The following is a 56,568-nucleotide window of genomic DNA, read 5'->3' on the forward strand; positions in this document are numbered from 1 at the left end:
GGTGCGAGTGGTGAAGCGGTGAAGCCCAGGCGGTGGCGGCGCGGGGGGCTCGCCGCCACCGCCTTCCGTCACGGGGCGAACGTCGTGTCGACGATGTCCTCGCCCGTGGGTGCGTCCGTGATGAGGCCGATCTCGGCCATCGCGGACGCGAGCGCCTCGAGCTGGCCGACATACTCGTCGGACAGGTCGGAACGCAGCCAGAAGTTCTCCAGCGCGGAGGCGAAGACGTCCTCGTCGCCGCCGAACTCCTCGACCATGCCCGGCAGCCACTCCTCGATGTTGTCGGCCATGTACTCCGTCGTGGCGGCGTGGGTGTCGACGACCTTCTGCACGAGCTCGGGGTTCTCCTCGATCAGCGCGCCGGTCGTGATGAGGCCGATGTTGACCTTGCCGATGGGGGTCGAGTACGGGTCGACGACCTCGCTGCCGCCGTTCGCCTTCGCGATGGACACGCCGATCTCGACGCCCATGAACGCCGCGATGTCGCCGGCGGCGAAGGCCGATGCCATCTCAGGGACCGGGATGACGGTGAGCGCGAAGTCCTCGGGGGTGAGGCCCGCGTCCTCGATCAGCAGGCGCAGGGCGACCTCCTGCGCAGAGCCCTGGACGATGCCGATCTTCTCGCCGACGAGCTCGTCGAGCGACGACTCGCCGTTGCCGATGAAGCCTGAGCCGCCGTCCGCGGCGCTGGCGACGACCTTGAGGTCGCGGTCCTGCGAGATCGAGGCGATCGTCGGCGTGACGCCCGAGATGGCGAAGTCGATCGATCCCGACACGAGGGCGTCCGACAGCGCCGGCGTGGTGTCGAGCGTGACGACCTCGAACTCGACGCCGTCGACCGCGTGGTCGTTGTAGAGGAAAGGCTGGTAGAAGTGCGGCTGGCCGCGCAGCGTGCCGATCTTGACCGTGACGGTCTCCTCGGTCGACGAGTCGCCGGACGACCCTTCGTCGGCGGACGAGGAGCCGCTGCAGCCGGCGAGGGCGAGCACGGCAGCGGTCGCGAGGGCGGCGCCGGCGGCGAGGCGGCGGGCGAGGGTGCGATGGGAGAGGGGGCGCATGGGTGACACTCCTGGATCGGGCTCCGGCGACGGAGGGGCGGGATGCTGTGTGGGACTGGCCTCATTCAAGGACGCCCGTTCGCGCGGGGCGTGAAGGCCGTGTAACGAGTGTGTTAAGTGATCGCTTAACGATGTCGATCGCCGCGCGACCGCCGGCTCCGCCGTCCCGGCGAGGGCCGCCGGCGTCATACGATGTGGCGCACAGCCCGGCCGGCAGCCGGAGTCAGGAGACGTCGATGGGTGAGGTGCCCACGCAGATTGGACCGCGACTGCGCACGCTCCGCGTCGCCACCGGGCGGTCGCTGTCGTCCGTCGCGCACGAGCTGGGGATCTCGTCGAGTGCGCTCTCACAGATCGAGACCGGGGTCATGCAGCCGTCTGTCAACCGGCTGATCGAGCTCGTGGGCGTGCTCGGGGTGCCGGTGTCGGCGATCTTCGACGACCCCGGCCTGTTCGCCCCGCGACCGCACGATCACGCCGACGTGACGGAGCAGCTCCCGGGGGTGCTCGTCGCGCGCGCCGGCGGGATGTCCCCCGCGGAGCTGGCCGAGGGAGTCACCTATCGCCGGCTCTCGCCGGCGTCGCTGCCCGGAGTCGACTGGTTCGAGTCGACGTATCCGCCCGGTTCGTCGTCGAGCATCGACGGCACGATGCTCGTGCACGCGGGGTACGAGAGCGGATGGGTCGCGCGGGGCGAGCTGACCTTCGAGTTCGCAGATGGGAAGGTGCGGCTGGGTCCCGGAGAGTCGCTCTCGTTCCCGGCGTCGCGTCCGCACCGCGTGATCAACGACACGGCCGAGCCCGCCGTCGCGATCTGGCTCACGCTCACCGGAGCCGGCACCGGCGCAGCCGCCGCGAACGCCGGCGCCGAGGCGTAGTCACGAGGGCGTTACACAGGAGAAACCCGCGCGGCAATATTAAGCAATAGCTTTACGGGATGCGGCATCGCCGCGTCGCGGCATCCGTTCATCGACACCCTCTGGAGATCGCCATGACCTCTCCCGCAACCTCGCAACCGCCGGGGATCGAGACGAGATGACGCCCGGGCGTTCCGTCATCCGTGCCCAGCGCACCTGGATCGCAGGCTCCTTCCGGCCCGCCGCGATCGTCGTCGAGCGGGGTGTCGTCGCAGCCATCGTCGATGTGCGGGCGCACGTGGCCGGCGCACGGACGGTGCTGGTACCCGACGACGCGGTGCTCCTCCCCGGGCTCGTCGACTCGCACGTGCACGTGAACGAACCGGGCCGCACCGAGTGGGAGGGGTTCCGGTCGGCGACGCTCGCGGCCGCAGCGGGGGGCGTCACGACCATCGTCGACATGCCGCTGAACTCGCTGCCGCCCACCACGACACCGGAGGCGCTGGAGGTCAAGCGCGCGGCGGCGGCGCCGTCGGCCTTCATCGACGTCGGCTTCTGGGGCGGCGCCGTGCCCGAGAACCTCGGCGCCCTCGCGCCGCTGCACGAGGCGGGCGTGTTCGGGTTCAAGTGCTTCCTCTCGCCGTCGGGCGTCGACGAGTTCGGCCACCTCGACCGTGCGCAGCTGCTCGCCGCGATGACCGAGATCGCGGCCATCGGCTCGCGGCTGATCGTGCACGCCGAGGACCCGGCGCTGCTGCACGACCATGGCCCGCTCGGCCGCGAGTACGGCGCGTTCCTGGCGTCGCGGCCCGCCGAGAGCGAGGCATCCGCCATCGATGCGGTGATCGACGCGGCCCGCCGCACCGGCGCCCGGGCGCACATCCTGCATCTGAGCGACGCGCACTCGCTGCCCGCGATCCGGGCGGCGAAAGCCGAGGGGGTCGCGCTCACGGTCGAGACGTGCCCGCACTACCTGACGATCGCCGCCGAGGAGATCCCCGAGGGTGCGAGCGAGTTCAAGTGCTGCCCGCCGATCCGCGAGGCCGCGAACCGCGACCTGCTCTGGGAGGGTGTCGTCGACGGGACGATCGATGCCATCGTGAGCGACCACTCGCCCTCGACCGTCGACTTGAAGCGCTCCGGTGACGGCGACTTCGGCCTCGCGTGGGGCGGGATCTCCGGGCTCCAGCTCGGTCTTTCGGCGGTGTGGACCGAGGCTCGGGGCCGCGGCATCCCGCTGGAGACGATCCTGCCGCTCTACACGACCGGCCCCGCCCGCGTCGCGGGCCTGGACGGCGTCGGCGTCATCGAGGTCGGTGCGCCCGCGCACTTGACGGTCTTCGGCGTCGACGACCCGTTCGCGATCGAGGCCGCACGGCTGCTGCACAAGAACCCGATCACCGCATACGACCGGCGGGCGCTCACCGGTCGTATCCGCCGCACCTGGCTGCACGGCGAGTCGGTGTTCGACGTCACGTCGGGCGGCCCCGGCGAGGCGCCGCTGTTCCGCGGTGCGCCGCGCGGCCGGCTGCTGCGGGCGACTGCCGACAGCGACGGCGCCGCCGGCCCGCCGGCCGACGCGCCGGGAGCGAACGGGCAGACGCCGACGCCCCTGACGACGCTGACGGTGCTGCAGCGCGGCGCCGGGCCGATCCCGGGCGATCACTACCTTCCCGCCTCGCCCGACACCGTGCTGTGGGGCCGGCTGCCGTGCGCGACGGATGCCGCGGCGCTGACCATCGCGCCGGGTGACACCGTGACGTTCGACACCGTGAGCCACGAGGGGATCCTCGAAGACCAGGGCAAGGACCCGCGGGCGTTCTTCGCGGCGCACGGCGTGGCGGAGGCATCCGTCCTCGACGATGCGATCGAGATCGCCGCAACCCTGTCGCGCGACCCTGCCGCGGACGGACCGCACGTCGTCACGGGACCGGTCTTCGTCGAGGGCGCCCAGCCCGGCGACCTGCTGAAGATCACGGTGGAGCGGCTCGTCCCCCGCGTGCCGTACGGCGTGATCTCGAACCGTCACGGCAAGGGCGCACTCGTGGGTGAGCTGCCCCGAGGTGCGGCGAACGTGAGCGTCTTCACCCCGGTGGAGGAGCGCGCGTCGGGGCTGGTGGGCCTCCTGCCGGTCACTGAGGGCGGGCAGCGTGTCGTCGAGTTCCCGCTCGCGCCGTTCCTCGGCACGATGGGCGTCGCGGTGGCGGCTGCGGAGCGACCGCACTCGGTTCCGCCGGGCGCGCACGGCGGCAACATCGACATCAACCTGCTCACCGAGGGCGCGGTGCTGTACCTCCCGGTGCAGGTGCCGGGGGCGCTCGCCTACGTCGGCGATCCGCACTTCGCGCAGGGCGACGGCGAAGTGGCGCTCACGGCGCTGGAGGCATCGCTGCGCGCGACGCTGCGCTTCGAGGTGGTGCCGCGCGCCGCCGCACTCGCGGAGTTCGGCGAGGTGACCGGTCCGCTCGCCCGCGCGCGCGGCTATCTCGTGCCCACGGGGCTCGACCCCGACCTGAACATCGCGATGCGCAACTGCGTGCGCGCGGCGCTCTCGCTGCTGCAGGCGCGCTACGGCATGGAGGAGCACCTCGCCTACGCGTACCTCTCGGCGGCGACGGACTTCGACATCTCGCAGGTCGTCGACATCGTGTGCGGGGTGCATGCGCGCATCCGCGAGGCGGACTTCGCGGCGGTGGATCGGGCACGCGGTGGCGCACCGAGAACAGGTGATGTCGCCGGCGCAGGTGTAAAGGCCCCGAATCGTCCTACCCCGGTGAGATCACCTGATCCGGCGACCCGCGAGAACGGAGCGACCGATGACTGAACCCGTCTTCCCGGGCGCCGTCCCGGGTGCCGAGACGGTGCCAGAGGACCTGCTCGCCGCGTTCGAGCGGTACGAGGCCGCGATCATCGCCGACGACGTCGCGGTGCTCGACGAGACGTTCGCGCCCGGCCCCGGCACCCTCCGCGGCGACACCGCGGGCCTTCTCGTGGGGCACGACGCGATCTCGGCCTTCCGCGGCACGCGGGGCGGCGTCGCGCCGCGGTCGATCGAACGCATCGAGCATCGTGAGGTGGGGACGGATGCCGCGCTCTTGGTGTCGGTGTCGCGCTACGCCGGCGGCGGCCGGGGCCTGCAGACGCAGCTCTGGCAGCGCATCGACGGGGCATGGCGCATCACCGCGGCCCACGTCTCGCCGCGCCCGCAGCCGCTGGACCGCACGGTCTGGCGCACGGTCGGCGATCCGCTCTGGCAGGGCGCCTGGGAAGGCGCGCTGGCGGGGCTCACGGTCGCAGTCAAGGACCTCTTCGCGATCAAGGGCTATCGCATCGGCGCCGGCAACCCGGCGTTCCTGGACTCCGCGCGGCCCGAGACCACCACGGCCCCGGCGGTGAGCGATCTGCTGCGCGGCGGGGCATCCGTGCGCGGCATCGCGCGCACCGACGAGTTCGCATACTCGATCGCGGGCGACAACGTCCACTACGGCACGCCCCCGAACGGCGCGCTGCCCGGTGCGCTCCCCGGCGGCTCGTCGAGCGGGCCGGCGACCGCCGTGGCCACAGGCCAGGCCGACATCGGGCTGGCGACCGACACCGCCGGGTCGGTGCGGGTCCCCGCCTCGTACCAGGGGCTGTGGGGCCTTCGCACCACGCACCGGCTCGTGCCGCGCCAAGGCCTCCTTCCGCTCGCGCAGTCGTTCGACACCGTGGGCTGGCTCACGCGCGACGGCGACACGCTGCAGCGCGTCGTGGACTGGTGCCTCAGCTACGACGGACCGTCATCGGCCGCCAGCGAGGGCGCCCAGCCCGACCGGGAGCCGGGCGGGGAGTCCGGCCGCGGACGCTGGGGTGAGTCGGGCACCGACCTGCCCTGGCGATTCGTCGTGCCCGACGAGGCGCTCGCCGCGGCCGAGCCGGCCACGCGCGACGCCGTCGAGTCGCTGCTCGCGCTGCTCGCGGCTGCACCTGACGCTCCGGCCGTGTCACGCGCGCCGATCGGCGACCTCGACGCCTACCTCGTGCCCTTCCGCACCGTGCAGGCCGCCGAGGCCTGGCGCAACAACGGCCAGTGGGTGCGCGAGCACCCGGACGCCGTCGGCCCCGCCGTCGCCGAGCGCCTCGCCGCGGCTGCCGCCGTCACCGCCGAGGACGAGGCATCCGCTCGCGCCCTTCTCGCGCCGCTGCGGGAACGCGTGCGAGATCTGGTGCAGTCGCAGGTGCTGCTGCTGCCGACCGTGCCTGGTGCGGCGCCGGCACGCGGTCAGAGCGGTGAGGGCATCGCCGCGGTGCGCGTGACGACCCTCCGCATGACGACGCCGGCCGCCGTCGCGGGACTGCCCGCGCTGTCGGTGCCGCTCCTCACCGTGCCCTCCGTCCTCGGCCCGGCGCCGGTCGGGCTCTGCCTCATCTCGCGCGAGGGCACCGACATCGCCCTCGTGCGCCTCGCGCGACGCCTCGCCGCGACCGTCTCAGCTTCTGGAGTCACCCCATGACCGACCTTCCCGGCCCGATCGACCCGCCCGCGCGCCTGCTGATGGGCCCGGGGCCGATCTCGGCGTATCCGAGCGTGCTGCATGCGATGTCGGCGCCTCTCGTCGGGCAGTACGACCCGTTCATGACCGCCACGATGACCGAGACGCAGGAGCTCTACCGCGGTGTCTGGGCGACGGGCAACGAGGCGACGCTGCTGATCGACGGCACCTCGCGCGCCGGCATCGAGGCCGCGATCGTGTCGCTCGTGCGCCCGGGAGACCGCGTGCTCGTGCCGGTGTTCGGTCGCTTCGGTCATCTGCTGACTGAGATCGCCGAGCGCGCCATGGCCGAGGTGCACACCATCGAGACCGAGTGGGGGCAGGTCTTCCCCGTGTCGGTCATCGAAGAGGCGATCGTTCGGGTGAAGCCCACGCTCCTCGCGCTCGTGCAGGGCGACACGTCGACCACGATGAACCAGCCGCTCGACGAGGTCGGCGCGATCTGCGCGCGCCACGGCGTGCTGTTCTACACCGATGCGACGGCATCGTTGGGCGGCAACCCGTTCGAGGCCGACGCCTGGGGGCTGGATGCCGCCACCGCCGGTCTGCAGAAGTGCCTCGGCGGTCCGTCGGGGTCGTCGCCCCTCACCCTCTCGGCCCGTGCCGTCGAGGTGGTGCGGTCTCGCACGCGGATCGAGGCGGGCATCCGCGAGGCCGACGACCTCTCGGCGGCCGACTTCGTGCGCTCGAACTACTTCGATCTCGGCATGATCCTCGACTATTGGGGCCCGCGCCGCCTCAACCACCACACTGAGGCGACGTCGATGCTGTACGCCGCCCGCGAGTGCGCGCGCGTGCTGCTGATCGAGGGGCGGGATGCCGTCATCGAACGTCACCGCGTCGCCGGCGCGGCGATGCTGGCAGGCGTTCAGGCGCTGGGCCTCGCGGTGTTCGGCGACCTCGCCCACAAGATGAACAACGTGGTCGCCGTCGAGATCCCGGCCGGGGTGCCGGGGGACGAGGCCCGCAGGGCGATGCTCGAGGACTTCGGCATCGAGATCGGCACGTCGTTCGGGCCCCTCCACGGCCGGGTCTGGCGCATCGGCACGATGGGCTACAACGCCCGCGAGGACGCCGTGCTGACGACGCTCGTCGCCCTCGAGGCGGTGCTGCGGCGGTTCGGCGCGTCGGTGCCGGCCGGTGGCGGGACGGATGCCGCGGCCGACGTCTTCCGGAGCTCGTGACGATGGCCCTGCTCGCGGTCGACCGCGACCGCATCTCCGCGGCCGCGCGTCGGGTGATGGCGCGGTGCGACGAGCTCGCGCGCGTGTCGGCGACGAGCGGCGGAATCGAGCGCGTGTACCTGTCGCCCGAGCACGCGCGCGTGAACCGGCTCGCGGCGGAATGGATGCGCGAGGTCGGCATGGCGACGCGTCAGGACGCCGCGGGCAATCAGCTCGGGCGGATCGCGCCGGCGTCGGGCGAGGTCGACGCGCCCGCGCTGCTGCTGGGCTCGCACCTCGACACCGTGCCCGACGCGGGACGCTTCGACGGGATCGTCGGGGTGCTGATGGCCCTCGAGGTCGCGCGCCTGCTGCGGGCGCCCGGCGACGGGCCGGCGCGCGCCGGCCTGCCGTTCGCGCTCGAGGTGATCGCGTTCTCGGACGAGGAGGGCACCCGCTTCGGCAAGGCTCTCCTCGGCTCGTCGGCCGTCGCGGGGACGTGGAACGACGAGTGGTGGACGCTGACGGATGCCGACGGCACGAGCCTGCGTGAAGCGTTCCTCGAGTTCGGTCTCGACCCCGGCCGCGTGGGCGAGGCGGCACGTCGCCCCGCCGAGCTCGTGGGATACCTCGAGGCCCACATCGAGCAGGGCCCCCAGCTCGACCGGCGCGGCGAGTCACTCGCGGTGGTGTCGTCGATCGCGTCGGCGCGGCGCTTTCAGCTCATCGTCGAGGGCGAGGCGCGCCACGCGGGCGGAACGCCGTACGACATGCGCCGCGACGCGCTGCTCGGCGCGTCGGAGGCGGCGCTCGCCGTCGAGCGCATCTGCCGCGGGGAGCATCACATCATCGGCACGGTCGGTCAGCTCGAGGCGTTCCCGGGGGCGGTCAACGTGGTGCCCGGCGAGGCGCGGCTCTCGCTCGACCTCCGCGGCGAGTTCGACGGCGAGCGCGATCGCGTGTGGCTCTCGATCGAACGCGAGCTCGACGCGATCATGGGCCACCGCGGCCTGCGCTGGCGGGCTCAGGAGGTGCACAGCGCCCCAGCCGTGTTCTGCGCGCCGCTCCTGCAGGACGTCGTGCGCGAAGGCATCCTGTCGACCCTGCCCGGCGGAGCCGGCGACCCTGCCGTCCTCTTCAGCCCCGCCGGCCACGACGGCATGGCCATCGGCGCGATCACCGACGTCGGCATGCTGTTCCTCCGCAACCCCGACGGCATCAGCCACCACCCCGACGAGGCGGTGTCGTCCGGTGACGTCGCGCGCGGCATCCAGGCGCTCGCCGAGGCCGTGCTGCAGCTCGCCGCCGACCGCTGAACCAGGCGCGGCTCGCACGCCTCCGCGAAACCGGGGACTCTCGTCGAACCCCAGGACGTCGCCCTGTGGTTCGGCGGAAATCCCCTGGTTCGCGTTCGCGTTCGCGTTCGCGAAGGGATCGCGTTCGCGTGGTGCCGCGGGCGCCCGGGGCGCTCAGCGTCCGGACGTGGGCATGCCCATGCGGGCCAGCACGACGTTCTCGACGACCTGGACGATGTTGTAGAGCAGCAGCGTCACGATCGTGATGAGCGCCACCGAGGCCCACAGCTCGTCGAAGCGGGCGGACGCGCTGAACTTCTGGATCATGCCGCCGATGCCCTGACCGGTCGACAGCCACTCCGCGAGCAGGGCTCCGGTCACGGCTCCCGGCACCGAGACCCGTGCCGCGGCGAACAGCGACGGCAGGGCTCCCGGAACGTTCACCTTGCGCAGCTGCGTCGCGCGACCGCCGCCGTAGACGTGCACGAGGTCGAGGCTCTCCTTCGATGCCCGGCTGAGGCCGAACATGATCGACGCGAGCGCGGGGAACAGCACGACGATCGAGCCGATGACGGCGACGGATGCCGGAGTCCCGCGTCCGGTGATGAGGATGATGACCGGTGCGATGGCGACGAGCGGCACCGAGCGCAGCAGCAGCGCGAGCGGCATGACGCCCATCTCGACCGAGCGTGACAGCGAGAACGCCAGGGCGAGGACGACGGCGACGAGCATGCCCACCACGAAGCCGATCGCAGCGTCCGCGAGGGTTTGCGTCAGCAGCGGCATCATCTCGGCGCGGTTCACGGCGGCCTCGTCGGACGTGAAGAAGAACTCCCACACGTCGGCGGGGCCTTTGGCGACGTAGGGCGAGATGCCGGTGAGGTTCACCACCGCCCACCACAGGGCGAGCACGATGACGAAGGTGAGCAGGGCGTTCAGCAGCGACCGGCCGACGGCGCGCGAGACGGCGGTGGCGCGAGCGGAGCGCGGCGCGGAGGCGGTCGGAGCCGAAGTGCCGGGAATCGTCGCGGTCATGCGGCCACCGCCTTCCCCGAGACCCAGGGTGTCACCGCTCGGGCGACGAGGCCGACGAGCGCATACCCGACCAGCGCGACGACCGCCGAAAGCAGGAACACCGCCCAGACGCGCGCCGAGTCGAGATCGCCCTGGAGGCGGATGAGGGTGATGCCGACACCACGGTCGGTGCCTCCCATGTACTCGCCGAGGATCGCGCCGAGGAAGGCGGAGGGCACGGCGATCTGCAGCGCGTTGAGGATCGCGGGCGTCGCGGCGATGAGCCGCACCTTGCGCAGCTGCGTGAACCGCGACCCGCCGTACACCCGCACGACATCGAGGCTCGAGCGGTCCGCCGCGCGGAAGCCGAGCAGGGCGCCGACCACCGTGGTGAAGAACACGGCGAGGGCGGCGAGGAAGATCGCCGTCGCACTCGGATCGCCGGCGCGCTTCGCGCCGCCCAGCACCACGATCGCGATGCCGCCGACCGCGACGACCGGCAGGCAGTAGCTGACGACCGCGATCTGCACGACGACGGTCTCGATGCGCGGCAGCAGCAGCACCGTCGCCGCGACCAGCAGCGCGATGCCGTTGCCCCAGGCGTAGCCGATGAGCGCCTCGGTGATCGTCACCTGGAAGACGCTCCAGTACGCGGCCAGCCCGTCCTGCCAGATCGTCTGGAACACGACGAACGGCGACGGCACCGGGGTGAAGGTGGTGCCCGGCGGAGGCTGGAAGACGGTGACCGAGAACAGCCACCAGGCGGCGATCAGGGCGGCCGCGCCGATGATCCCCGCAAGCCAGCCGGGGAGGGAGCGCCCGCGCATCAGGACTCCGCGGCGGCGCGGCCGTCCGCGCCGAAGAGCAGCTCCGACGCGCGGTCGACGAGCAGGTGGAACTCGGGGGAGCGCTGCATGTCGGGCGTGCGGGGATGCGGCAGATCGACCTCGATGATCTCCTTGATGCGGCCGGGACGCGGCGACATCACCGCGACACGATCGGACAGGAAGATCGCCTCCGAGACGCCGTGCGTCACGAGCAGGGTCGTGGCCGGCTTCTCGGTCCAGATGCGCAGCAGCTCGAGATTGAGGTTCTGGCGCGTCATGTCGTCGAGGGCGCCGAACGGCTCGTCGAGCAGGAGCACCGAGGGCTTGAGGGCGAGCGCGCGCGCGATCGACACGCGCTGACGCATGCCTCCCGACAGCTGCGCCGGCTTGGCCTTCTCGAAGCCGGTGAGGCCGACCAGGGCGATGAGCTCGTCGATGTAGGCCTTGTCGGCCCGACGGCCGGCGATCTCGAAGACCAGCCGGATGTTCGCCGTGACGCTGCGCCACGGCAGCAGCGCGTGGTCCTGGAAGGCGATGCCCAGTTCGCTGTCGCGGCGCAGCTGCGCCGGTGTCTTGCCGTCGACGAACACCTCGCCGGTGGTGGGCGTCTCGAGGTCGGCGAGGATGCGGAGGATGGTCGACTTGCCGCAGCCGGAGGGCCCGAGCAGCGCCAGGAACGACCCCTGGTCGGTGTGCAGGTGGGTGTCCTGCAGGGCGGTCACGCTCTGCCCTCGACCCGTCTGGAACGTCTTGCTGAGTCCGTCGATGCGGATGCCGGTGCCCGGGGCGGGCGCCGCCGGCGAGGTCTCCCCCGCCGACGGCGCCACGGCCGCGGCATCCGTCGCCCTGGCGCTGTTCAGGTGCGTGTCGGTCATGATGATTGCCGCCCGGTCTCGGGGACTACGGCAGGTAGTCCTTGAGCTCGGGGTTCTCCTCGTAGATCTCGTCGATGATCGTCGTGTCGAACAGGTCCTCGACCGAGACGTCCCAGCCCGCGGCGGCGAGCGAGGCGATGGTCTGCTCCTTGAGTTCGTCCGAGATCGTGAAGAGGCCGTTCGCCTCGGTCTCCTCGGTCGAGATCAGCAGCTTCTCGGCCTCGAGCCCCTTGGCGGTCTTGACCGGGTCGAGGGCGCCGAACACGGCTTCCAGGCCGTCCTCCGACTCGGACGCCGCCTCGTTGTAGTACGTCTCGATGAGCGAGACCGTGTCGTCGGTCGACTCGAGGAAGACGTCGGTCCAGCCCTTGATCTCGGCGATCAGGAACGCCTTGAGCAGGTCCTCGTTCTCGGCGAGGAACTGGTCGGTGACGCTGAACGCCTCGGCGACGTACGGCACCCCGTTCTCGGCGTACGAGAGGTTGGTGACCTCGTAGCCGGCGAGCTCGACCGTGAGGGCCTCGTTCGTCAGGTACGCCATGAAGCCGTCGACCTCGCCGTTCATCAGCGGGGTCGGGTCGAAGTCCACCGGCACGACGGTGACGTCGGCCGGGTCGATGTCGTTCGCGTTCAGGAGGGCGGCGAACACCGAGGCGTTCGAGTCCTGGACGCCGATGGTCTTGCCGACGAGGTCCTCGGGCGTGGTGATGTTGCCGCCGTCGGCCAGCGAGAGGATCGTGAAGGGGTTCTTCTGGAAGGTGGTGCCGATGATCTTCAGCGGCGCCTCCTCCTCGGCGATCGCCGCGCCGATCGAGGCCGCGTCGCTGAGGGCGACCTGGACGCTGCCCGAGAGGAGCTTGGCGACGCCGGTGTCGGGTCCGGAGATGCCGATCACCTCGTCGAAGCCGGCCTCGTCGTAGTAGCCGTTCTCGTAGGCGTAGAACTCTCCCGCGAACTCCTCGTTCTTGATCCAGGAGTACTGGACGCTGATCTCGCCGTACGACGCCTCCTCTTCGCCGCCGCCGCTCGCGCCGGGTGCTGAGCCCCCGGATGCGCAGCCTGCGAGGACGAGAGCGGAGGTGACGAATGCGGCCGCGGCGGCCGCGAAGCGGCCGGGCCGCCTCAGGTTGCTGTGTCGTGCCATCGGGCGTGGCTCCCCTTCTGATGCGATGTGATCTGAGCGACGCTATGACCTCGACGTTTCGCCTCGTGCGCCCCGGTGTTTCCGGGGTGTGACGAGGTGCTCAGGGCGCAGAATCGGCACCGCGGGGAGCCCCTCAGCGGCGCACGGATGCCTCGACCGGGACGGATGCCTCATCCGTCGCACTGTCCTGCAGAAGGCGCCACACCCGCTCGCGCGTGAACGGCTGGTGGTATGGGCGCCGGCCCACTGCGCGCGCGATCGCGTTGCCCACGGCCGCTGCGACCGGGTTGTAGGGGGACTCGCTCATCGACTTCGCGCCGAACGGGCCGACCGAGTCGTGCGTCTCGGCCAGGAGCACCTCGGTCGTCGGGACGTCGGCGAACTGCGGCACGCGGTACAACCGGAAGGCGGGGTTCGCTACGGCTCCCGCGTCGTCGATCAGCACCTCTTCGTAGAGCGCGCTGCCGAGTCCCTGTGCGGCACCGCCCTCGATCTGCCCGCGGCACTGCGCCGGGTTCATCACGAACCCCGCGTCGGCGGACTGCACCGACTGCAGCACCCTGACGGTGCCGGTCTCGGGGTCGACGGCCACGCGAACGGCGTGGACGTTGAACGAGAGGCTCCGCTCGTCGCCGTGTTCGCTCCCGGTGCCGACGATGCCCTCCGCCGTCCGGTGCGAGGCCGCGGCGGCTCGCACGAGCTGGGTGTACGAGACGAGGCGATCGCCGGCCTGCACCCCGCCGGGACCCAGGCGCACGGCATCCGTCCCGGTGATCCGGCGTGCGGCCTCGAGCATGCGCGCCTTCAGCTGCCGGCACGCGGCGGTCAGCGCCTTGCCCGCACCGGTGACCCCGGACGAGGCGAAGGCACCGGTGTCGTGAAGGACGAGATCGGTGTCGGCGCCGCGCAGCACGATCCGCTCCGGCGTCGCCTCGAGCACGGTCGCCGCGATCTGGCGCATCACGGTGCTCGTGCCGTTGCCGAACTCGGCGGTGCCGACCGCCAGGGCGATCGTGCCGTCGGTGCGGAGCGTCGCCGACGTGTGCGCGTGGTGGCCGCCCGGAGCCATCGCGGCGATGAACGACAGCGCCATGCCCTCGCCGACGAGCCAGCCGTCGGGGGCTGCGACACCGTTGCCGCGCCGCAGCGCGCCCTGCGCCAGGTCGAGGCACTGGTCGAGACCGTAGCTGCCCCACACCAGGTCTTCGTCGTGCTCGTCGTGCACGGTGAGGAGCGCGTCGCCCGCCCGCACCGCGTTGAGGCGCCGCAGGTCGAACGGATCCATGCCGAGGCGCTCGGCGAGCAGGTCGAGCGCCGACTCGACGCCGAGGATCACCTGTCCGAGTCCGTAGCCGCGGAACGCTCCCGACGGCACGTTGTTCGTGTAGACGACCTCGGCGTCCACGCGCTTGACCGGGCAGCGGTAGACGTTGATCGATTCGGCGCAGCCGTGGAACATCACGCCGATGCCGTGGTTGCCGTAGGCGCCGGTGTCGCTCAGCACCTCGAGCCTGATCGCCGTGAGCACGCCCTCCGCCGTGGCACCGAGGGTCACGCCGACCCGGAACGGATGCCGCACCGAGGTGCGACGGAACTCGTCGGCGCGCGTGAACTCGTAGGCCACCGGGCGCCCCGTGCGCAGCACCGCGAGGGCGACGAGGTCTTCGGCGAACATCTCCTGCTTGCCGCCGAAGCCACCGCCCACCCGCGCCGCATGCACGCGGATGCGCTCACGGGGCAGCTCGAACAGCCGCGCCAGCTCGTCGCGCACGAGGAACGGCACCTGTGTGCTCGAGCGGATGACGAGCCGGCCATCCTCGTCGAGGCGGCCGACAGCGCCGTGCGTCTCGAGCTGCGCGTGCGAGACCCGGCTCGTCTGCCAGGTGCCGGTGACGGTGACGGCGCTCGCCGCGAGGGCGGCGTCCACATCGCCGCCGATGCCGTCATGAAGCGTGGCCAGGACGTTGCGGGATGCCTCGGCCACGCGATCCTCGGCGGTCAGGCCGGGGTGCAGCACCGGTGCGCCGGGGCGTCGGGCCTCGTCGGCGTCGAAGACGGCCTCGAGCACGTCGTACTCGACGGCGATCAGACGGCAGGCCTCGTCGGCTGACTCGGCCGTCTCTGCGACCACAGCGGCCACCCGCTGCCCGACGAAGCGCACGACGTCGTCGAGGATGCGGGTGTCGTCGGGATCGTCCTCGCGGTGCTCGTGCCGCGCGGTGGAGAACCGCCGCGCCGTGACGTTCTGGTGCGTGAAGACGGCGACCACCCCGGGCAGGGCCCGCGCCGCCGTCGCGTCGATCGAGACGATGCGCGCGTGCGGGTGCGGCGACCCGACGACACGGAGCACGAGGGCGTCGGTGGTGTCGGTGTCGAAGGTGAAGGGCTCGAGGCCCTGCACGATGCGCCGGCCGGGCTCGGGCCGCACCGACTGCCCGACGTGCCCTTCGACGGGCTCAGGGACCGGAGGTGCGGCTTCCGGAGATGTCGAAGCGACGCCGGTCTCGCGCACGGGGCCGAGCACCGCCGCGTGGATCGCGTCGCGGATCGGGCGGTATCCCGTGCACCGGCACAGGTTGCCCTTCATGCGCCGGTCGAGGTCGGGCAGGTCGTCCGTGCTCAGCGTGGAGGCGGTCACGGCCATGCCCGGGGTGCAGAACCCGCACTGGAACCCGAAGTGCTCGACGAGCGCCTCCTGCACGGGGTGCAGGTCGTCACCGGGTGCGAGCCCCGCCGCCGTCGTGACCGAGGCGCCCTCGACGCGCACCGCCGGGATGATGCACGAGTGCACCGGCACGCCGTCGAGGATCACGCCGCACGCGCCGCAGTCCCCGGCGTCGCAGCCCTTCTTCACCTCGTGATGGCCGGTCTCGCGCAGCAGGGTCCGCAGGCACTGCCCAGCGCGGGGCTCGGCCTCGAGCGGCTCCCCGTTGACCTCGAGCCTCATGCCGCCGCCTCCTCGGCGGCGAGCTCGCCGCGGATCCGCTCGGCCAGCACGACGCTCACCGCTCGCCGCCAGTCGGCGACTCCCAGCGAGTCGCTGTAATACCCCGGAGCGCCTTCGATGACCTCGGCGAGGATCGCCGCATCGGGCACCTGCGGAAATCGGAACACGACGGGGCGCTCTGTCGCCGCGGTCACGGCGACCACGCATTCGCCGTCGACGTCGACGCGCCCGGTCACCACAGCGCCCGATCGCCCGTGCTCGGCGAGGGCGATCTTGCGCAGCAGCACGCGCGACCGCATCGCGTGCTCGGGCAGGTCCACGGCGCGCAGCACCTCCCCGCGACGCAGCGAGTTCTCGCCGTTGGCCGTGATGAGATCGGCGACGGGAAGCGTGTACTTCCCGCCCCCGGCGGTCCACACCTCGGCGGTAGCGTCGAGGGCCACGGCGAGCGAGATCATCGCGCCGGCGGCGAACGAGCGGCACACGTTGCCGCCCACCGTCGCCGTGTTCCAGATCTTGAACGACGCGAGCAGCGCGTTCGCCGCGTCGGGGATGACGGATGCCGCGGCCCACGCCGGCGGCACATCCGGCCCGCTCCGGCCCTCGGCCCAGGCGACGAGCTGGGCGATCGTGCATGTCGCTCCGATGCGGAGGCCCTCGCCGGTGAGCTCGAGGGCGGGCCAGCCCATGGTCGTGAGGTCGACGAACCCTGTCGTGCGCGGCTGCGGCTCGCTCATGAGCCAGGTGCCCCCCGCGAGGAACGTCTCGCCCGTGGCAAGGAGCAGATCCTCCCGCGCGCGCGCCGGGCGGTACGAGGTGACCGAGGTGATGTCCACGCGTGCGTCCTTCCGCTGCAACTGCCGGCGTCCCACCGGTCGAGGCGGTGGGCCGCTGGTCCGCCAGTCAAGCAACGCGCGGTTTCGACGGTGTTTCGCTCGATTGCCGGCGCGCGGCGATTCGTCGGTGACGGGTGGCGGCTGGGTGCGAGGACGCCTCAGTCGCCGTGCTCGGCGCCGGCATCGCCCGCGCGCGCGTCGGTGGTGGCGCGTGGACCCTGGTGCGGGATCGGCTGCGGCGGCTCGCCGCGGGACCGATGCGGTGGCTCCGGTGGGTCATCCGCTCGCACGCGTCCCTCGAAGGGGATCAGGCGGTCGGCGCGGCCGGGGCGCTTTGGGAAGCGCCTGCCCGTCACGGCGCTCGCGGTGATCTTGATCGCGAACAACTTCGGCGTCGGGTTCCAGGACTCCAGCCCGCGCACGCCGCTGCGGCGGAGCTCGTCATCACTCGTGACGCGCGCGGCCCTGCCGCGGACGACGACGCTCCAGCGGGCGTCCGCCGTCTCGCCGTCCACCTCGAACGCGACCAGCGGATGCTGTGCGATGTGCAGGAGCTTCGCGTCGCGGGCGGTCCGCACGAAGAGCGAGCCCTCGTGGGTGGTGAAGTTCACGGGGAAGACGTCGGGCGCCCCGTCGGCGTGGATCACCGCGAGCCGGCCCAGGTGCGCCTCCTGCAGCAGCGTCCAGCATTCCGACGTCTCGAGGCGCTCCACCTGTGCGGCCGCGCGCGGACCGGATCCTTCTCCGGCGGATGCCGCGGCCGCTGCCGCGTCGCCTTCCGCCGGCCGGGATGCATCCATGGCTGCCTCCTCTTCCTCCCTCGGTCATACCCCCGACCGGCGTGATTGGGAAGGGCCTGCGGCGCGACGGACGCCCGGCGCGGCATCCGTCGCACTCCTTCCGCGCGCCGCCGAAGGGGTCGCGCGGCAGGAGACCGTCGGTCAGAGACGCTCCGCGAGGGTGACGGATGCCGCCGCCACGTCCCGTGCCAGCCGTCCCTCGTCCACGGTGATCAGCGTCGCGTCCTCGACGACGGTGCGGCCTCCGACATAGAGGCGCTTGAGCGGCGGCAGCGCCCCGAGGCCGAGGGCCGCCACCGGATCGAGGATGCCGGCGTGCTCGATGCGGTCGACCTGCCACACGGCGATGTCGGCGAGCTTGCCGGGCTCCAGCGAGCCGATCTCGTGCTGTCGGCCCAGCACCCGGGCGCCGCCCATCGTGGCGATGCGCAGCCCGTCGCGGACGCTCATCGACTCCGAGCCGGTGCGGAGGCGGTTCATCAGCACGGATTCGCGGATCTCGATGCCGAGCTGCCCCGACTCGTTCGAGGCGGAGCCGTCGACTCCGAGCCCGACCGGGACGCCGGCGTCGAGCAGCGCCCGCACCGGCGCGATGCCGGCGGCCAGCCGCGCATTCGACGACGGGCAATGCGCGACGCCGGTGCCGGTCGCGGCGTAGCGCTCGATCGCGGGGGCGTCGAGGTGCACACCGTGCGCCATCCACACGTCGTCGCCTAGCCACCCGAGCTCTTCGAGGTACTGCGTCGGGGTCCGGCCGAAGTGCTCGGCGCAGTACGCGTCCTCCTCGACCGTCTCGGAGGCGTGCGTGTGCAGCCGCACGCCGAGCGACCGCGCCAGCACCGCCGCCTCCCGCAGCAGGTCGGCCGTCACCGAGAACGGCGAACAGGGGGCGATCGCGATGCGCACCATCGCGTCGAACGAGGGGTCGTGGTAGTGCTCGACCGCTTCCTGCGACGCCTGCAGGGCGGCATCCGTCGTCTCGACCGCGAAGTCGGGCGGCAGCCCGCCCTGCGACTGCCCCAGGTCCATCGACCCGCGTGTCGCGTGCAGCCGCACGCCGATGGTCGACGCCGACTCGACGAGCGCGCCCACGATGTCGCCCGAACCGCGGGGGAAGACGTAGTGGTGATCGCCGACCGTGGTGCAGCCCGATCGCGCGAGCACCGCCATCCCGCCGGCGGCGCCCACGCCTGTGAGGCCCGCGTCGATGCGGGCCCACAGCGGGTACAGCGCCGTGAGCCAGTCGAACAGGATCGAGTCCTGCGCGTACCCGCGTGTCAGCCACTGGTACAGGTGGTGGTGGGTGTTGATGAGCCCCGGCGTCACCAGGCACCCGCGCGCGTCGACGATGTCGGCGTCCTCGCGCCAGCGCTCGTCCGCACGGCCGGGGCCGACCGTGACGATGCGGCCGTCCTCGATGACGACGTGCCCGCCGGCGTGCTCGGTGCCGACGGCATCGACGGTGACGACGTGCGCGTTCTCGATGAGCGTGCGGGTCATGAGGCTCCTGCAGCGAGACGGATGCCGCAGCCCGAGGTATCGCGTGCGGCAGGGGACTGCGGCGCAAGGGCCGTCGAGCTCGTGGCATCCGAGGCGGCCTCGCGTGAGGGTGCATCGCCTGAGGGTGTCTGGCCTGAGTGCGGCGCAGCGGCAGCGGGTCTCCGGTGGAGAGGCCCGGAGCGCGCGCTCAGCGGGACGCCGGATCCGCCGTGGCGTGTCGCGACGATCTCGGCGAGCACCGAGATCGCGGTCTCGTCGGGACTGGCGCCGCCGAGGTCGAGGCCGAGCGGCGACCGTACCCGTGCGATGTCGGCCGCCGTGACTCCGGCCTCGCGCAGCAGTGCGGTGCGGTGCGCCACCGTGCCGCGGGCGCCCATCGCGCCGACGAACCCGACCGGGAGGGCCAGGGCTGCGGCGAGGGCCGGAACGTCGAGCCGCTCGTCATGCGTCAGCACGCAGACGGCCGTCCGGTCGTCCACGACGGAGGCATCGAGCCCGGCGAGGAGCTCGTGCGGGAGTCCGACGATCAGCTCGACCGCGCCAGGGAAGCGCTCGCGCGTCACCAGCGTCTCCCACACATCGCACACGGTCACCGCGAAGCCGGCGGCCGCTGCCACGCGGCACAGCGCCGCCGCGTGCTCGCCGGCGCCGACGACGATGAGACGCGGTGCCGGGGCGTGCGACAGCACGAGGACGTCGTGGCCGTCGAGCGCGCCGGAGAGCACGACGGTCTCGCGGTGGCGGATGGCGGCGTCGAGCGCCCCGTCGCCGGCTTCCGACCGCCCCACGAACGCAGCACGGAGTGCGTCCTCGTCCAGCATGGTGCCCGCGGACCGCCCGCCGAGCGCGAGGCCCACCGTGACACCGTGGCCCGAGGCCGCGGCCTCGAGCGCGTCGATGACCGCCGGCTCGGGGCGCACGGCGTACGCCGCGACATCCACGCTCCCGCCGCAGGCGAGCCCGGCGGCATGGGCGGCGTCGTCCGAGAACCCGAGACGTGCGGTCCGCGGCGCTCCGTCGACGCGGGCGCCGTGCGCGAGCAGGATCGCGTCGCCCTCGACGCACCCGCCCGAGATCGATCCGATCACGCGCCCGTCCGCCGTCACCGCCATGGTGGCGCCGGCGCCGCGGGGCGCGCTTCTGGCCACCCGGGTGACCGTCACCGCCGCGACGACGTCGCCGTTCCGCAGCAGCGGCAGCAGTTCGCGGGCGCGTTCGAGCATGCCCACACGCTAGGCCCGATGTGTTTCGTTCGCACTACGCTCAGGAGACGCCGCCTGGCACCGCCGCGGCATCCCATCCGGAGGAGGCCGGTTCGTGCGCATCTGCGGCATCGTGCTGGCGGCGGGCGCGGGGACTCGACACGGGTCGCCGAAGGGTCTCGCGCGCACCGCGGACGGCGAGCCCTGGGTCGCTCGGGCCGCCCGCACGCTGCGGGATGGCGGCTGCGATGAGGTGCTGGTCGTCGTCGGCGCGCGCGGCGCTGAGGTCGCCGCGCTCGTGCCGGCCGACGCGCGTGTGGTCGAGGCGGCAGACTGGGCGGCCGGACTCTCGGCGTCGCTGCGGGCGGCACTGCGTGCCGCGCAGGGCTCGGCATCCGCAGATCCGGTGCCGGGACCTGACCACGGCGCCTTCGACGCGGTGATCGTGCTGCCCGTCGACACCCCCGACGCGCCGGCATCAGTCGTTCATCGAGTGATCGCGATGCTTTATCGGGGAGCGCCCCTCGTTCAGGCCGTCTACGGCGGCGTTCCGGGGCATCCCGTGACGATCGCCCACTCCCACTTCGCCGCGCTGTCCGAGGCGCTGCACGGAGACCGGGGTGCGCGATCGTATCTCGTCACCCACGGCGTGGTCGAGGTCGAGTGCGGCGATCTGTGGTCGGGAGACGACATCGACTACCGGTGACCGCGCGCGGCGCACCGGTGCGCCGCCCCCCGGTCGCCCACCGGTCGTTGAGCGAGGGAGCGCCAGCGACCGAGACGAAACGCCTCGAGCCGACGTTCAGCGCGGCGGGCGGGCGTTTCGTCTCGCTCGTTCCTCGCTCGCTCAACGACCGGTGGGTGCCCGAGGTTCCTCGCTCGCTCAACGACCGGTGGATGCCCGCGTTCTCCTCGCTCGCTCGGCGCCCGGAGTCCGGCGTCAGTCGCCGAGGACGACGTTGAGCGGGGGCTCGCCGGCGACGAGGCGCTCGATCTGGGTGCGCACGAGCTTCGCGACGCGCGGGCGCATCGCGCTCGAGGCTCCGCCGACGTGCGGCGTGATGAGCACGCCGGGAAGGCTCCAGAGCGCGTGCCCTTCCGGCAGCGGCTCCGGATCGGTGACGTCCAGCGCCGCGCGGATGCGGCCACGGCCGACGTGATCGACCAGTGCCTCGGTGTCGATCAGCGAGCCGCGTCCGACGTTGACGACCAGCGCGCCATCGGGCAGCGCCGACAGGAACGCGTCGTCGACCAGGTTCTTCGTCGCGTCGCCGCCGGGAAGCGTCAGCACCACGATCTCGGCGTCGGGGAGCAGCACGGGCAGCTCGTCGATGCCATGGACGGCCACGCCGTCCTCGTCGCGTGCCCGCGAGGCGACCGGGGTCAGCTCCACCTCGAAGGGGGCGAGCCGAGCGGCCACCGCCTTGCCGACGCCCCCGTAGCCGAGCAGCAGAACGCGGCGGTCGGCGAGGCTCTGTGCGAAGACCGGCGCCCAGCGGCCGCCGGCGGTGTCGACGGCGAATGCGTCGATGTGCCGCTGCGCGGCGATCGCGAGCCCCACGGCGAGCTCGGCGGTCGAGGTCTCGTGCACCGAGGCGGCGTTGGCGAACGTGAGCCCTGCCGGCAGGATGTCGGCGACGCCGTCGTAGCCGATGGACTGGCTCTGCACGAGCCCGACCTCGACGTCCTCGAGGCGCTCGAGCACGCGCGCCATCGACATGTACGGCGGCACCACCATGTCGAACCGCGGGCGGGGCGCCGCGGCATCCATCGGCCACACCACCAGTTCGACGCCCGCGGGGAGCTCCCCGAGATCGGCGGCGAGTTCTTCGGTGGGGACGCTGACGACGAGATTCCGGATGCCACTGCTCACGCCGTCCACGCTACCGGCGCGGTGCCGTCCGGTCGTCGCCGGGCGGCGCTACGCTCTCGGCCAGCGGACACCGTCGCCCGAGCGGCGGCTCGCACGAGGAGGCGGACGTGGTTCCCGAGATCAACTACTGGGCAGTGCTGATCGCGACGGCGTCGAGCATGGTCGTCGGCTCGATCTGGTACACGCCGAAGGTGTTCGGCACGCGATGGGCGAAGCTCGCGAACGTCGACATGGACCGGCCGGGCGCGAGCGCCGTGGTGCCGATCGTGGTCACGGTCATCGTGAGCTTCATCACGGCGTGGGTGCTCGCCGGCGCCTCTTCGATCGCCTGGCACTTCTACGGGGGCAGCTACCTGTGGTCGGCGCTGGCCACCGGCGTCATCCTGTGGGCAGGCTTCACGGCCGCGCGATTCATCACCCACGATGCGTTCGAGGGCCGCCCGTCGTCGCTGACGGTGCTGAACATCGCCCACGAGCTGGTGACGATCGTCATCATGGCGCTCATCATCGGCGTGTGGCCGCCCGCCGGCACCGTCTAGCCGTAGCGGTGCAGCGACCGGTGGGGGTCAGGCCGCGGCGCCGACCACGGCGGCGATGGCCGAGGTGAAGAACGACAGGCCGTCGACGCCCGACCGCATGGCGTCCGCGGTGTCGGGGCCGAAGCCGGGCTCGACGGCGTGCTCGGGGTGCGGCATGAGGCCGACCACGTTGCCGCGTTCGTTGGAGATGCCGGCGATGTCACGCAGCGAGCCGTTCGGGTTCACGCCCACATACCGGAAGGTGACGAGGCCCTCGCCCTCGAGGCGGTCGAGTTCGTCCTCGGAGGCGATGTAGCCGCCGTCGGCGTTCTTGAGCGGGATCACGATCTCCTGGCCGGAGGCGAAATCGCTGGTCCACGCGGTGTCGTTGTTCTCCACGCGCAGGCGCTGGTCGCGGCGGATGAACTGCTGGTGCGCGTTGCGGATCAGGCCGCCCGGGAGCAGGTGGGCCTCAACCAGCATCTGGAAGCCGTTGCAGATGCCGAGGATCGGCATGCCCTGGGCCGCGGCATCCTTCACCTCCGACATGATCGGGGCGAGCGCGGCGATCGCTCCGGCGCGCAGGTAGTCGCCGTAACTGAAGCCGCCCGGCAGCACGAGACCGTCGACGCCGTCGAGGTCGTGCGAGCCGTGCCAGAGGGCGACGGGCTCGCCGCCGGCGATCTCGATCGCGCGCTGGGCGTCGCGGTCGTCGAGCGAGCCAGGGAAGGTGATGACCCCGATGCGCGCGGTCATTCCACGACCTCGATGCCGACGACGTCCTCGATCACCGCGTTCGACAGGATCTCGTCGGCGATGCGCTGGGCCTCGGCGAGCACCTCTTCGGTGACCTCGCCCTCGACGGTGAGCTCGAAGCGCTTGCCGATGCGCACCGCGCTGAAGTCCGAGACCCCCAGTCGCGCGAAGGCGCCCGAGACGGCCTTCCCCTGCGGGTCCAGAAGCTCGGCCTTGGGCATGACGTCGACGACGATGGTGGGCATGTGAGAGCTCCGGATGTCGCGGGCAGGGGTCCCGTCCAGTCTACGGGCCCCCGCATCCCTCGTTCTCTCCCTGGCGTGAGCGGTTCGTGACGCAACCGTGATCAATCCGTGGGAGCGCTCCCTTGACTTCGTGGGAGCGCTCCCGTAGCGTGACCTCTCGACCGGTGGGAACGCTCCCACGGTCGCACCACCCGGCACGGATCCGATCCGCGCCGATCCTGCAACACACACGACCCTGACAACACAAAGGAGTGACAGTGAACGCACGCGCCTTCCGCAGAAGCGCCGTGGCAATCGCCGCATTCTCGGCTTCCGCCATCGTCCTCGCCGGCTGTGCCGGCGGCAGCGGCAACGACGATGCCGGCGGCGAAGACGGCGAGATCACGCTGACCCTGGCGACCTTCAACGACTTCGGCTACGACGATGAACTCCTCCAGGAGTACATGGACGAGAACCCGAACGTGAAGATCGTCCACAACAAGGCCGCCATCACCGATGACGCCCGCTCGAACTTCTTCGCGAAGCTCGGCAAGGAGGGCCTCGCCGACATCGAGGCCGTCGAAGTTGACTGGTTCGCCGAGGCCATGCAGTACTCCGACCTGCTCGCCGAGGTGCCCGACAGCGCCAAGGGCCGCTGGGTGGAGTGGAAGGAAGAGGCTGCGACCGACGCCGATGGGCGTCTCGTGGGCTTCGGCACCGACATCGGCCCGCAGGCCGTGTGCTACCGCGCCGACCTGTTCGCCGCGGCCGGTCTGCCTTCCACGCCCGACGAGGTCGCCGCTGAGATCGACGGCGACTGGAACACGTTCTTCGACCTGGCCGACACGTACAAGGCAGCGACCGGCAAGCCGATGATCGACGCCGCGAACTCCGCGTTCCAGGGCATCATCAACCAGGTCGAGTTCCCCTACGACGAGGAAGACGGCACCGTCGTCGCGACGACCAGCCCCGAGACCAAGGCTGCGTACGAACTCGTCGTCGAGCGCGGCATCCCGAACTCGGCGTACTCGGGCCAGTGGTCCGACGACTGGAACGCCTCGATGGCCAACGGTGAGTTCGCCGCGATGCTGTGCCCGCCGTGGATGCTCGGCATCATCTCGGGCAACGCGCCCGAGGTCACCGGCTGGGAGATCGCGAACGCGTTCCCCAACGGCGGCGGCAACTGGGGCGGCTCGTACCTGACCGTCCCGGCCAACGGCAAGAACGTCGATGAGGCGCTCAAGCTCGCCGACTGGCTGACCGCTCCCGAGCAGCAGGAGAAGACCTTCGTCAACGTCGGCGCGTTCCCGAGCGCCATCGACGCCCAGGCCGCTCCGTCGATCACGGACTCGACGAACGAGTACTTCGCCGACGCACCGACCGGCGCGATCTTCGCCGACCGCTCCGAGGCGATCACGGTCACGCCGTACAAGAGCGCGGACTACTTCAAGTACAACACCGCGCTGCAGGACGCCATCACGCGAGTCTTCGACGGTGTCGAAGACGCGCAGACCTCGTGGGACACGTTCGTCGCCGAAGTCGAAGCCTTCTGATCGGCCGATACTGACGGCCATGTCCGCTCGCCGGACGTGATCTGACAGCAGTACCGGAGTGCGTGCGGGTCCACCGCGACCCGCACGCACTCCACCCAGCGCCCACCCCTCCATCCGGATCGGAGCCCCCCGGTGACCTCGACCGCAACCCGCCCCACGTCATCGGGGCCGGCCGATCAGCCCAAACCAGAACGCGCCCCGCGCGTGCTGTCCTTCTCCCATCGCCTGAGCCGCTGGGACCTGAAGGTCTCGCCCTACCTCTACATCTCGCCGTTCTTCATCCTGTTCGCGATCGTGGGGCTCTTCCCGATCGTCTACACGGCGGTCATCTCGTTCCAGGAGTGGGACCTCGTCCGCAACTCCGGCACGTTCGTCGGCTTCGACCAGTACATCTGGATCCTGTCGCAGGCGGACTTCTGGGTCGCACTCCGCAACACCTTCAGCATCTTCCTGCTGTCGTCGGTACCGCAGATTGTGCTCGCGCTGTTCATCGCGGCGATGCTCGACCGCAACATCCGGGCCAAGACCTTCTGGCGGATGAGCGTGCTGCTCCCGTACGTCATGGCCCCGGTCGCCGTCGCGCTGATCTTCAGCAACATGTTCGGCGACAACCACGGCCTGGTGAACAACATCCTCACCAGCATCGGGCTCGACCCGATCGCCTGGCACAAGGATCCGTTCTGGAGCCACATCGCCATCGCGACGATGGTCAACTTCCGCTGGACCGGCTACAACGCCCTGATCCTGCTCGCCGCCATGCAGGCCGTGCCCCGCGAGTACTACGAGGCCGCCACCGTCGACGGCGCCAACGCGTTCCGCCAGTTCTGGAGCATCACGCTCCCGTCGCTGAAGCCGACGCTCATCTTCGTGATCATCACCTCGACGATCGGCGGACTGCAGATCTTCGACGAGCCGCGCATGTTCGACACGTTCGGCCGCGGCGGTGCCGCCAACCAGTGGCTGACGATCACGCTGTACCTCTACAACATCGGCTGGGGCGAGTTCAACTTCGGCCGCGCCGCGGCGCTGGCGTGGATCCTGTTCATCATCATCCTCGCCATCGGCCTGATCAATCTCGTCATCACCCGTCGCCTCGTGCGCGACGAGGGCGGGCGCGGCGTCGTGCGACGCCGCCGCCGCCGGAAGGGAGCCACGCAGTGAGCGCCATCAGCACCCCGCCCCTCGCCGTCGTCGAGGAGAACCTCCCCAACGCCCGCAAGAGCAACCGCACGACCAAGATCCGCGGTGTCCGCGCCGGCCTCTGGGTGTACATCGGGCTCGGCGTGGTCGTCGTCTCGGCGATCTTCCCCTACTACTGGTCGTTCCTGATCGGCTCGGGGGATGCCTCGACCATCAACAACCCCAACATGTCGTGGCTGCCCGGCGGCAACTTCATCGCCAATGCCCTGTCGGTCGTCAACGACCCCGCGGTGAACTTCTGGCTCGCGCTCTGGAACTCGATCTTCAGCTCGACCGTGATCTCGGTATCGGTCGTCGTCTTCTCGACGCTCGCCGGATGGGCGTTCGCGAAGCTCCGCTTCCCCGGCGGCAAGTGGCTGCTGGCCTTCGTGGTCGCCACGATGGCCGTGCCCATGCAGCTCGGCGTCGTGCCGCTGTACATCCTGTTCGCGGACCTCGGATGGACCGGCCAGATCGGCGCGATCATCATCCCCGCGCTCACCAGCGCCTTCGGCGTGTTCTGGATGACGCAGTACCTGTCGCAGACCGTGCCCGACGAGCTCATCGAGGCGGCGCGCGTGGACGGGGCATCCATGATCCGCACCTTCTGGACGGTCGGCGTCACCGCCGCCCGCCCCGCGGCCGCGATGCTCTTCCTCTTCACCTTCGTCGGCGCCTGGAACCAGTTCTTCTGGCCGTTCATCGTGCTCGACCGGCAGAGCCCCACTCTGCCCGTGGCGCTGTCGCTCCTGCAGTCGAACTACTTCGTCGACTACTCGATCGTGCTGGCGGGCGTGCTGCTGGCGACCATCCCTCTGCTGATCCTGTTCGCCTTCACCGGCAAGCAGCTGGTCAGCGGCATCATGGCCGGCGCGGTCAAGGGCTAGGCCTCCCGCCTCGCCACGGCTCCCGACATCCTGAATCCATCTTCCAGAGAGGATCTCCCCCTCATGACGACCGCGATCCCGCGCGCCTTCCCTCAGGACTTCCTGTTCGGGGCGGCGACCGCCGCCTACCAGATCGAGGGCGCTGCCCACGAGGACGGCCGCCGCGACTCCATCTGGGACGCCTTCGCCCGCGTTCCCGGCGCCGTCATCAACGCCGACAACGGTGACGTGGCGTGCGACCACTACCACCGCTTCGGCGACGACGTGGCGCTGATGAAGGACCTGGGTCTGCAGACGTACCGCTTCTCGACGTCGTGGTCGCGCGTGCGGCCCGACGGCGGCGCGGTGAACCTTCAGGGGGTCGACTTCTACAAGCGACTGACCGACGAACTGCTCGATGCCGGCATCCTCCCGTGGCTGACGCTGTACCACTGGGATCTGCCGCAGGCGCTGCAGGAGAAGGGCGGCTGGGCCAACCGCGACACTGCCGACCTGTTCACCGAGTACGCCCTGACGATGCACGACGCGCTGGGTGACCGCGTGAACGTGTGGACGACGCTCAACGAACCGTGGTGCTCGTCGTTCCTGAGCTACACCGCGGGCATGCACGCGCCCGGGCACTACAGCGTCGAAGAGGGCGTGCTGGCCGCGCACCACCTGCTGCTCGGCCACGGCCAGGCCGTGCGCGAGCTGCGGGCGCGCGACGCGTCGCTGAAGCTCGGCATCACGTTGAACCTCACCGTCGCCGAGCCGGTAGACGAGACCGACCCGGCCGACGTCGACGCCGCGCGTCGCATCGACGGCCAGTTCAACCGATGGTTCCTCGACCCCATCTTCCGCGGCCAGTACCCGGCCGACATCGTCGAGGACATCCGCAAGGTGGATGCCGCCGCCGTCGCCGCATGGGAGTCCGCGGTGCGCCCCGGCGACCTGGAGGCGATCGCGACGCCGATCGACACGCTCGGGGTGAACTACTACCACGGCGAGTACGTCGGCGGTCACGAGCCGGTGAACCCGCCGATCGGCGGCGACGCGCCGACCGATCGCCCCGGCCACTCGCCGTACCCCTCGAACGAGGGCATCTTCTGGCACGAGCGGGGCCTGCCGCGCACGCCGATGCAGTGGGAGGTGCAGCCCGACGGCCTCACCACCCTGCTGCACCGCGTGTGGGACGAGTACGCGGAAGCAGCTGGCACCGTGCTGTACGTCACCGAGAACGGCGCCGCGTACGACGACGAGCTCGTCGTCGAGGGGGGCGAGAAGCGCGTCCACGACGCCGATCGCGTGGAGTTCCTGCGCGCCCACCTCGGCGCGATCCTCGACGCCGCCGACGCCGGCGTCGATGTGAGGGGATACTTCTATTGGTCGCTCCTCGACAACTTCGAGTGGGCGTGGGGGTACGAGAAGCGGTTCGGCATCGTCCGCGTGGACTACGACACGCAGGAGCGGACGCCCAAGGACAGCGCGCTCGAATACCGACGCATCATCGGCGCACGCGCCCTGGACCTGGAGTCCGCGCGCGAGGCGGCCACCGCGTCGTAGCGACCAGGCCCCCGCGTCGGGGCCGTAGCATGCGGGAGGAGGACAGATGAGCACCGAGGCCATGCGATCGGCTGTCACGATCGAGGAGGTCGCCGCCGCGGCGGGGGTTTCGCGGTCGACCGTGTCGCGCGTCGTCAACGGCTCGACCGCCGTCAGCCCGGAGGCGCTGGAGTCCGTCAGGCGCGCGATCGCCGACCTCAACTACGTGCCCAACCGGGCCGCGCGGTCGCTGGCGAGCCAGAAGACGCACGCGGTGGCGCTCATCGTCCCCGAAGACACCACGCGGTTCTTCGGCGATCCCTTCTTCGCCGCCATCGTGTCGGGCATCAACTCCCGCCTGAGTCGCTCGGACTACGTCCTCAACCTCTTCATCGCGAGCGATGACCCGGGCGACAAGACCACGAGCTACGTCCGCAGCGGCGCGGTGGACGGCGCCGTCGTGGTCTCGCACCACACCAGCGACACGTTCATCGACCGGATCGCCAGCGTCGTGCCCGTCGTCTACGGCGGCCGGCCGGTGCGCGAGCGGGAGCGCGACTACTACGTCGACGTCGACAACGTGCGGGGCGCCTACGACGCCACGGTGTACCTCATCGAGAGCGGCCGCCGGCGCATCGCGACGATCACCGGCCCTCGTGACATGCCCGCCGGCATCGACCGGCTCCAGGGCTACCGCGACGCGCTCGCGGCCTGGGAGCTCGACGAGGTCGCCATCGAGGACGGCAACTTCACGGCCGACGGCGGCGCCGACGCGATGCGCCGGATCCTCGCCTCGGGCGCCAAGCCCGACGCGGTGTTCGTGGCGAGCGACCTCATGGCCCGCGGTGTGCTCGCCGTGCTCGCCCGGGAGGGCCTGCGCGTTCCCGACGACATCGCGATCATGGGCTTCGACGACTCGCCGGTGGCCACCTCGGTCACCCCGCAGCTCACGACCGTGCGTCAGCCGTCGTTCCAGCAGGGGGAGCGCATGGCCTCGGTGCTGATCGACCTTCTCGCGGGGCGGCATCCGCGTCACGTCACGATCCTCGAGACCGAGCTCGTCGTCCGCGACTCGGTCTGAGCCCGCGCGCGTCTGCCGCTCCTTTCGGCCGGCGGTCGCCGTCTCGTCGAAACCAGGGATTCGCGCCGAAACCTGTGACGACGTCCTCGGTCTCGCCGCGGATGCCCTGTCTCGCCGAATCGAGGCCGCGCCGACGCGCGCTCAGCCGCGGCCGGGTGCGGTGGCGTACAGGAGGTTGCGCCAGGGGTCGTCGAACGAGAGCGTGCGGCCGTCGTCGCGCACCTGGAAGCCGTGGTGCCGCAGGCGCTCGCCGAGGGCGTCCGCGTCGGGCAGGTCGAGGTCGACGCGGCCGAGGCCGAGCGCGGGCATCCGCGGTCCGGCGCCGCGCGAGTTCCACACGTTCATGGCCATGTGGTGGTGGTAGCCGCCCGCACTCACGAAGAGCGCCTGGTTGCCCAGCCCGGTGGTCTCGTCGAACCCGAGCGCGCCGACGTAGAACGTGCGGGCGGTGGCAACATCGCCGACCGACAGATGCACGTGACCGACGGATGCCGCGTCCTGCCCGGTCGCGCCGCTCGCCGCCCGCTCTGTCAGATGCTCGCGCAGGAAGGAGTTGGGGTCGAGGTACAGCGTCGCCATCTCGACCTGACCGTGGACCCACGACCAGTCGGTGCGGGCGCGGTCCCAGTAGAGCTCGACGCCGTTGCCCTCGGGGTCGGTCAGGTAGAACGCCTGGCTGACCAGATGATCGGCTGAGCCGGTGAACGTCTGCGGGGCGTGCTGCGCGACGCTGAACAGCGCGGCGGCCAGGGCCTCCTGCGTCTCGAAGAGGATCGCGGTGTGGAAGAGCCCCGCCGCTCCCGGCGACGCGTGCCGCAGCTCCGGCTCGTGCCGCAGCACCACGACCGCGCGGCCGCCGCGGCCGAGCACGACCTCGTCGCCGTCGGCTGAGAGCACCTGCAGCGTGATGACGTCGCGGTAGAACGCCGTCATGCCGTCCAGGTCGCCCACGAGGAGCGTGACGGCGCCCATCGACGTGTCGGCGGCGAGGCGGTCGGATGCCGCTGCTACTTCATGCATACGAATACACAACGCCGCGGCATCCGTCTGTCTTCCCTCCCCGCCGTGACCGTGTCCCACTTTCACGCCGAACTGCGCGCTCTTGCGCGCGAAAGTGGGACACGAAAGGCAGGAACTGGGACATCGCCGCTGGGAGACCAGGGGGAGGTCGGTGGTGGGCGCGGGGCTCAGCGAGCGTCGACGTCCTGCGGGTCGCCGCCGAGCTGCCCCACCGCCGGGATCGGGCCGCCGTCGTCGGCGCCGGTCTTGCGCCAGCGGGCGATGGCGTTGCCGAGGTGGTAGATCAGGAGGGCCGCCGCCGCGCCGATGACGATCGCGCCGAGCTGGAAGTCGCCCCACTGCATCGTGAACCCGGCGATCGCGATGACGAGCGCGACCGCGCCGGTGTACTGGTTCACCGGGCGCGAGAAGTCGACGCGGTTGTCGACCCAGATCTTGATGCCGATGATGCCGATGAGCCCGTACAGCGCGGTCGTCACGCCGCCCAGCACGCCGGCCGGGATGGAGTTGAACACCGCCCCGACCACCGGCGACAGCGAGAGCAGGATCGCGAAGAGACCGGCGACCCAGTATGCGGCCGTCGAGTACACGCGGGTGGCGGCCATGACGCCGATGTTCTCGCCGTAGGTCGTCGTGCCCGAGCCGCCGAACGTTCCCGCCAGCACGGTCGCGGCGCCGTCGGCGATGAGCGCGCGGCCGGTGTACTGGTTGACGGATGCCTCGGTCATGGTCGCGACGCCGCGCACATGGCCGACGTTCTCGGCGATGAGCACCAGCACGACCGGCAGGAACATCGCGATGACGCTCCAGGTGCCCGGATCGCCGAAGGTGGGCAGGGCGAAGGTCGGGAGGCCGACCCACTGCCCGTTCGCGACGAGTTCGTTCACGGCCGTGAAGTCCACCTCGCCGCGCAGCAGCGCCACGATGTAGCCGACGATCACGCCCAGGAAGATCGAGATGCGGCCGAGGAAACCGCGGAACAGCACACTGAACAGGATGACGGCGGCCAGCGTGATGGTCGCGGTGATCGGCGCCTGTTGGAAGTTCGTCCACGCGACCGGCGCGAGGTTGAACCCGATCAGCGCGACGATGGCGCCGGCGACGACCGGCGGCATGAGCTTCTCGATCCAGCCGAGGCCCGCGAACTGCACGATGAAGCCGACGGCCGCCAGCAGCACCCCGACGGCGACGATGCCGGCGAGCGCCGAGCCCATGCCCTGCGAGGCGGTGGCCGCCGTCACCGGGGCGATGAACGCGAACGATGAGCCGAGGTAGCTGGGCAGGCGGTTCTTCGTGATGAGGAGGAACAGCAGCGTCCCGATGCCCGAGAAGAGCAGCGTCGTCGAGACGGGGAAGCCGGTGAGCACCGGCACCAGGAACGTGGCGCCGAACATCGCGATAACGTGCTGCGCGCCGATCGCGACGGTCGCGGGCCAGTTCAGGCGCTCGTCGGGCCTGACGACCTTGCCCGGTTCGACGGTCCGGCCGTTGCCGTGAAGGGTCCACAGAGGCATGCGCGCTCCTTGCGCTCGGGGGATGGTGCGAGCATCACCCTAGCGAGCACCGGCACCGGTGCGAGTTGCCCCGGCCACGCGGCATCCGAGAGGCTGGAGCGGCGCCCCCGGCGCCGATGCTCGCGCGACCGATGTGACGGAGAGATGTGACCGACCCAGCGATGCCCCCGACGCCCTCTGCCGCCGCGACGACGCCGGCCGCAGTTACGAGCGACTCGTCGACGCACGGCGTGCCGCCGGCGCTCGAGCTGCGCGGCCTGCACAAGCGGTTCGGGCAGAAGGTCGCGGTCGCCGATCTGAGCCTGCGCGTGCCCGCCGGGTCGTTCTACGGGCTGGTCGGCCCCAACGGCGCCGGCAAGACGACGACGCTGTCGATGGCGACGGGTCTTCTCGCGCCGGACGCCGGCCAGGCGCTCGTGCACGGCGTCGACGTCTGGCGTGATCCGGTCACGGCCAAAGCCATGCTCGGCAACCTCGCCGACGGCGTCAAGCTGTTCGACCGGCTCACCGGTGAGCAGCTCGTCACCTACAACGGCCTGCTGTTCGGCATCCCGCACGACGAGATCGCGCGTCGCGCGGCGGACCTCCTCGCCCTGATGGACATGACGGATGCCGCGGGCACGATGGTCGTCGACTACTCGGCCGGCATGACCAAGAAGATCGCGCTGGCGTGCGCGCTCGTCCACGCGCCGCGGCTGCTCGTGCTCGACGAGCCGTTCGAGTCGGTCGACCCGGTGTCGGCCGCGAACATCCAGGACATCCTCACGAGCTATGTCGCCGGCGGCGGCACGGTGATCGTGTCGAGCCACTCGATGGACCTCGTACAGCGCATGTGCGACCACGTCGCGATCGTCGCAGCCGGTCGCCTGCTCGTCGCCGGGACCGTCGACGACGTGCGCGCGGGGCAGTCGCTGCAGGACCGCTTCGTCGAGCTCGTCGGGGGCCGCCGTCACACGGAAGGGCCGGAATGGTTGCGACGCTCCTGAGGCTGCGCTTCCGGGTGCTCGGCAACCAGCTCGCGCGGAGCCCCTGGCAGCTGGTCGGCTTCATCTTCGGGGCGATCTACGGGCTCGGCCTGCTGGCCGGCATCGCCGTAGGGTTGGTGCTGCTCGGCTTCGGCGACCTGCTGCTGGCGAGCAGCGTGATCGTCGGCGTCGGGTCGGTGGTGACGCTGGGCTGGGCGCTCGTTCCCCTGGTGGCGTTCGGCGTCGACACGACGCTGGATCCCACCCGGCTCGTGGTGTTCCCCATGTCGCTGCCCCGAATGATGGTCGCGCTGACGCTCGCGGGGGTCTGCGGCATCCCCGGGATCATCACGTCCGCCGCGGCGATCGCGACGATCGCGACCTGGGCGCACTGGCCGGCGGCCATCGCCGCGTGGGCGGTGAGCACCCCTGTCGCCGTGCTGACCGCCGTCGTGGCCTCGCGCGCCGTCGCGTCACTCGCCTCGGGACTCGGCAGCGGCCGGCGCTTCCGTGAGGTGTCGGGCACCGTCATCTTCGTCCCCCTGATCCTCGCCGGGCCGATCATCGCCGGCGTCGCCACAGGGTTCGCGGTGAACGCCGACACTGTCGCGGAAGCGATCCCGGTGCTGGGCTGGACGCCTCTCGGTGCCGCGTGGGCGGTTCCCGCGGCTGCCGCGGCGGGCGATCTGCCCGAGGCGGGCGCGAAGCTCCTCATCGCCCTCGTGACGCTCGCGGTGCTCTGGCTGCTCTGGCGCGCATCGCTCGGCCGTTCCCTGGTGCGCCCGTCGCACACCTCCGCCGCGCCGGTGCGCGCCGGCTCCATCGGATGGTTCGGCCGCGTGCCGACCGGTGCGGCGGGTGCGATCTTCGCGAGGGCGGTCACCTACTGGACGCGCGACCCGCGCTACCTCCGCCAGCTGATCGGCGCGCCGCTGGTGCCCGTGCTGCTGTGGTTCTACGCTCGCAACGGCGATCCCCTGGTGGCGCTGACGTTCTCGGGTCCGATCATCGCGATGGTGATCGGCATCGTCGTGTACGCCGACATCTCGTACGACGGCACGGCGTTCGGCACCGAGCTCATCACCGGCGCCTCCGGACGCGCCGACCGCCTCGGCCGCAGCCTTGCCGCGGCCGCCGTGGCGCTGCCGCTCGTGCTGCTCGCCGTGATCGTGCCGTTCACCCTGTCGGGCCAGTGGGAGCAGCTCCCCGGCATCCTGGGCATGTCGGTCGGCATCCTGCTCACCTGCTACGGCGTGTGCGCGGTCACCTCGGCGCAGCTGGTGGTGCCCGTCGCCGCATCCGGCGACAACCCGTTCAAGCGGGTGCCCGGCACGACGTTCCTGCAGGGCATGGCGTTCTTCGGCATCTGGCTCGTGGCGCTGGTGCTGTCGGCGCCCGTCGTGATCGTCGGCCTGATCGGCTACTTCACGCAGAACGCGACGCTCAGCTGGATCGCGTGCGCGGTCGGGATCGTGGTCGGCACCGCCGTCCTCATCGGCGGCATCCTGCTCGGCGGCCGGATGCTGGACACCACCGCGCCGGTGCTCCTCGCCCGGCTCAAGGCGATGAAGAACGCCTGAACGGATGCCGCGGCCGGCGGTCGGCCGGCGGTCAGGCGGCGGTCAGGCGGCGGTGAGGCGCTCGAGCAGTTCGCGGTAGCGGGCGGTCGTGCGCGCCACGATGTCGGCCGGAAGCGCCGGCGGCTCGCCCTCGCGCGGGGCGGGCCAGTTCGCCGCGAGCCAGTCGCGCACGATCTGCTTGTCGAAGCTCGCCATGCGCTCCTCGGGGGTCGTGCCCGATGCCCAGGCCGCGGCATCCCAGTATCGTGACGAGTCGCTCGTGAGCACTTCGTCGGCGAGCGTCATCACGCCGTTCTCGTCGAGCCCGAACTCGCACTTGGTGTCGGCGAGGATCACCCCGCGCGACTCGGCCGTCGCCGCCGCGCGGGCGTAGATCTCGAGAGACAGGTCGCGGAGTTCCGCCGCGCGCTCGGCGCCGACGAGCTCGACGGTGCGCTCGTACGAGATGTTCTCGTCGTGCGCGCCCATCGGCGCCTTGAAGGCGGGCGTGTAGATCGGCTCGGGCAGCCGGTCGCCGTTCGACAGGCCGTCGGGCAGCGAGATGCCGCACACCGTGCCGCTCTCGCGATACTCGGCCCAGCCCGACCCCGTCAGGTAGCCGCGCACGACGCACTCGATCGGCTGCATGTCGAGACTCTTCACGACCATCGCACGGCCGATGACGGCATCCGGAATCAGGCTCTGCAGATCGTCGGCGGTGTTCGCCTCGCCGTCGGCGCCGCGCGTGAGCGTGTGCGACGAGGCGAGATGGTTCGGGATGCCGCGGCCGCCGTCGGCGCCCGCGAGCTGGTCGAACCACCACAGGCTGAGGGTGGTGAGCAGCTCGCCCTTCCCCGCGATCCCGGGGGAGAGGACGTGGTCGAACGCGCTGACCCGGTCGCTCGCGACCACGAGCATGCGCTCGGGGTGGGCGCCCTCCGGCGTCTCCGCCGGGACGTAGAGGTCGCGCACCTTGCCGGAGTACGCGTGGCGCCAGCCGGAGAGTTCGGTCGAGGGAGTGGGGGTAGCCGTCACCCGTCCCATTATCCCGGCCGGCGGCGGAACCCCTCAGCCCTTCGGCGTGATCTCGTCGAGGTAGGCGAACGCGTCGGCCGTCAGGGGCACCCAGCGGTCGGCGCGGTCGACGCCGATCATGACCCACTCGCGCATCGTGCGGCCGCGCATCTGCATGCGCGCGCCGTCGCCGGCAGCCTCGATCTCGTCGGCCCGCGACGCGGGCACCTTCACGACGAGGGCGCCCTTGTAGCCGACGAACGCGAACACCTTGCCGCGCACGCGCAGGCCCTCGCTGCCGAACATCGGCCCGATGTCGACGCCGGGCCGATCGAGGTACTCGGCGGCGATCGGATCGAAGATCGCGTGCGCGCGCTCCGCGGCCTGCGCGGAAACCGCAGCGTCGTCGCGCTCACCCGTCATGCGCACAGGCTACGAGTCCCACCCGACATCGCGCGAGAGGTGTGCCGTTCGGCGAGGGTAGGTATAGTCCATGTGGACTAATCGACATGGAGGGATCGATCGTGATCGACGCCACGTCCGCTCGCGAGCCGGATGACGCGGCTCCTGACGCAGCCGGCCGCGTGGGCCCATCCGTCGCCCGGCTGACCCCGCTCGGGGTGGCCGTGCTCGCACTCCTGAGTGAGGGCGACATGCACCCGTACGAGATGATCCGGCTGATGCACCTCCGGCGCGACGACCGCCTGGTCACCATCACCAACGGCACGGTGTACCACACCGTCGCGCGCCTCGAGCGGGCGGGCCTGATCGCCGAGGTCGGTGTGGACCGCGAGGGCAGACGACCCGAACGCACCACCTATACGCAGACGGATGCCGGAGCCGCCGCCGTCCTCGAATGGGTGCGCCGAGAGCTGCCCCGGGTCGATCACCCGGTCGAGTTCCGCGTCGCGCTCGCCGAGGCGCACGGCCTCGACCGTGAGGACGTGCTCGCACTGCTCGACGCCCGCCGCACGGCACTCGCGGACGCCCATGCGTCGTTGGTCGAGGGCCACCGGCACGCGCTCGGCAAGGGCGTGCCGGCGCAGTACCTCCTCGAGATCGCGCGCGAAGAGGCGCTGCTCCAGGCCGAGCTGGCCTGGATGGACGCGACCCTCCCGCGGATCGCCGATCCCGACTTCGCCTGGGGCCCCGACGCGACCCCGTCGGAACGCTATCTCGCCCAACGAAAGGCGGCACGCCAGTGACCACGCCCCACACCCCGGACACCACCCGCACCGCGGGCGCGGCATCCGGAACCGCCTCGGCGGCCCACCCGCCCACCGGCGCCTACGCCGCCGGACACAAGCCGCGGAGCCCCTGGCCGGCTCTCTGGGCGCTCGTCATCGGGTTCTTCATGATCCTCGTCGACACCACGATCGTGTCGGTCGCGAACCCGGCCATCAAAGCGGCCCTCGACCCCGAGACCAACAACCTCGACAACGTCGTGTGGGTCACCTCGGCGTACCTGCTGGCGTACGCGGTGCCGCTCCTCATCACCGGCCGCCTCGGCGACCGGTTCGGCCCGAAGAACATCTACCTGATCGGGTTGTCGGTGTTCACGCTCGCGTCGCTGTGGTGCGGGCTCTCGGGAACGCTCGAGATGCTGATCGTCGCTCGTGCGGTGCAAGGCCTCGGTGCCGCCCTCATGACGCCGCAGACGATGGCTGTCATCACCCGCACCTTCCCGCCCGACCGACGCGGCGCCGCGATGGGCCTGTGGGGCGCGACCGCGGGGGTCGCGACCCTCGTCGGGCCGCTCGCCGGCGGGCTGCTGGTCGATGGGTTCGGCTGGGAGTGGATCTTCTTCATCAACATCCCCGTCGGCATCATCGCCTTCGTGCTCGCCTGGATCCTCGTGCCCAAGCTCGAGACGCATCCGCACCGCTTCGACATCGTCGGCGTGTTCCTCAGCGCCGTCGGCCTGTTCCTCATCGTCTTCGGCCTGCAGGAGGGCGAGAAGTACGACTGGGCGCCCTGGGTGTGGGCGATGATCGGGGGCGGTGTCGTCGTGATGGCGATCTTCGTCTGGACGCAGGCGCGGACCAAGAGCGAGCCGCTCGTGCCACTGCCGCTCTTCCGCGAGCGCAACTTCTCGGTCTCGAACCTCGCCATCTCGATGGTCGGGTTCACGGTGACGAGCATGTCGCTCCCGCTGATGTTCTTCATCCAGCTCGCGCGTGGCCTCACGCCGACGGAGTCGGCGCTGCTGCTCATTCCGATGGCGGTGCTGTCGGGCGTGCTGGCACCGCTCGCCGGACGCCTGCTCGACCGCACCGACCCGCGCTTCCTGCTGGTCCCGGGCCTGCTGCTCGTCGCGGGGTCGCTGTTCTGGTACTCGTCTCTCATGAACACCGACACCCCCATCTGGATGTTCCTGCTCCCGTCGGCGCTCATGGGCGTCGGCAATGCGGGGATGTGGGGTCCGCTCGCCACGACCGCGACCCGCAACCTGTCCCCCAGACAGGCCGGCGCCGGTGCGGGCATCTACAACACGACGCGCACGATCGGCTCGGTGATCGGATCCGCCTCGATCGCGGCATTCATGCAGGCACGTCTGGAGGCGAATCTGCCCGGCGCGGCGGACGCCGCCGGTGGATTCGGCGAGGGCACCCTCCCGCCCTTCGTCGTCGACGGCTTCTCGCAGGCGATGGCGCAGGCCATCCTGCTCCCCGCCGTCGTGATGCTGGCCGGGGTGGTGGTCGTGCTGTTCCTGCGCCGGCCGAAGGCGACGTCGACGGAGGACTGGCAGGCCGCGCAGCCCGCGGCGGCAGCGGCAGCCGACTGACGCCCTCGTCGGCGTTTCCGCGGCGGGTGAGTCGGGGAGTGGGGAGCGATGCTTCGGACTGTCGGGCTTGCGCGGCCGCGGGGGCTTTGTCAACCCATTGTTGAGCGCCCGGTCACGAGGCCATGATCAGAGCATGACCGGACTCGCAGTGATCCTGCTCATCGTCGGAATCGTCCTGCTGCTGCTGGGCGTGTTCATCGAAGCGGCGCAGTTCCTGCTGTGGATCGGCCTCGTGATCATCATCATCGCGGTGATCGCCTGGCTGATGCGCTTCATCCGCCGCCAGACCTGACTTCGCCCCGGCACTGCCGCTGCGCCGGACATCGGCGTAGCCTGGCCGATACGGACGTCCCGGACCCCGACATCCACGGACCGCACACGCGTGCGGCCGGAGGATCGGGGACGAGCACATGACCGACCAGCTCACCGGCGGCGTCCGCGCCACGGTGGCCCGAGCGCCCCGAGCGGGCAACGACTTCACCGACCTCGCCAAGATCATCGGCACCAGCGGTCTCATGCGCCGCCGGTACGGGTACTACTGGACCAAGCTCATCGGCGCGGTGGTCGTCCTGGCCACCGCCATCACGGCCTTCGTGCTGATCGGCGACACCTGGTGGCAGCTGTTCACCGCGGCGGCCCTGGCGATCCTGTTCACCCAGATCGCGATGCTCGGGCACGACGCCGCGCACCGGCAGATCTTCGTCTCGGGCCGGTGGAACGACTGGACGTCGATGGTGCTCGGCAACCTGCTGGTCGGGATGAGCTACGGCTGGTGGCAGCACAAGCACACGCGCCACCATGCGAACCCCAACAAGATCGGCTCCGATCCGGACATCGAGCTGCCGGTCGTGTCGTTCACTCCCGATCAGGTGGAGCAGCGCGCAAAGCAGTACGGCCCCGCGCTGGCGTGGGTGATGGCCCACCAGGGGATGTTCTTCTTCCCGATCCTCCTGCTCGAGGGCCTGTCGCTCCACGCGTCCAGCGTGCGCCGCGTCGTCGCGCGTGAGCCGCTGCGCCGGCGCAGCGTCGAGATCGTCTTCCTCGCCCTGCGCATCGGCGGGTATCTCGCCCTGGTGTTCATCGTGCTGTCGCCCGGCATCGCCGCCGTCTTCCTGGCGGTGCAGCTGGGCCTCTTCGGCGTCTACATGGGCATGGCGTTCGCCCCGAACCACAAGGGGATGCCGCTCGTTCCGGCCGAGCTGAAGGTCGACTTCCTGCGCCGCCAGGTGCTGATGAGCCGCAACGTCCGCGGCAGCCGGTTCCTCGACGTCGCCATGGGCGGGCTCAACTACCAGATCGAGCATCATCTGTTCCCGTCGATGCCGCGCCCGCACCTGAGGAAGGCGTCCGGCACGATCCGGGACTACTGCGTCGCACACGACGTGCGGTACACCGAGACGGGGCTGTGGGAGTCGTACCGGATCGTCACGCGGTACATCAACCGGGTCGGACTGGGGGAGCGCGACCCGTTCGAGTGTCCCCTGTTGCAGCAGCGGCAGGCGGTCTGACCGGCCCGGTGCCGGACGCGTGATCTGGGGCGTCGTCCGCGACCTGTGTGGGGCAGGTCGCGGACGACGAGTCTGCAGACCCCCATGAGGCGCGAGCCTGTCAGCGTCCGCCTATGGTGTCGCCGGCGGTGAAATGCTCGAGGTCTTGTCGCTGCAGCGAGAGTGCGCGTCTGTAGGCGCCCGGCGGATACAGGGATGTGCATCGGCAGGCCGCCGTGCCTCCTGCGATACAATAGAGGTTCGCTCAGCCATGTCGTGCTGAGGCGGTCGCCGGGAGAAAACCGGCGGTCCGAGGCTTGAAACCTCCGGCATCTTCCCAGAATCCCGGAGGTTTTCTCATGTCTTGGCGCGCCTCGCATCCGTCCGCCCGCTGGTGGGCGCTCGCCGTCATATCGCTGACGCAGCTCGTCGTCGTGCTCGATGGCACCATCGTCAGCATCGCACTGCCGCGTGCGCAGGCAGACCTGGCGCTGAGCGATTCCGCACGGCAGTGGGTGGTCACCTCGTACGCCCTGGCCTTCGGTGCGCTGCTGCTGCTCGGCGGCCGTGTCGCCGACTACGCCGGCCGCAAGCGCACCTTCATGATCGGGATGCTGGGCTTCGGTGCGGCATCCGTCTACGGCGGTCTCGCCGCCACCGGCGCCGATCTCATCATCGCTCGCGCATTGCAGGGTGCGTTCGCTGCCCTGCTGGCGCCGGCGGCCCTGGCCCTGCTGACGGTGACGTTCCCGAAGGGCCGGGAGCGCAACACCGCGTTCGCCGTGTTCGGAACCGTCGCCGGCGCGGGGGCCGCGGTCGGGCTCGTGCTCGGCGGAATCCTCACCGAGTTCGCGGACTGGCGCTGGTGCCTCCTGGTCAACGTCTTCTTCGTGGTGGTCGGACTCGTCGGCGGGTTCTTCGCGCTGAACGAGAGCCGTGCCGACGGCGAGAACCGCTACGACATCCTCGGAGCGGTCCTCGTCACGGCGGGACTCGGCGCCCTGGTCTACGGATTCAGCCTGGCCGAGCAGGGGTGGGGCTCCCCGCTGACCATCACGTTCCTCGCGCTCGGAGTGGTGCTGCTGGCACTGTTCGTGTGGATCGAGTCGCGGGTCGCGCAGCCGCTTCTGCCGCTCCGGATCCTCACCGACCGCGTGCGCGGTGGCGCCTTCCTGATCCAGGCCGTTGCGGGAAGCGTGATGATCGGCGCAACGCTGTACCTGACGTTCCACTTGCAACTCGTGTGGGGCATGTCCGCCTTCGTCGCCGGCGTGGCGAGCCTGCCGCTGCCGCTCGGCATCATGGTCACGGCGCCGCTGGTGACACGGCTGCTTCCGCGCGTCGGTCCGCGCGTGCTCATGACCGCCGGTCCCCTCGTCGCGGCAGCCGCACTCGTGTACCTCAGCTTCATCACCCCCGAAGGCGACTATTGGGTGCAGGTGTTCCCCGCGGCTCTGGTGATGGGAATCGGCATGGCGTTCATGCTCGTCCCGCTGCAGAACGTCGCCCTGCTGGGCGTTGCGCCGCACGACGCCGGGGCGGCCTCGGCGGTCGTCAACTCGGCGATGCAGATCGGCGGCTCGATCGGCCTGTCGGTCTTCACGGCGCTGTACGCGGCGTCGCTCGGCGACCACGCCGGTACGCCGGGGCCCGACCAGCTCACGACGGCGTACGGCGTGACTTTCCTCGCCGCCGCTGTCGGCATGGTCGCTGCGGCGGTGATCGCGTTCACGATGATCCGCCCAAGCCGTGAGCGGGTGACGCCGGTGTCGGATGCGCCGGTCCTCGTGCACGCGGGTTGAGCGCCTCGATCCGCGGGGCCCCTCGCGCCCCGCTGATCGTCCCGGCGGCTGCACTCCTCAGGGAGGACACTGGCCGCGCACCGGTGTCCTCAGCCCGGCCGCCGGCCGCGCTCGTGCGCCCAGATCGCGAGCTCGACGCGGTTGCGGGCGCCCAGCTTGCCGGTGATGCTCGCGAGGTGCGTCTTCACGGTGCTGAGCGAGATGTGCAGCTCATCGCCGATCTCGCTGTTGCCGAGGCCGCGAGCGACGGCGGCGAGCACGTCCTCCTCACGGTCGGTGAGGGGGCTCGACGGCGGATGCGGCGGCTCGGGCGTGGCACCTGCGAACGCCTCGATGAGCCGCACCGTCACGTTCGGATCGATGAGCGCATCGCCCCGCGCCGCCGCGCGAACGGCTTCACCGAGCAGCACGGGCCCGGCGTCCTTGAGCAGGAAGCCGCGCGCGCCTGCGCGGAGGGCGGCGTAGACGTACTCGTCGAGGTCGAAGGTCGTGATGACGACGACGGGGATCGGATCGGCGACGGCGGGTCCGGCGATCGCCCGGGTCGCTTCGAGGCCGTCCATCACCGGCATCCGGATATCCAGCAGGCACACGTCGGGCCGGAGGCTCCGTGCGAGCGCGACCGCCTGCCCACCGTCCGCGGCCTCGCCGACGACCTCGATGTCGGGCTGGGAGTCCAGGATCATGCGGAGCCCCGCGCGGACGAGGTCCTGGTCATCGGCGACCAGCACGCGCACCGTCACGTCGTCCACCGCTTCCTCGGCAGGGACGCGGTGACGGTCCATCCTCCGTCGGGGGCGGGGCCGGCCTCGAGGGTGCCGCCCAGGAGTGCCGCGCGTTCCCGCATCCCCGCGATGCCGAATCCCGGCGCGACCGCGGGCGCCTCGGCACCGTCGTCGCGGGCCTCGAGCAGCACGCCGTCGTCATCGACGCGCACGTCCACGTCGACGCGGGTGGCGTTGCGCGCATGCCGGCGCGCGTTCGTCACCGCCTCCTGGGCGAGCCGGAACACCACGGCGGCGATCGGCGCCGGCACCGCCTCCACGTCGCCCTCCAGGCGCACGGCGACCTCGGGGCCGGTGCCCGCCGGCTGCGCGAGCCGGCGCACGTCGCCGAGCCCCGGCGTCGGCGTCAGCTCCGCCTCGCCGGCGCGTCGCAAGACGCCCACCATGGCGCGCATCTCTTGCAGCGTGCGGGTCGCCTCGCCCTCGATGGCCCGCAGCGCCTCGGCGGCGGCATCCGGGTCGGTCGCCGCCACCGCCGTGCCGGCCTGCGCCTGGATCGCGATCGCCGAGACGTGGTGGGCGACGGTGTCGTGCAGGTCGCGGGCGAGCTGCTCGCGCTCGCGCAGGCGGACGTGGTCGAGCTCCCGAGCCCGCGCACGGGCGCGCCACCGGAACGCCAGGCCGAGCACGCTCGTCGTGATGGCGACGGTGACGCCGCCGATGAGATCCCCGGGCGTCGGCGCGTCGGTCACGAAGGACAGTGCGAGTCCGGCTGCCACCAGCACGCCGCCGAGCACCATCGCCCGGCCCGAGCCCCAACGGAACACGGCGTAGAGCAGCAGGAGGAAGTACGCCGTCGTGTACAGCTCCGACGGGGCGCCGGGCGCGAACCCCACCGCGGTGCCCGTGACGAACGCGATCGCCAGCATCGTGAGGGGCCGCGCGCGTCGCCAGAGCAGTGTCGGCACGAGGGCCACGAGCACGATGGCCCAGAGCCAGCGCCACGGGACGTCGGGACGAACGGATGCCTCGACCACCGCCAGCGGAGCCAGCACGCCGACGAGCGCCCAGTCCCGCCAGACGCGCCGCGGCGGCGCCGGCGAGGCCGGCGGCGCGTCCCAGAGCGCGCGGACCGGGCTCGTCATGCCCTCATGATAGGTGGGCAGCGGGCACCGCCGATCGGCCGGCGGCGCGCACAGTGCCGGCACCTCGTCGCGCTCGACGCCGGATGACGACCTCGGCGACGAAGAGGTTGATCGCCCATGCTGCGCCCATGAGCACCGAGTGCATCGTCTGGCTCGGGACTCCGAACGCGAGCGTCCAGGGCAGGAGCGTGAGCAGCTGTGTGCCCGCGCCGAGACCGATCGCGTAGGCCCGGGTCATCCACGCGCTGTGCGTGCGCACGTCGCCACGCCGGATCGCGAGGAACGCGACGACGATCGCGACGGCCATCGCGGTGCCGAGGACGAGGCGCATGACGATGAGGGCGGGACCGTTCATCGCGGCGGGACTAGCGTAGAAGACCGCCATCCACATTCCTGACAGCGCCGATATGAGGCCCGCCGGCACGAGGATGCGGCCGGCGATCCGATGCCAGCGGCGCCTGCGGAGAGAGGGCGCGAACTGCAGGGCGCCGAGCACGAGGTAGACGCTCGAGCCGACGGCGTGCAGGACCACCGGGATCGGCGACGCGACGAACCGCGCGTTCTCCGGCGTCACCTCGACGCCGATCGTCAGCGTCGTGACGCGGAACGCGCCGGCGATGACCGGCACCAGGCTCAACGCGATGAGCCCGGCCGGCACAAGCCACTCCGGCCGGTGTCGGCGGGGGCGCGAGGGCGGGAGGGATCCTGGCGCGCGAGGGGAGATGATCGACATACCGCAACGATCGCCTGGCCGGGCTACCGCTCGCATCGGCCGAGCGGCCCGACTCGCCTCGTCCGAACGGCCGAGGTGGACGCGACCGACCGGATCGCGTCTGGGCGAGCCTCTAGGCTCGAACCGGACCGCCTCGAAATGCGGCCCGGGGGGAGCGAAGCGTGAGCCGGACCGATCAGCACGTCAACACCGAGGGCAGCGCCTGGAAGCGCTTCTGGGAACGCGGCGGGTGGTGGCGCGCGCTCATCCTGGTGGTGGGTTACTTCGTGCTCTACCAGGGCGCAGCGCTCGCCCTCGCGCCGATCGCACCCTCGGTCGACGACACCGAGAGCGCCGGGTACGTGCTGTTCTTCGTCGTCCTGCCGATCTTCATCGGCGGGGTGATCCTCATCCTCTTCGGCCTGTCGGTGGGCTGGCTGCGAGAGCTGTTCGGCCCGCAGCCGATCCGCGGCCGCGGGTGGATGTGGATCGCGGTCGCCGTCGTGCTGCTGTTCAACGTCCTCCGTTTCGCGACCATCGATTACGCCGCGCTCGACTTCGGCTACGTGGCGGCCTGGCTCCTGGCCGGCCTGTGCATCGGCTTCGCGGAGGAGGTCCTCACGCGCGGCTACGTCGTCAATCTGATGCGCAAGGCCGGGCACCCCGAGATCGCGGTCGCCCTCGTGTCGGCGGCGCTGTTCGCCGCGCTGCACGCGAGCAACCTGCTCACGGGTCAGTCGCTCTTCGCCACACTCCTGCAGCTGCTCTACACCTTCGCGTTCGGCATCTGCATGTACCTCACCCTGCGCGTCACCGGCAACCTCATCTGGCCGATCCTGCTGCACGCCAGCACCGATCCGAGCATCTTCCTGCAGGGTCCCCACCACGTCGACAGTCCGCTCGCCACGATCGCCGGGTTCGGCAACATCCCCGTCATCCTCGTCGGGCTGCTCGCGATCATCTTCATCCGCGGTCGCGTGACGACCGACACGGATGCCGCCTCCGCCGTCGGCGGTACCACGCCGGCCTACGACCGCTGATGTGAACGACGGGCGCCCTTGATCCCGGGGCGCCCGTCGCTTCGGGGTCTGTGCGGAGCCGACCGGTCAGAGCCCTTCGGCGACCCGGGCGGCGATGTCGGTGCGGTGCTGGCCGCCCTCGAGGTGGATCTCGCCGAGCGCCCGGTAGACGCGGTCGCGCGCCTCGACGAAGGTGGTGCCGACCGCGACGACATTGAGCACGCGGCCGCCGGTGGCGACGATCCCGCCGTCGGTCTCGGCGGTGGCGGCGTGAGCGAGGTGCACCTCCGGCACCGCCTCCGCCTCGCGCAAACCCGTCAGCGCCCGGCCGGTCACCGGCGCGGCCGGGTATCCCTCGCTCGCGAGCACGACCGTCACGGCGACGTCGGTGGCGAAGGCCGGGCGCGGAAGATCCTCCAGATGGCCGGATGCCGCAGCCAGCAGCAGCTCCGACAGCGGGTCGACGAGCCGGGGCAGCACGACCTGGGTCTCGGGGTCGCCGAAGCGCGCGTTGAACTCGATGACCTTGATGCCCGCGTCGGTGAGGATGAGTCCGGCGTAGAGCAGTCCGATGAACGGCGTGCCCTCGGCATCCAGCTGCCGGATGACCGGCTCGGCGACATCGCGCGTGACGAGATCGACGAACTCCCGCTCGCTGCCGAAGCGGCCGTCGAGCCAGGGGAGCGGCGAGTATGCGCCCATGCCACCGGTGTTGGGACCCTCGTCGCCGTCGAGCAGGCGCTTGTAGTCCTGGGCGGGGCTGAGCGGCAGCACGTGGTCGCCGTCGCTGAGGAAGAAGAGCGACACCTCGGGACCGGCGAGGAACTCCTCCACGAGCACCGGTCCCGACGGAAGATAGCTGTCGGCGTGGGCGAGCGCCGCCTCGCGGTCGGACGTGACGATGACGCCCTTGCCGGCGGCAAGTCCGTCGGCCTTCACGACGTGCGGAGCGCCGAGCTCGTCGAACGCGGCCTCGACCTCCGCCCGGCTGGCGGCGCGCATCGCCCGGCCGGTGGGCACGCCCGCGGCATCCATGATGCGCTTCGCGAACGCCTTCGAGCCCTCGAGCTGCGCGGCGGCCTTGCCCGGACCGAACACCGGGATGCCGCGCTCGCGCACCGCGTCGGCGACCCCCGCGACCAGCGGCGCCTCGGGGCCGATGACGACGAGATCGATGAGGTTCTCGTTCGCGAAGATCGTGACGGCGGCGGGGTCGTTCACATCGAGGGCGACCAGCTGCGCGTCCTGCCCGATGCCGGCGTTGCCGGGAGCCGCGAAGATCTCGTGCTCGGCCTCCTCCGCCCGCAGCGCGAGGATGATGGCGTGCTCCCGCGCGCCCGAGCCGAGGACCAGGATCTTCACGCGCTCCAGCCTACCGACGCGCCCCGCTGGGTTTCCGCGATCGCGAGAGCCGTCCGCGATCGCGACCGGATCAGAGGAGCTCGCGGCGGCGTACGGTGGAGAGGTGGCCCGCAAGATCTCGACCGACGACGGCCGCGCCGCACTGAGCGCGGTCGCCGCATCAGTCCCGCCCGCTCGCACCGACCAGGCGACCGCCGTGCGCTACCTCCTGCAGCTGCTCGCCGAGAAGGCGCCGGGCAACTCCGTCGAGGTGCGGGTGCCGCCGTTCGGCGCGGTGCAGGTCATCGAGGGCCCTCGGCACACGCGCGGTACGCCGCCGAACGTGGTCGAGACCGACCCCGCGACCTGGATCGCGCTCGCCACGGGCGCCGAGCAGTGGACGGATGCCGCGGCCGCCGGCCGCATCAGCGCCTCGGGCACGCGCGCCGACATCTCGGACCTCCTGCCCCTGCGCCCCTGACCTCGCGGGACTCGTCGCCCGCGGCGCCGCCACTTTCGCCTGCCCCCGGCGCGCTCCGGCGCGCCGAGTGGGACAATGGGGACATGCCCGAGCACAGCCAGGACCACATCGAGACCGTGCGCGTGCGACGAGCGCCCAAGATCTCGGTGTTCCTCCTCCTCGGCGCCGCACTCGGCGTGCTCGTCGCGATGATCCTCACCTTCTCGTTCAACGGCACCGCCGACCCGAGCCCCAACACCGGCGTCGAGTACTCGCAGGGTCAGGTGTTCGGCTTCCTCGTGCTCGTCTGCGCGCCGATCGGCCTGGCGCTCGGCGGCATCGTGGCGCTGATCTTCGACCGTCGTTCACGGCGCCACACCCACGAGGTGGCTGTCGACCACGCGTCGGTCCACGTCGACCCCGAGCCCGGCACCAACGGCCACGGCGCGGCTCACTGAGCGCCCGGATGCGGCTGAGGGCCGCGACGGCTGAGGGCCGCGACTAGGCCAGCTCGGCGATGATCGGGTGGATGGCGGTGTCGAAGGCCGCGACATCCCCCCGCAGCCCGTCGGTGACGGCGACCGTGAGGGATCCGATCCACCACACGCCGCGCTGATTCAGGGGCAGCACCTGCACGTTGAGCTCGAACGAGTGCGCCCGCCGCCCGACCTGCCGCTCGTGCTCGGCGATCGCGCCGGCGTAGGCGCGATACGCAGTGCCGGAGCTGTGCGCCGCCTCCTTGCGGTACCGCTCGTTCGCCGCCCGGGCGAACGCGAGCGCTTCCGGCGCATGCGGGACGAAGGCGGACCGCAGCTCGTCGCACCCTTCGATCGGCAGGGCGAGCACGGTGTCGAATCCGTCCACCAGATCGAGGGGGACATCCGACGGGTGGGCCTGCGGTTCGACCGTCATCGCCCAGTACTGCCGCCATTGCCGTTCGAGAATCGCCTGGGCCTCATCCGACCGGTCGTTCGCCCGCGGCGGGATCCCTCGCAGGTGCGGCAGCTCATCCGGAGAGCGGAGGCCGAGCACCTGGCGCAGATAGAGGGCAAGAAGCACCGGCTGACCGGCGTCTTCGCGGATCAGCCACTCCGGTGCACCGGCGCCGCCCATGCGGTCCATTCTAGATCCGGGCTCGCTGCTGGTGCCCCGTTCCGAGCATCCGGACGCCGGAAGACTGCTACCCCGGGCATCCACCCACGCACGTCCCCGCGCACGGCCTCCCGCTCCGCCGCGCAAACCAGTTCACTTGCGCTGAACGTACGTACGAGGGCGGTGTGAGCGCACCTTCAGCGCAACTGAACCGATTCAGAGGAGCGCGGCGAGACCGCAACCCCTCGGCATCCGTCCAGGCACGTCGCCGGTAGGCTTGTGACCGTGGCCTCATCCGAACGCGATGCCCCCTCCCGCCCCGCACAGCCCGTGAACCCCTACACGGCTGCCGGCGTCGACACGGCAGCCGGCGACCTCGCCGTCGAGCTGATGAAGTCGGCCGTCCGTCGCACGCAGGGCCCCGAGGTGCTCGGGGGAGTCGGCGGATTCGCCGGGCTCTTCGACGCGAGTGCGTTCAAGGCCTACGACAAGCCGCTGCTGGCCACCAGCACCGACGGCGTCGGCACGAAGGTCGCGATCGCCCAGGCCATCGACAAGCACGACACGATCGGGCAGGACCTCGTCGGCATGGTCGTCGACGACATCGTCGTGGTCGGCGCGAAGCCGCTGTTCATGACCGACTACATCGCGTGCGGCAAGGTCTTCCCCGAGCGCATCGCCGACATCGTGCGCGGCATCGCGGCCGGCTGCGCCGAGACCGGCACCGCCCTCGTCGGCGGCGAGACCGCCGAGCACCCCGGCCTGCTCGGCATCAACGACTACGACGTCGCGGGTGCCGCGACCGGTGTCGTGGAGGCCGACCGCGTGCTCGGCGCCGAACGCGTCCGCAGCAGCGACGTCGTGCTGGCGCTGGCGAGCTCGGGCCTGCACTCGAACGGCTACTCGCTCGTGCGGCACATCGTCACCGGAGCCGGCATCCAGTACGGCGCCAACGCCGCCGACTTCGGCACGACGTGGGGTGAGGCCCTGCTCGAGCCGACGCGTCTCTACACGCGTCCACTGCTGCGCCTCATCGCCGACCACGGCGACCGGGTGCACGCGCTCAGCCACGTCACGGGCGGCGGCATCGCCGCGAACCTCGCCCGCGTGCTGCCCCAGGACACGTGGGTCGAACTCGATCGCTCGACGTGGTCGCCGTCCCCGGTGTTCCGGGTGCTGGCCGACCTGGGAGATCTCGACCTCACCGCCACCGAGGGCACCTGGAACCTCGGCATCGGGTTCCTCGCGGTCGTGGCGGCCGACAAGGCCGAGGCCGCGGCATCCGCTCTCTCGCGCGAAGGCATCGCGACCTGGCAGGTGGGCGTCGTCCACGACGGCGCGCGTGCGGACGGCCACTGGGAGCAGGGCGCCAAGGGCGTCGACGGCGGCGCCGTGCGCCTCGTGGGCTCTTATGCGGACCACACGGCTCGCTGAGTCGGCAGACGGCACGACGCAGAACCACACAGCGCAGAAACGACAAGACGGAGCAGGCAACACCCATGTGCGGAATCGTCGGAGTGGTGGGCCGTGGGTCTGCCAACCAGGAGATCTACGACTCCCTTCTGCTTCTGCAGCACCGCGGCCAGGACTCCACCGGCATCGCGACGGCCGAGCGCAGCGGGGTCGTGCACCAGCACAAGACCCGGGGCCAGGTGCGCGAGTCGTTCCGCACGCGCGACATGCGCGCGCTGCTCGGCGAGATCGGCCTCGGCCACGTGCGCTACGCGACGAAAGGCACCGCGTCCAATGAGGAAGAGGCGCAGCCCTTCTACGTGAACGCCCCCTACGGCATCGTGCTCGTGCACAACGGCAACCTCACGAACACCCGCGAGCTGACCGCGGAGCTCTTCCACAAGGACCGCCGTCACCTCAACACGTCGTCCGACACCGAGCTGCTGGTCAACGTGCTGGCGAACGAGCTGCAGTCGTCGATCTCGGGCCTCGAACTCGATCCGACCCAGGTGTTCCAGGCCGTCAGCCGTGTGCATGAGCGCGTCGAGGGCTCGTACGCGGCCATCGCCCTGATCGCCGGCTACGGTCTGCTGGCGTTCCGCGACCCGTTCGGCATCCGTCCGCTCATCCTCGGCACGCGCAAGCACGAGGACGGCCACTACGAGTGGGTCGTCACGAGCGAGTCCCTGGTGCTCGAGAACGGCGAGTTCGAGATCGTCCGCGACGTCGACCCGGGCGAGGCGGTGTTCATCGACCTCGAGGGCAACCTGCACACCCAGCAGTGCGCGACCGACCCCAAGCTCGTGCCCTGCTCGTTCGAATACGTCTACCTGGCTCGCCCCGACTCGGTCATGAACGGCATCTCGGTGTACGAGGCGCGCCTGCGCATGGGCGACCGGCTCGCCGACACCATCGCGAAGTTCACGCCGCGCGAGGCGATCGACGTGGTCATGCCGATCCCCGACTCCTCCCGCCCCGCGGCCATGCAGGTCGCACGCAAGCTGGGAGTCGAGTACCGCGAGGGCTTCTACAAGAACCGCTACGTCGGCCGCACCTTCATCATGCCCGGCCAGGCGGCGCGCAAGCGCAGCGTGCGTCAGAAGCTCAACGCCATGTCGAGCGAGTTCAAGGGCAAGAACGTGCTCCTCATCGACGACTCCATCGTGCGCGGCACGACGTCGAAGGAGATCATCCAGATGGCACGGGATGCCGGGGCCAAGAGCGTCACGTTCGCCTCGGCCGCGCCGCCCGTGCGCTACCCGCACGTGTACGGCATCAACATGCCCTCGCGCCAGGAACTGGTCGCTCACGGTCGCACGATTCCCGAGATCGCGGAGGAGCTGGGCGCCGACTTCGTCGTGTACCAGGAGGTCGAGGACCTGAAGGCGGCGATCCTCGAGGGCTCCGACGTCGAGGACCTCGACATGAGCTGCTTCGACGGCCGCTACATCACCGGCACTGTCACCGACGAGTACCTCGCCTGGGTCGAGGGCTCGCAGGAGAGCTGACGGCGAGGTTCTACGGTCGGCGAATCCGGTGAGTCGCCGCGTTTCGTCTCGCTTCGCTCGCTCAACGACCGGTGCGGCGGTTCGGTTCCGGTCGTGGAGCGAGTGAGGAACGAGCGAGACGAAACGCCCTCGGGCGCGGCAGCTGCGGCGGCTCGGCGGTGCGGATTCAGGCGGGGAGGAGCACCCGCACCTGACGGCGGATGTCGTCCACGATCTCGTCGACCGAGAGGGCGATGTTCACGGTGGCCGCCATGCTGACGAACGTGATGGCGGAGACCACGTGCGCGAGCGTGGCCGCATCGTCCGGACTGGTGCGCCGGCCGCGCTGCAGGACGGTCGCGATCGCCTCTTCGGTCTGCACGGTGAGGGCGAGCGCCTCGCGGTGGTGGGGCTCTTCGGGATCGCCGAAGACGATCTCGCGCAGGTACGTGCGCCCGTTGTCGATCTGCACCCGGTTGCACTCGACGACCGGCCGGATGATCGCGATCACCGCCTCGAGCGGATCAGCGACGCCTTCGGCCGCGGCTCTGCCCTCGGCGAGGGCGTCGAGGTAGCTGGAGTTCTGCACGAGCAGGAGCAGTTCGCCTTTGTTCTTGGCGTATAGGAACAGCGTTCCCGTGCCGATGTCCGCTTTGTCGGCGATCTGCTGCGTCGTGACGTCGTCGACGCCGTGCTGCGTGAAGAGCTCGCGGGCCGCGGCGGTGATGCGCTGCAGCTTGTCCTGCTTGTTGCGCTCGCGTCGACCGACCGGCTGGGTGTCGATGGCCATGGCGTGATCCTCCGGGGTGCAGAAACTGACTGACTTTCTGATTGTAGTCAGAAATGGGTGGGCTTCGGTGTCTGCCGCCCGGGCGGCAGCACCGGCCTACTCCCGGTAGTGGGGCAGGATGACGCCGCCGCTGACGTAGGTCAGGGCTGCCGACACGTCGTAGGCGTGGACCGCCGAGACCTGCGGTGCGAGCGCGCTCGAGAGCCTCTCGACGTCTCGGCTCGCGAAGAACGCCGCGCGGCCGGCCACATCGTCGAAGCCGAGCATGACGGAGGCGTGGAAGCGCTGATCGGCGGGGTTGTCGTGGGCGACGTCCGGCGTGTCCCAGAGCTTCTCGTTCCAGGGGAGGAACGTCTGGGTCCGCAGCTCTCTGAGGGCGCCGGTGCCGGCGAGCGCGGGTGCGAGTTTTCGGCTGACGAACTTCCGGAAGGCGCGTCCGCCGACGTCCGGCCGCCTCCGCAGGTAGACGAGGGCCCGCGCACCCGGTCTCCGGCCGGGCTCCGCCACGCGATACCACCGGGTGGAGTACGGCGGCCCCGCATACAGGAGCGTGCGCCGGAAGACGTTGATCTCGTCCTTGAACGCCAGCCTGGTCTGCGCGCGACCTCGCAGCGGTGAGACGATCGACCGGAACGTGACCTCGGCCACGCCGTCGATCCTGCGGTCGGCGGGAATCGCCGTCTCGATGCCGCGGGTGGACGGCCACAGACCGGGATTGTGCTCGGCGAGGTGGATCTGGCGGTACTCGTCCAGTCCGGGGGTCGCCGAGATGATGCCCGAGTGGGGGCCCTTCCAGTGATCCATGCCGGTCTGGCGGGGTTGGTCCGTGCGGACCCACAGCAGGATCGATGACGTGAGGGGCTTCCTCTTGTAGGGGGCGACGCTCATGTGCTCATTCCTCTCGATGAATCGGGGTGCCGTCAGCGGGCGAGGAAGCTGACCGCGACGGGCGCGAACTGCTCGTGGAACTGGAAGATCCCGCCGTGACCGGAGTCGCGGTAGATGACGAGCTCGGATCCCCGGATGCGGCGGTGCAGGTCTTCCGAGAGCACGGAGGGCACCATCCGGTCGTTGTCGCCGTTGGCGATCAGGGCGGGCTGGGTGATCTTCGAGAGGTCGGCCGGCGCGGAGCGCCCCCACTTCTTGATCGCCTTGAGCTGCGTCCGGAACGCCTTCGTCGTGATGGGGGCATCGCGATCGACGGTGCGCTCCTGGAGGCGCCTCACGAAGGCCTTGGCCGCGAGCTTGCCGGTCGCGTTGCGGTTGAAGAAGAGGAACTCCTTCGGGTCCGACCGCGTCAGCGTGGCGCGCAGGATGTCGTAGTACGTGGTGCCGGCGACCTTGTCGATGTCCTTGCCGCCGGCGGGGCCGGTGCCGGTGAGGACGAGCTTGCGCACGAGCTCGGGATGCTTGACCACGAGCGCCTGGGCGACCATGCCGCCGAGCGAGAAGGCGAACACGTCGATCGTGTCGAATGCGAGCCCTCGGATGAAGGCGTAGGCGTCGTCTGCCATCGCCTCGACGCTGTCCGGCACCTCGCCGGTGGAGGCGCCGACGCCACGGTTGTCGAACGTGATGACGTGGCGGTCCTTCGCGATCGGATCCACGATGCGCGGATCCCAGTTGTCGAGAGTTGCGGCCAGATGGACGAAGAAGACGACGGGGACGCCCCCCTTCGGTCCCAGCTCGCGATAGGCGAACGTGACCCCGCCGGTGGAAAGGGTGCGGGTCGGTGCCTGCGCATACGACGTGATCGGGTCGCTGCTCGTGGTGCTCATGAGGTTCTCCTTGCTGTTCGTGGAAGGTCGGATGCGAGGATCGGATCCAATGCTGAGTACGCTCAAGTATGAGTGTCCTCAGTAATAATGTCAATACCCAGCCCGATGCGCCGATGGACGGAGGCAGGGCGCCGCCGTCCGCGACCGTCGGTCTTCTCGCGCCGCCTAGGGTTGACAGGTGAGCTCCCCCTCGTCCCGACCCCTCTGGCGTGGTCGAGCGCTCGCCCTCGTGGGCATCGTGCTGTTCGCCTTCTCGCTGCGTTCCGCGGTCGCCTCGCTGTCACCGCTGTACGACCACATCGCCGCCGACTTCGACGTGCCGGCGGCGGTCATCGGGCTGATCGGCACCGCGCCGCCGGTCTGCTACGCCGTGTTCGGCCTGCTCACGCCGGCCCTCGAGCGGCGGTTCGGGCTCGAGCGCCTGGCAGTCGTCGCGATGGTCGTCGTCGCGATCGGGTTGATCGTCCGCAGCCTGGCGCCGGGCTCGGGACTGCTGCTGGCGGGCACGGCACTGATCTTCGCCGCAGTCGGCGTGGGCAACATCCTGCTGCCGCCGCTCGTGAAGCGGTACTTCGCCGATCGCGTCGGGCTCATGACCACCGTCTTCTCCACGACGATGGCGCTCGCGACGTTCGTCCCGCCCCTCGTGGCGGTGCCGGTGGCGGATGCCTCGGACTGGCACGTGTCGCTGGGGCTCTGGGCCGTCTTCGCCCTGGTCGCGAGCGTCCCGTGGATCGGCCTCGCGGTGCGCCATGCCGCGGCCGAGAAGAGCCGTGCCGAAGCGGCGGCCGCGGACGATGACGACATCGAGCAGCCGAGCCCGCGCGCCTTCGGCCGCATGTGGCGGCTGCCTGTTGCGTGGGCGCTGCTCGTCGGGTTCGCCGTGTCGAGCAGCCTCGCCTACACCGCGTTCGCATGGCTGCCGACGATCCTCGTCGACATCGCGGGCGTCACCCCCGTCGTGGCAGGCGTGCTGCTGGCGCTGTTCGGGTTCATGGGTCTGCCGGCATCGCTGGCGGTGCCCCTGCTGGTCACCCGGGGCAACGCGACCCGCGCGCTGTTCGGTGTCGCCGTCGGCACGGGCTTCGCGGGCATCGCAGGGCTGCTCTTCGTCCCCACCGTGGCGCCGTGGCTCTGGGTCGCGCTCCTCGGGCTCGCACCGTTGCTCTTCCCGATGATCCTCGTGCTCCTCGGCCTGCGCACCCGCACGCACGAGGGCGCAGTGGCGCTGAGCGGGTTCGTGCAGAGTGGCGGCTACGCGATCGCCGCCGTCTTCCCCGTCGGCATCGGGCTCCTCCACGACGCGACGGACTCCTGGACCGGCCCGCTCATCGTCCTCGCCGTCGTCGTGGCGGCCGCCATCCCTGCCGGCGTCGTCGCCGCGCAGCCGCACACCGTCGAGGACGACTGGGAACGTCGCCACGGCGCCTGGTGAGGCATCCGAAGTTCTCAGGCCCTTCGCGATATATCGTGTTAGGTTCGCCGACGTGACCAACGACGAGACCCCGGGACCCCTCGAGACCCCTGCAACTCTCGAGACTCGCGTGCGCACCGAGATCGCCGCTGCCGAGGCGCCCGACCGTCCGATCCGGCGGATGCTGCGCCGCGCGCGCCGCTGGATCGACGGGCATCCGCGGCTCAACCGCGCCTACCGGTTCGGGGTCGGCGCGGTCGGCGGCATCCTCGCGGTGGGCGGGCTGCTGCTCGTGCCACTGCCGGGACCGGGATGGCTCGTGGTGTTCCTCGGACTCGCCGTGCTCGGCACGGAATTCCACTGGGCGCGACGAACGGCCGCGGCGCTCAAGCGCCTGCTCGACCGATTCTGGGCGTGGTGGCGAGCGCGACGCGCGGCCCGCGCGGGCGACACGGCCTAGCTGTACCGGGTACACCTAGCGGCACGCAGACCAGCTCCACCGCGCGGGCCGAACGCGGGTGCCGCGCTGCGGGCGCACGCCACTCACCCTGCACCCGCGCGCGAACACGGGGTGAGGGTGAGAGCGACGGAGGAGTTTAAGCCTGCGACGACGAGACGGGCGAGGTCTCGTCCTCGTCTTCGTCGTTGTACTGGTCGGCCCACTTGTCGACGAACTCGTCGTCGTGGTGACCGAGCTCGCGCTCGAGTGCCGAGTAGTTCACGTTGTACGTGTCGTACTTCAGCTCACGGGCGATCTTGGTGTGCTTCGCCTTCTGACGGCCACGCCCCATGCGAGACCCCCTCATTTAAGGTCGCGGGCTATTCTGCGGGCTCTGGGCCTCGCAAACCCGGGCATTCACGAATCCGGCTTCGAACCGGTAAGAGTAGCATTCAGGATAACACGGAGCCCCGGTAGCCCGGCCGCTGCGGCCCCAGGGGCATAGGAGGAGTGCGGACATATGACCGATGAGGCATCCGAGCCCCAGGGCGAGGCGACGAGCGACGAGAGCCTCCATGGGGCGGTGGTCGCGGGAGTGATCCCCGACCAGTCGCCGCGGGTCCTCAAGGAGGCTGCCCGCTACGCGAAGCTGTTCCAGGTGCCGCTGGTCGTGGTCCACGTCGACGTGACCCGCTTCGTCACCTACGAGGACCCCGACGGGTACGTCCACTCGGCGCCCATCGACATCAACATCGCTGCCGGCGAGGGTGAGCTGGCGAAGGTGCAGGATGCCGCGGCATCCGTTCTCGGCGATGCCTGGCCGCACTGGACGGTGCGCCAGCTGGTCGGCGACCCGGCGATGGCGATCAAGCACTTCGCCGATCAGGTCGACGCTCGGCTGATCGTCGTCGGCACCCGCAAGCGCG

At 71.0% G+C, this 56,568-nt stretch carries 53 protein-coding genes and 1 pseudogene (1 of these 54 only partly in view); 28 read left to right on the forward strand and 26 right to left on the reverse strand.

The genetic code is table 11. The features are described from left to right. Positions 1 to 68: 68 nt before the first annotated feature. Positions 69 to 1,058, reverse strand: coding sequence for an ABC transporter substrate-binding protein (locus tag B2K11_RS00860; RefSeq protein ID WP_163615948.1), 990 nt, complete (start codon positions 1,056 to 1,058; stop codon positions 69 to 71). 236 nt (positions 1,059 to 1,294) lie between these two features. On the opposite strand from B2K11_RS00860, the gene B2K11_RS00865 reads away from it, so the two are divergent. The 6 genes and pseudogenes from B2K11_RS00865 to B2K11_RS00890 all read left to right on the forward strand — a co-directional run bounded on the left by B2K11_RS00865 (position 1,295) and on the right by B2K11_RS00890 (position 8,926). Next, positions 1,295 to 1,936 (forward strand): cupin domain-containing protein, encoded by a 642-nt coding sequence (locus tag B2K11_RS00865; RefSeq protein WP_163615949.1) that lies wholly within the window; start codon positions 1,295 to 1,297, stop codon positions 1,934 to 1,936. 157 nt (positions 1,937 to 2,093) lie between these two features. Next, positions 2,094 to 3,383 (forward strand): annotated as a pseudogene (allB, locus tag B2K11_RS00870) (allantoinase AllB); the annotation flags it as partial. Positions 3,384 to 3,527: 144 nt separating this feature from the next. Then, a complete protein-coding gene (locus tag B2K11_RS00875; protein WP_163616095.1) occupies positions 3,528 to 4,739 on the forward strand; it encodes an acetamidase/formamidase family protein in 1,212 nt (403 codons plus the stop codon). Next, complete coding sequence (locus B2K11_RS00880) at positions 4,732 to 6,408, forward strand: AtzH-like domain-containing protein (RefSeq protein WP_163615950.1); 1,677 nt, start codon at positions 4,732 to 4,734, stop codon at positions 6,406 to 6,408. The genes B2K11_RS00875 and B2K11_RS00880 overlap by 8 nt, the downstream gene beginning before the upstream one ends. Next, complete coding sequence (locus B2K11_RS00885) at positions 6,405 to 7,631, forward strand: alanine--glyoxylate aminotransferase family protein (protein WP_163615951.1); 1,227 nt, start codon at positions 6,405 to 6,407, stop codon at positions 7,629 to 7,631. Before B2K11_RS00880 ends, B2K11_RS00885 begins: the two co-directional genes overlap by 4 nt. A gap of 2 nt (positions 7,632 to 7,633) precedes the next feature. Beyond that, positions 7,634 to 8,926, forward strand: coding sequence for an allantoate amidohydrolase (locus B2K11_RS00890; RefSeq protein ID WP_163615952.1), 1,293 nt, complete (start codon positions 7,634 to 7,636; stop codon positions 8,924 to 8,926). Positions 8,927 to 9,079: 153 nt separating this feature from the next. On the opposite strand, the gene B2K11_RS00895 is transcribed toward B2K11_RS00890, so the two are convergent. The 9 genes from B2K11_RS00895 to B2K11_RS00935 all read right to left on the reverse strand — a co-directional run bounded on the left by B2K11_RS00895 (position 9,080) and on the right by B2K11_RS00935 (position 20,071). Continuing rightward, on the reverse strand, positions 9,080 to 9,940 hold the full coding sequence (locus B2K11_RS00895; protein WP_163615953.1) for an ABC transporter permease subunit: 861 nt from the start codon (positions 9,938 to 9,940) through the stop codon (positions 9,080 to 9,082). Further along, a complete protein-coding gene (locus tag B2K11_RS00900; RefSeq protein ID WP_163615954.1) occupies positions 9,937 to 10,746 on the reverse strand; it encodes an ABC transporter permease subunit in 810 nt (269 codons plus the stop codon). Before B2K11_RS00900 ends, B2K11_RS00895 begins: the two co-directional genes overlap by 4 nt. After that, entirely contained in the window at positions 10,746 to 11,621 is an 876-nt protein-coding gene (locus B2K11_RS00905) for an ABC transporter ATP-binding protein (RefSeq protein WP_163615955.1), read from the reverse strand. Before B2K11_RS00905 ends, B2K11_RS00900 begins: the two co-directional genes overlap by 1 nt. A gap of 25 nt (positions 11,622 to 11,646) precedes the next feature. After that, complete coding sequence (locus B2K11_RS00910; RefSeq protein WP_163615956.1) at positions 11,647 to 12,765, reverse strand: ABC transporter substrate-binding protein; 1,119 nt, start codon at positions 12,763 to 12,765, stop codon at positions 11,647 to 11,649. 133 nt (positions 12,766 to 12,898) lie between these two features. Continuing rightward, complete coding sequence (locus B2K11_RS00915) at positions 12,899 to 15,712, reverse strand: molybdopterin cofactor-binding domain-containing protein (protein ID WP_163615957.1); 2,814 nt, start codon at positions 15,710 to 15,712, stop codon at positions 12,899 to 12,901. Further along, complete coding sequence (locus tag B2K11_RS00920; RefSeq protein WP_163615958.1) at positions 15,709 to 16,548, reverse strand: FAD binding domain-containing protein; 840 nt, start codon at positions 16,546 to 16,548, stop codon at positions 15,709 to 15,711. The genes B2K11_RS00915 and B2K11_RS00920 overlap by 4 nt, the downstream gene beginning before the upstream one ends. Before the next feature lie 158 nt (positions 16,549 to 16,706). After that, entirely contained in the window at positions 16,707 to 17,348 is a 642-nt protein-coding gene (locus tag B2K11_RS00925) for a pyridoxamine 5'-phosphate oxidase family protein (RefSeq protein ID WP_163615959.1), read from the reverse strand. A gap of 141 nt (positions 17,349 to 17,489) precedes the next feature. Further along, positions 17,490 to 18,848: an 8-oxoguanine deaminase gene (locus B2K11_RS00930; RefSeq protein WP_163615960.1), complete on the reverse strand. Its 1,359-nt coding sequence runs from the start codon at positions 18,846 to 18,848 to the stop codon at positions 17,490 to 17,492. Beyond that, positions 18,845 to 20,071 (reverse strand): XdhC/CoxI family protein, encoded by a 1,227-nt coding sequence (locus tag B2K11_RS00935; RefSeq protein ID WP_163615961.1) that lies wholly within the window; start codon positions 20,069 to 20,071, stop codon positions 18,845 to 18,847. Before B2K11_RS00935 ends, B2K11_RS00930 begins: the two co-directional genes overlap by 4 nt. Positions 20,072 to 20,165: 94 nt before the next feature. Between B2K11_RS00935 and B2K11_RS00940 the strand changes: the two genes are divergently transcribed. After that, a complete protein-coding gene (locus B2K11_RS00940; RefSeq protein ID WP_163615962.1) occupies positions 20,166 to 20,756 on the forward strand; it encodes an NTP transferase domain-containing protein in 591 nt (196 codons plus the stop codon). Between the two features lie 234 nt (positions 20,757 to 20,990). Here B2K11_RS00940 and B2K11_RS00945 read toward each other — a convergent pair whose 3' ends face one another. Continuing rightward, positions 20,991 to 21,923, reverse strand: coding sequence for a 2-hydroxyacid dehydrogenase (locus B2K11_RS00945; RefSeq protein WP_204259962.1), 933 nt, complete (start codon positions 21,921 to 21,923; stop codon positions 20,991 to 20,993). Between the two features lie 107 nt (positions 21,924 to 22,030). Here B2K11_RS00945 and B2K11_RS00950 point away from each other — a divergent pair, with 107 nt between their 5' ends. Further along, entirely contained in the window at positions 22,031 to 22,462 is a 432-nt protein-coding gene (locus tag B2K11_RS00950) for a DUF1761 domain-containing protein (protein ID WP_163615964.1), read from the forward strand. A 27-nt stretch (positions 22,463 to 22,489) separates the two neighbouring features. Here the strand turns inward: B2K11_RS00950 and purQ are convergent, their stop codons facing one another. Further along, positions 22,490 to 23,197 carry a phosphoribosylformylglycinamidine synthase subunit PurQ gene (gene purQ, locus B2K11_RS00955; RefSeq protein ID WP_163615966.1) on the reverse strand — a complete coding sequence of 236 codons (708 nt, stop codon included), beginning with the start codon at positions 23,195 to 23,197 and terminating at the stop codon, positions 22,490 to 22,492. Continuing rightward, positions 23,194 to 23,442: a phosphoribosylformylglycinamidine synthase subunit PurS gene (gene purS / locus B2K11_RS00960; protein WP_163615967.1), complete on the reverse strand. Its 249-nt coding sequence runs from the start codon at positions 23,440 to 23,442 to the stop codon at positions 23,194 to 23,196. The genes purQ and purS overlap by 4 nt, the downstream gene beginning before the upstream one ends. A gap of 287 nt (positions 23,443 to 23,729) precedes the next feature. On the opposite strand from purS, the gene B2K11_RS00965 reads away from it, so the two are divergent. The 5 genes from B2K11_RS00965 (at position 23,730) to B2K11_RS00985 (ending at position 29,642) form a co-directional block, all read left to right on the forward strand. Continuing rightward, positions 23,730 to 24,974, forward strand: coding sequence for an ABC transporter substrate-binding protein (locus B2K11_RS00965; RefSeq protein ID WP_345770748.1), 1,245 nt, complete (start codon positions 23,730 to 23,732; stop codon positions 24,972 to 24,974). Positions 24,975 to 25,106: 132 nt separating this feature from the next. Beyond that, a complete protein-coding gene (locus B2K11_RS00970; RefSeq protein ID WP_163615971.1) occupies positions 25,107 to 26,135 on the forward strand; it encodes a sugar ABC transporter permease in 1,029 nt (342 codons plus the stop codon). Next, the gene (locus B2K11_RS00975) at positions 26,132 to 27,040 is read left to right on the forward strand and encodes a carbohydrate ABC transporter permease (protein WP_163615972.1); all 909 of its coding nucleotides are present in this window, start codon (positions 26,132 to 26,134) and stop codon (positions 27,038 to 27,040) included. The genes B2K11_RS00970 and B2K11_RS00975 overlap by 4 nt, the downstream gene beginning before the upstream one ends. A 63-nt stretch (positions 27,041 to 27,103) precedes the next feature. Then, positions 27,104 to 28,582 carry a family 1 glycosylhydrolase gene (locus tag B2K11_RS00980; protein ID WP_163615974.1) on the forward strand — a complete coding sequence of 493 codons (1,479 nt, stop codon included), beginning with the start codon at positions 27,104 to 27,106 and terminating at the stop codon, positions 28,580 to 28,582. A 46-nt stretch (positions 28,583 to 28,628) separates the two neighbouring features. Continuing rightward, positions 28,629 to 29,642 (forward strand): LacI family DNA-binding transcriptional regulator, encoded by a 1,014-nt coding sequence (locus tag B2K11_RS00985; protein WP_163615976.1) that lies wholly within the window; start codon positions 28,629 to 28,631, stop codon positions 29,640 to 29,642. 141 nt (positions 29,643 to 29,783) lie between these two features. Here B2K11_RS00985 and B2K11_RS00990 read toward each other — a convergent pair whose 3' ends face one another. Both B2K11_RS00990 and B2K11_RS00995 read right to left on the reverse strand, forming a co-directional pair. Continuing rightward, on the reverse strand, positions 29,784 to 30,662 hold the full coding sequence (locus B2K11_RS00990) for a VOC family protein (RefSeq protein WP_163615978.1): 879 nt from the start codon (positions 30,660 to 30,662) through the stop codon (positions 29,784 to 29,786). 167 nt (positions 30,663 to 30,829) lie between these two features. Continuing rightward, positions 30,830 to 32,176, reverse strand: a complete 1,347-nt coding sequence (locus B2K11_RS00995) for a solute carrier family 23 protein (protein WP_163615979.1) — start codon at positions 32,174 to 32,176, stop codon at positions 30,830 to 30,832. A 146-nt stretch (positions 32,177 to 32,322) separates the two neighbouring features. Between B2K11_RS00995 and B2K11_RS01000 the strand changes: the two genes are divergently transcribed. Together B2K11_RS01000 and B2K11_RS01005 are read left to right on the forward strand one after the other, a co-directional pair. After that, complete coding sequence (locus B2K11_RS01000) at positions 32,323 to 33,162, forward strand: ABC transporter ATP-binding protein (protein WP_239525555.1); 840 nt, start codon at positions 32,323 to 32,325, stop codon at positions 33,160 to 33,162. Then, on the forward strand, positions 33,144 to 34,721 hold the full coding sequence (locus tag B2K11_RS01005; RefSeq protein WP_163615980.1) for a hypothetical protein: 1,578 nt from the start codon (positions 33,144 to 33,146) through the stop codon (positions 34,719 to 34,721). The genes B2K11_RS01000 and B2K11_RS01005 overlap by 19 nt, the downstream gene beginning before the upstream one ends. Positions 34,722 to 34,763: 42 nt before the next feature. Here B2K11_RS01005 and B2K11_RS01010 read toward each other — a convergent pair whose 3' ends face one another. Both B2K11_RS01010 and B2K11_RS01015 read right to left on the reverse strand, forming a co-directional pair. Next, a complete protein-coding gene (locus B2K11_RS01010) occupies positions 34,764 to 35,735 on the reverse strand; it encodes a phosphoribosylaminoimidazolesuccinocarboxamide synthase (protein WP_239525556.1) in 972 nt (323 codons plus the stop codon). Positions 35,736 to 35,768: 33 nt separating this feature from the next. Further along, complete coding sequence (locus tag B2K11_RS01015; RefSeq protein ID WP_163615982.1) at positions 35,769 to 36,137, reverse strand: TfoX/Sxy family protein; 369 nt, start codon at positions 36,135 to 36,137, stop codon at positions 35,769 to 35,771. A gap of 86 nt (positions 36,138 to 36,223) precedes the next feature. On the opposite strand from B2K11_RS01015, the gene B2K11_RS01020 reads away from it, so the two are divergent. The 5 genes from B2K11_RS01020 (at position 36,224) to B2K11_RS01035 (ending at position 41,788) form a co-directional block, all read left to right on the forward strand. Continuing rightward, positions 36,224 to 36,919, forward strand: a complete 696-nt coding sequence (locus B2K11_RS01020; protein ID WP_204259963.1) for a PadR family transcriptional regulator — start codon at positions 36,224 to 36,226, stop codon at positions 36,917 to 36,919. Between the two features lie 149 nt (positions 36,920 to 37,068). Next, complete coding sequence (locus tag B2K11_RS01025; RefSeq protein WP_239525570.1) at positions 37,069 to 38,499, forward strand: MFS transporter; 1,431 nt, start codon at positions 37,069 to 37,071, stop codon at positions 38,497 to 38,499. A gap of 133 nt (positions 38,500 to 38,632) precedes the next feature. Then, positions 38,633 to 38,791: a hypothetical protein gene (locus B2K11_RS20405; RefSeq protein ID WP_204259964.1), complete on the forward strand. Its 159-nt coding sequence runs from the start codon at positions 38,633 to 38,635 to the stop codon at positions 38,789 to 38,791. Positions 38,792 to 38,909: 118 nt separating this feature from the next. Then, positions 38,910 to 40,007: an acyl-CoA desaturase gene (locus tag B2K11_RS01030; protein WP_163615985.1), complete on the forward strand. Its 1,098-nt coding sequence runs from the start codon at positions 38,910 to 38,912 to the stop codon at positions 40,005 to 40,007. A 338-nt stretch (positions 40,008 to 40,345) separates the two neighbouring features. After that, positions 40,346 to 41,788 carry an MFS transporter gene (locus B2K11_RS01035; RefSeq protein WP_163615987.1) on the forward strand — a complete coding sequence of 481 codons (1,443 nt, stop codon included), beginning with the start codon at positions 40,346 to 40,348 and terminating at the stop codon, positions 41,786 to 41,788. A gap of 89 nt (positions 41,789 to 41,877) precedes the next feature. On the opposite strand, the gene B2K11_RS01040 is transcribed toward B2K11_RS01035, so the two are convergent. From B2K11_RS01040 to B2K11_RS01050, 3 genes are read right to left on the reverse strand one after another with little or no spacing between them, the layout of a single operon-like run. Then, entirely contained in the window at positions 41,878 to 42,531 is a 654-nt protein-coding gene (locus B2K11_RS01040; protein ID WP_204259970.1) for a response regulator transcription factor, read from the reverse strand. Further along, positions 42,528 to 43,658 carry a histidine kinase gene (locus B2K11_RS01045; protein WP_163615990.1) on the reverse strand — a complete coding sequence of 377 codons (1,131 nt, stop codon included), beginning with the start codon at positions 43,656 to 43,658 and terminating at the stop codon, positions 42,528 to 42,530. Before B2K11_RS01045 ends, B2K11_RS01040 begins: the two co-directional genes overlap by 4 nt. A gap of 4 nt (positions 43,659 to 43,662) precedes the next feature. Then, on the reverse strand, positions 43,663 to 44,316 hold the full coding sequence (locus B2K11_RS01050; RefSeq protein ID WP_239525557.1) for a DUF2306 domain-containing protein: 654 nt from the start codon (positions 44,314 to 44,316) through the stop codon (positions 43,663 to 43,665). 236 nt (positions 44,317 to 44,552) lie between these two features. Between B2K11_RS01050 and B2K11_RS01055 the strand changes: the two genes are divergently transcribed. Then, positions 44,553 to 45,410, forward strand: coding sequence for a CPBP family glutamic-type intramembrane protease (locus tag B2K11_RS01055; RefSeq protein WP_163615992.1), 858 nt, complete (start codon positions 44,553 to 44,555; stop codon positions 45,408 to 45,410). Between the two features lie 66 nt (positions 45,411 to 45,476). Here B2K11_RS01055 and purD read toward each other — a convergent pair whose 3' ends face one another. Next, complete coding sequence (gene purD / locus B2K11_RS01060) at positions 45,477 to 46,751, reverse strand: phosphoribosylamine--glycine ligase (RefSeq protein WP_163615994.1); 1,275 nt, start codon at positions 46,749 to 46,751, stop codon at positions 45,477 to 45,479. A gap of 103 nt (positions 46,752 to 46,854) precedes the next feature. Here purD and B2K11_RS01065 point away from each other — a divergent pair, with 103 nt between their 5' ends. Then, the gene (locus B2K11_RS01065) at positions 46,855 to 47,211 is read left to right on the forward strand and encodes a sterol carrier family protein (RefSeq protein WP_163615995.1); all 357 of its coding nucleotides are present in this window, start codon (positions 46,855 to 46,857) and stop codon (positions 47,209 to 47,211) included. 83 nt (positions 47,212 to 47,294) lie between these two features. Next, positions 47,295 to 47,648 carry a potassium transporter Trk gene (locus B2K11_RS01070; protein WP_163615996.1) on the forward strand — a complete coding sequence of 118 codons (354 nt, stop codon included), beginning with the start codon at positions 47,295 to 47,297 and terminating at the stop codon, positions 47,646 to 47,648. A gap of 43 nt (positions 47,649 to 47,691) precedes the next feature. On the opposite strand, the gene B2K11_RS01075 is transcribed toward B2K11_RS01070, so the two are convergent. Continuing rightward, positions 47,692 to 48,303, reverse strand: coding sequence for a zinc-binding alcohol dehydrogenase (locus B2K11_RS01075; RefSeq protein ID WP_163615997.1), 612 nt, complete (start codon positions 48,301 to 48,303; stop codon positions 47,692 to 47,694). Between the two features lie 264 nt (positions 48,304 to 48,567). On the opposite strand from B2K11_RS01075, the gene purM reads away from it, so the two are divergent. Together purM and purF are read left to right on the forward strand one after the other, a co-directional pair. Beyond that, positions 48,568 to 49,716, forward strand: a complete 1,149-nt coding sequence (purM, locus tag B2K11_RS01080) for a phosphoribosylformylglycinamidine cyclo-ligase (RefSeq protein ID WP_275576710.1) — start codon at positions 48,568 to 48,570, stop codon at positions 49,714 to 49,716. Between the two features lie 65 nt (positions 49,717 to 49,781). Continuing rightward, positions 49,782 to 51,242 (forward strand): amidophosphoribosyltransferase, encoded by a 1,461-nt coding sequence (gene purF / locus B2K11_RS01085; protein ID WP_163615999.1) that lies wholly within the window; start codon positions 49,782 to 49,784, stop codon positions 51,240 to 51,242. Between the two features lie 166 nt (positions 51,243 to 51,408). Here purF and B2K11_RS01090 read toward each other — a convergent pair whose 3' ends face one another. The 3 genes from B2K11_RS01090 to B2K11_RS01100 form a co-directional block, all read right to left on the reverse strand. Continuing rightward, entirely contained in the window at positions 51,409 to 52,011 is a 603-nt protein-coding gene (locus tag B2K11_RS01090; RefSeq protein ID WP_163616000.1) for a TetR/AcrR family transcriptional regulator, read from the reverse strand. A 96-nt stretch (positions 52,012 to 52,107) separates the two neighbouring features. Further along, on the reverse strand, positions 52,108 to 52,899 hold the full coding sequence (locus B2K11_RS01095) for a strictosidine synthase (protein WP_163616002.1): 792 nt from the start codon (positions 52,897 to 52,899) through the stop codon (positions 52,108 to 52,110). A 32-nt stretch (positions 52,900 to 52,931) separates the two neighbouring features. After that, positions 52,932 to 53,789 (reverse strand): alpha/beta hydrolase, encoded by an 858-nt coding sequence (locus B2K11_RS01100; RefSeq protein ID WP_163616004.1) that lies wholly within the window; start codon positions 53,787 to 53,789, stop codon positions 52,932 to 52,934. A 178-nt stretch (positions 53,790 to 53,967) separates the two neighbouring features. Here B2K11_RS01100 and B2K11_RS01105 point away from each other — a divergent pair, with 178 nt between their 5' ends. Both B2K11_RS01105 and B2K11_RS01110 read left to right on the forward strand, forming a co-directional pair. After that, the gene (locus tag B2K11_RS01105) at positions 53,968 to 55,224 is read left to right on the forward strand and encodes an MFS transporter (protein ID WP_163616005.1); all 1,257 of its coding nucleotides are present in this window, start codon (positions 53,968 to 53,970) and stop codon (positions 55,222 to 55,224) included. A gap of 52 nt (positions 55,225 to 55,276) precedes the next feature. Next, positions 55,277 to 55,663 carry a TIGR02611 family protein gene (locus tag B2K11_RS01110; RefSeq protein WP_239525558.1) on the forward strand — a complete coding sequence of 129 codons (387 nt, stop codon included), beginning with the start codon at positions 55,277 to 55,279 and terminating at the stop codon, positions 55,661 to 55,663. Positions 55,664 to 55,799: 136 nt separating this feature from the next. Here B2K11_RS01110 and B2K11_RS01115 read toward each other — a convergent pair whose 3' ends face one another. Continuing rightward, positions 55,800 to 55,994, reverse strand: a complete 195-nt coding sequence (locus B2K11_RS01115) for a DUF3073 domain-containing protein (protein ID WP_163616007.1) — start codon at positions 55,992 to 55,994, stop codon at positions 55,800 to 55,802. 168 nt (positions 55,995 to 56,162) lie between these two features. On the opposite strand from B2K11_RS01115, the gene B2K11_RS01120 reads away from it, so the two are divergent. Further along, positions 56,163 to 56,568, forward strand: the 5' portion of a protein-coding gene (locus B2K11_RS01120; RefSeq protein WP_163616008.1) for a universal stress protein. The gene runs 134 nt beyond the window's last position; only the first 406 of its 540 coding nucleotides appear in the window; it begins with the start codon at positions 56,163 to 56,165; its stop codon lies off the right edge, out of view.

This window comes from Microbacterium sp. B35-30, assembly GCF_010634855.1.
Classification (GTDB): Bacteria; Actinomycetota; Actinomycetes; order Actinomycetales; family Microbacteriaceae; genus Microbacterium.

Bases quoted from the DNA above. Each gene is read 5' to 3' on its own strand.
- B2K11_RS00860 (WP_163615948.1), bottom strand. From the start codon at position 1,058: ATGCGCCCCCTCTCCCATCGCACCCTCGCCCGCCGCCTCGCCGCCGGC.
- B2K11_RS00865 (WP_163615949.1), top strand. From the start codon at position 1,295: ATGGGTGAGGTGCCCACGCAGATTGGACCGCGACTGCGCACGCTCCGC.
- B2K11_RS00880 (WP_163615950.1), top strand. From the start codon at position 4,732: ATGACTGAACCCGTCTTCCCGGGCGCCGTCCCGGGTGCCGAGACGGTG.
- B2K11_RS00885 (WP_163615951.1), top strand. From the start codon at position 6,405: ATGACCGACCTTCCCGGCCCGATCGACCCGCCCGCGCGCCTGCTGATG.
- B2K11_RS00890 (WP_163615952.1), top strand. From the start codon at position 7,634: ATGGCCCTGCTCGCGGTCGACCGCGACCGCATCTCCGCGGCCGCGCGT.
- B2K11_RS00895 (WP_163615953.1), bottom strand. From the start codon at position 9,940: ATGACCGCGACGATTCCCGGCACTTCGGCTCCGACCGCCTCCGCGCCG.
- B2K11_RS00900 (WP_163615954.1), bottom strand. From the start codon at position 10,746: ATGCGCGGGCGCTCCCTCCCCGGCTGGCTTGCGGGGATCATCGGCGCG.
- B2K11_RS00905 (WP_163615955.1), bottom strand. From the start codon at position 11,621: ATGACCGACACGCACCTGAACAGCGCCAGGGCGACGGATGCCGCGGCC.
- B2K11_RS00910 (WP_163615956.1), bottom strand. From the start codon at position 12,765: ATGGCACGACACAGCAACCTGAGGCGGCCCGGCCGCTTCGCGGCCGCC.
- B2K11_RS00915 (WP_163615957.1), bottom strand. From the start codon at position 15,712: ATGAGGCTCGAGGTCAACGGGGAGCCGCTCGAGGCCGAGCCCCGCGCT.
- B2K11_RS00925 (WP_163615959.1), bottom strand. From the start codon at position 17,348: ATGGATGCATCCCGGCCGGCGGAAGGCGACGCGGCAGCGGCCGCGGCA.
- B2K11_RS00930 (WP_163615960.1), bottom strand. From the start codon at position 18,848: ATGACCCGCACGCTCATCGAGAACGCGCACGTCGTCACCGTCGATGCC.
- B2K11_RS00935 (WP_163615961.1), bottom strand. From the start codon at position 20,071: ATGCTCGAACGCGCCCGCGAACTGCTGCCGCTGCTGCGGAACGGCGAC.
- purQ (WP_163615966.1), bottom strand. From the start codon at position 23,197: ATGACCGCGCGCATCGGGGTCATCACCTTCCCTGGCTCGCTCGACGAC.
- purS (WP_163615967.1), bottom strand. From the start codon at position 23,442: ATGCCCACCATCGTCGTCGACGTCATGCCCAAGGCCGAGCTTCTGGAC.
- B2K11_RS00980 (WP_163615974.1), top strand. From the start codon at position 27,104: ATGACGACCGCGATCCCGCGCGCCTTCCCTCAGGACTTCCTGTTCGGG.
- B2K11_RS00985 (WP_163615976.1), top strand. From the start codon at position 28,629: ATGAGCACCGAGGCCATGCGATCGGCTGTCACGATCGAGGAGGTCGCC.
- B2K11_RS00990 (WP_163615978.1), bottom strand. From the start codon at position 30,662: ATGCATGAAGTAGCAGCGGCATCCGACCGCCTCGCCGCCGACACGTCG.
- B2K11_RS00995 (WP_163615979.1), bottom strand. From the start codon at position 32,176: ATGCCTCTGTGGACCCTTCACGGCAACGGCCGGACCGTCGAACCGGGC.
- B2K11_RS01005 (WP_163615980.1), top strand. From the start codon at position 33,144: ATGGTTGCGACGCTCCTGAGGCTGCGCTTCCGGGTGCTCGGCAACCAG.
- B2K11_RS01015 (WP_163615982.1), bottom strand. From the start codon at position 36,137: ATGACGGGTGAGCGCGACGACGCTGCGGTTTCCGCGCAGGCCGCGGAG.
- B2K11_RS01020 (WP_204259963.1), top strand. From the start codon at position 36,224: ATGGAGGGATCGATCGTGATCGACGCCACGTCCGCTCGCGAGCCGGAT.
- B2K11_RS01025 (WP_239525570.1), top strand. From the start codon at position 37,069: ATGATCCTCGTCGACACCACGATCGTGTCGGTCGCGAACCCGGCCATC.
- B2K11_RS20405 (WP_204259964.1), top strand. From the start codon at position 38,633: ATGACCGGACTCGCAGTGATCCTGCTCATCGTCGGAATCGTCCTGCTG.
- B2K11_RS01030 (WP_163615985.1), top strand. From the start codon at position 38,910: ATGACCGACCAGCTCACCGGCGGCGTCCGCGCCACGGTGGCCCGAGCG.
- B2K11_RS01035 (WP_163615987.1), top strand. From the start codon at position 40,346: ATGTCTTGGCGCGCCTCGCATCCGTCCGCCCGCTGGTGGGCGCTCGCC.
- B2K11_RS01045 (WP_163615990.1), bottom strand. From the start codon at position 43,658: ATGACGAGCCCGGTCCGCGCGCTCTGGGACGCGCCGCCGGCCTCGCCG.
- B2K11_RS01070 (WP_163615996.1), top strand. From the start codon at position 47,295: ATGCCCGAGCACAGCCAGGACCACATCGAGACCGTGCGCGTGCGACGA.
- B2K11_RS01075 (WP_163615997.1), bottom strand. From the start codon at position 48,303: ATGGGCGGCGCCGGTGCACCGGAGTGGCTGATCCGCGAAGACGCCGGT.
- purF (WP_163615999.1), top strand. From the start codon at position 49,782: ATGTGCGGAATCGTCGGAGTGGTGGGCCGTGGGTCTGCCAACCAGGAG.
- B2K11_RS01090 (WP_163616000.1), bottom strand. From the start codon at position 52,011: ATGGCCATCGACACCCAGCCGGTCGGTCGACGCGAGCGCAACAAGCAG.
- B2K11_RS01095 (WP_163616002.1), bottom strand. From the start codon at position 52,899: ATGAGCGTCGCCCCCTACAAGAGGAAGCCCCTCACGTCATCGATCCTG.
- B2K11_RS01100 (WP_163616004.1), bottom strand. From the start codon at position 53,789: ATGAGCACCACGAGCAGCGACCCGATCACGTCGTATGCGCAGGCACCG.
- B2K11_RS01115 (WP_163616007.1), bottom strand. From the start codon at position 55,994: ATGGGGCGTGGCCGTCAGAAGGCGAAGCACACCAAGATCGCCCGTGAG.